Origin of the sequence: Cupriavidus sp. SK-3 (genome assembly GCF_000611145.1) — a bacterium.
Lineage (GTDB): Bacteria > Pseudomonadota > Gammaproteobacteria > Burkholderiales > Burkholderiaceae > Cupriavidus.
In genome coordinates, this window is the sequence record NZ_JFJV02000042.1 from 983 (window position 1) to 47671 (window position 46689).

Genomic DNA, 46689 nt, shown 5'->3' on the forward strand with positions numbered 1-46689 from the left:
CGCCGCAGCGCCTGCACCGGTGCCCAACAAGGGCGATACCGCTTGGCTGCTGGTTTCCACGGCGTTCGTGATCCTGATGACGCTGCCGGGCCTGGCACTGTTCTACGGCGGCCTGGTCCGCTCGAAGAACATGCTGTCGGTGCTGATGCAGTGCCTGGTGATCTTCTCGCTGGTGTCGCTGCTGTGGGCCATCTACGGCTACAGCTTCGCCTTCACCGAGGGCAATGCCTTCTTTGGCGGCACCGACCGGCTCTTCATGAAGGGGCTCAACGTCGATGCCGTGGCTGCCACCTTCAGCAAGGGCGTGGTGGTGCCGGAACTGGCTTACTTCGCGTTCCAGTGCGCTTTCGCGGCCATTACCTGCGGCCTGATCATCGGCGCCTTCGCCGAACGCGCCAAGTTCTCGGCCGTGCTGGTGTTCGTGGTGCTGTGGTTCACCTTCTCGTACATCCCGATGGCCCATATGGTCTGGTTCTGGCCCGGCCCTGACCTGTACACCGACGCGGCGGCAGGTACCGCAGCCACCGCCAAGGCTGGCTGGCTGTTCCAGAAGGGCGCGCTCGACTTCGCCGGCGGCACGGTGGTGCACATCAACGCAGCCGTCGCTGGCCTGGTGGGTGCCTTCATGTTCGGCAAGCGCATCGGATTCGGCCGTGAGGCCCTGCGTCCGCACAGCCTGACCTTCACCATGGTCGGCGCCTCGCTGCTGTGGTTCGGATGGTTCGGTTTCAACGCCGGTTCGGCGCTGGAAGCCAACGGTTCGGCTGCGCTGGCCTTTGTCAACACGCTGCTGGCGACCTGCGCCGCAGTGCTGTCCTGGACCTTCGGCGAATGGATCAGCAAGGGCAAGCCCTCGATGCTGGGCGGCGCTTCGGGCGCGGTGGCAGGCCTGGTGGCCATCACCCCGGCGGCCGGCTTCGTGGGCCCGATGGGCTCCATCGTGATGGGTATCGCCGCTGGCCTGCTGTGCCTGTGGGGCGTGACCGGCCTGAAGAAGCTGCTGGGCATGGACGACTCCCTGGATGTCTTTGGCGTGCACGGCGTGGGCGGCATCCTGGGTGCGTTGCTGACCGGCGTGTTTGCCTCGCCGAGCCTGGGCGGCACGGGGATTTACGACTACGTGACCAACAAGGTGGCGGACGACTATTCGATCATGGGCCAGTTGTGGATCCAGTTCGAAGGCGTGCTTACCACCATCGTGTGGTCGGGCGTGGTGGCCTTCGTGGCCTTCAAGCTGGTGGATATGCTGATCGGCCTGCGGGTGCCGGAAGAGGAAGAGCGCGAGGGCCTGGATATCACCTCGCACGGCGAGACCGCGTATGAAGCCTGATCGCAATGGTGTTGTGCTGGAGAGCTGATTGGGAATCTTCTCTCAGGAGTTTCGCCCGGCCTTGTGCCGGGCTTTTTTCGTTCAGGCGGCACGCTTCGTGACGGCATCGGGGCGCATCCCGCCGTCATTGGCCGGGATGGCGGCGCTGTTCTTCGCAAAGTGCTTAAATCCGATCTTAAAAAGCTTCAATTGTTTTCAGGGGGTAGCGCACATACAGTGCGAGTGAGGCAGTTTCCTCCACCTGCAGAACGCTCCCCGTATCTGTCAGGCCATTTGAAAGCGCGGCTCCGGTCGCGCTTTTTTTTTCTGCCCGCGGCCCTCGCCGGCAGGTCGCCCGGAAGTGCCTCCGATTGCTCCTGCGCCGCCCCCCTTTTATTCCTGAGCCGCACCCCCATATCCGTATCCCTTATCCCTTATGCTGTCGCTCGCATATGCTTATTCAGGCGGCGCCAGCAGCCAATTGGCCGTTCCTCTACAATCTGGGCGAACGATAAAGACGATCACTAGGATGTATATGGTCCCGCATCTCATCACCGCGCTGAACGGTCCGCTGCTCGAGCTGGAAAAAAAGATCCTGGATGCGACGCCGTCCATCGAGCGCTGGTTCAGGCTGGAATGGCAGGAACATACGCCTCCGTTCTACTGTTCGGTCGACCTGCGCAATGCCGGCTTCAAGCTGGCCCCGGTCGATACCAACCTGTTCCCCGGCGGCTTCAACAACCTGGCGCCCGAAATGTTGCCCTTGGCCGTCCAGGCGGCCATGGCGGCCATCGAGAAGATCTGCCCGGACGCCAAGAACCTGCTGCTGATCCCCGAGCGCCACACCCGCAACATGTTCTACCTGCAGAACGTGGCGCGGCTGTCGCTGATCATGCGCCAGGCCGGTCTTAATGTCCGCCTGGGCTCGCTGTCCGAAGACATCACCGAACCGACCCCGATCGAGTTGCCCGACGGCCAGACGCTGGTGGTGGAGCCGCTGGCCCGCCTGGGCGCGCGCGGTCGCCGCCTGGGGCTGAAGGACTTCGATCCCTGCTCGATCCTGCTCAACAACGATCTCTCCGCCGGCATTCCGCCGATCCTGGAGAACATCAACGAGCAATACCTGCTGCCGCCGCTGCACGCGGGCTGGTCGACGCGCCGCAAGTCGAGCCATTTCGCCGCCTACGACGAGGTTGCCAAGAAGTTTGCCAAGCTGATCGACGTCGATCCGTGGATGGTCAACCCGTACTTCGCCAAGTGCTCGGGCATCGATTTCCACGAGCGTGTAGGTGAAGAGGCACTGGCCGACTCGGTCGAAGGCGTGCTCAAGAAGATCGCCAAGAAGTACCGCGAGTACGGCATCAAGGAAACACCCTATGTGGTGGTCAAGGCCGATGCGGGCACCTACGGCATGGGCATCATGACCATCAAGGATCCTTCCGAAATCAAGGGGCTGAACCGCAAGGAACGCAACAAGATGAGCGTCGTCAAGGAAGGCCTTGAGGTCAACGACGTCATCATCCAGGAAGGGGTGCACACCTTCGAGAAGGTCAACGAGGCGGTGGCCGAGCCGGTGGTGTACATGATCGACCGCTATGTGGTCGGCGGCTTCTACCGCGTCCATACCGGCCGCGGCAACGACGAGAACCTGAATGCGCCGGGCATGCATTTCGTGCCACTGGCCTTCGCGCCCAACGGCATTCCCGACAGCCATGCCAAGCCTGGCGCGGCGGTGCCGAACCGTTTCTACATGTACGGCGTGGTGGCGCGGCTGGCCTTGCTGGCGGCGTCGCTGGAACTCGAGAAGACCGACCCGAATCCGATTCTCTGACATGTCTGAAATGGCGCTGCCGCCGCTGGCGGCGCCTCGACGCGCCGCGCAAACCACGCGGCAACCCTGCGACCGGGACGAGCCATCATGCGTATTCTGTTTATTACCGATCCGCTGCACACCTTCAAGACCTACAAGGATTCGACGTACGCCATGATGGTCGAGGCGGTCGAGCGCGGGCACGAGCTGTTTTCCTGCCTGCAGTCGCAGCTGTCGCTGTCGGCCGACCAGGTGGAGGCGGTTGTGCATCCGCTGCAACTCACAGGCGATCCGCATGACTGGTACCGCACCGGCGAGGCCAGCCTGCAGCCGCTGACGGGCTTCGATGCCGTGCTGATGCGCAAGGACCCGCCGTTCGACATGGAATACGTCACCAGCACCTGGCTGCTGGAGCTGGCGGAGTCGCATGGCGCCAATGTGTTCAACAAGCCGCGGGCGATCCGCGACCATTCCGAGAAGCTGGCGATTGCCCGGTATCCCGAGTTCATCACGCCGACGCTTGTCACGCGGGATGCCGATCGTATCCGCGCTTTCCATGCGGAGCATCGCGACGTCATTCTCAAGCCGCTCGACGGCATGGGCGGGATGGGAATCTTCCGGGTCGGCCCGGACGGCTTGAACCTTGGCGCCATCATCGAGACCCTGGGCGAGGACGGCGCGCGCACCCTGATGGTGCAGCGCTATATCCCCGCCATCAAGGAGGGCGACAAGCGCATCCTGCTGATCGGCGGCGTGCCCGTGCCATATTCGCTGGCGCGCATTCCCAAGGATGGCGAAGTGCGCGGCAACCTGGCCGCGGGTGGTACCGGCCGCGCCCAGGAGCTTTCCGCGCGCGACCGCGAAATCGCCGAGTCGCTGGCGCCAGGCCTGTGGGAGCGCGGTTTGCTGCTGGTCGGGCTGGATGTGATCGGCGATTACCTCACCGAAGTCAATGTGACGAGTCCGACCTGTTTTCAGGAAATCACCCAGCAGACCGGCTTCCAGGTTGCCGCCATGTTTATCGATGCGCTGGAGCAAGCCGTGCAGGCCCGTGGCCGCTGAGCCGTTGGCGCCGCGCCAAACCGGTGCGTTGCGCTGAATCTCCAGCCAGCGTGCCTGCTACAATCGCGTCAATCCAACGGATTCACCACCATGGCAGGCATCCTGATCATCGCGCACGCCCCGCTGGCTTCGGCATTGCGCGAGTGCGCCGCCCACGTCTACTGCGGCCAGCCGCAACGGCTCGAAGCCATCGACGTCATGCCCGACGCCGAGCCCGCGGCCGTGCTGGCCGAAGCCCGGCGGCGCCTGGCCGAGGTCAGCGAAGACAATGGCGCGCTGGTGTTGACCGATATCTTTGGTGCCACGCCGGCCAATATTGCGGCCCGCCTCGCCGAGCCGGGCCGCGTCAAGGTGCTCGCCGGCGTCAATCTTCCCATGCTGGTGCGTGCCATTTGCTACCGTACCGAGAAACTCGACCAGCTTGCCCTCAAGGCGCTGGCGGGAGGCTCGCAGGGTGTGCTGCAGGTAGGCTCCACCACCGTCCAGAACCAGATCGCAAATCATCCCGACAAATATGCTGCAGAGGGACACCAACATCATCAATAAGCTCGGGCTGCATGCACGGGCTTCCGCCAAGCTGACGCAACTGGCGGGTAACTTCGTCAGTCAGGTCAAGATGTCGCGCAACGGTCGGCAAGTCGACGCCAAGAGCATCATGGGCGTGATGATGCTGGCCGCCGGCATCGGCTCCACCGTGACCATCGAGACCGACGGGCCCGATGAGCAAGAGGCGATGGACGCGTTGCTGGCGCTCATCGCCAACCGCTTCGGCGAAGGAGAGTAGGAAGCCGATTCGGGATGAGAGCGGCGGCACGGAACGCCGCGGCGCGCCTGGCCAGGGCCGCTTCGTTTCATCCTGGCACCGCTTCCAAGGTTGCTGGCCCTGGCCAGACTTTTTAAACGTTCCTGACGGAGCGGTACATGCCATTTGCCCTGCACGGCATCCCGGTCTCGCGCGGCGTCGCCATCGGGCGCGCGCATTTGCTGGCGCCTGCTGCGCTTGATGTCTCCCATTACCTGGTCGACGAAGACCGGCTCGAGGCGGAGGTGGAACGCCTGCGCTCGGCACGCGCGGCGGTGCGGGCCGAACTGGCCACGCTAAAGCGCGATCTCCCGCGCGAAGCCCCGGAAGAACTGGGCGCCTTCCTGGATGTGCATGCGATGATCCTCGACGACGAGGCGCTTGCGCGCGAGCCCGACGCACTGATCCGCAACCGGCGCTATAACGCCGAATGGGCGCTGACCACGCGGCTCGAAGAACTGATGCGGCAGTTCGATGAAATCGAGGACGAATACCTGCGCGAGCGCAAGGCGGATATCCGCCAGGTGGTCGAGCGCATTCTCAAGGTGCTGGCCGGCGCGGCCGTGCTGGCGCCGGCCCCGGCGCCGCCTTCGCCGCTGGCGCCCGATGGTGAGCCGGCACCCGGCGTGATCGTGGTGGCCCACGACATCTCGCCGGCCGACATGCTGCAGTTCCGCCATACCGTCTTCCACGGCTTCGTGACCGATCTCGGCGGGCGCACCTCCCATACCGCCATCGTCGCGCGCAGCCTCGACATCCCTGCCGCGGTGGGCGTGCAAAGCGCCAGCGAACTCATCCGCCAGGACGACTGGGTCATCATCGATGGCGATGCCGGCCTGGTCATCGTCGATCCGTCGGCCATCATCCTCGAGGAGTACCGCCACAGGCAGAGCGAGCGGGCGCTGGAGAAAAAGCGCCTGCAGCGCCTGCGCCATACGCCTGCCGTGACGCTGGACGGGCTTGAGATCGACCTGCTGGCCAATATCGAGATGTCCGAAGACGCGACCGCGGCGCTGACCGCCGGCGCGGTCGGCGTGGGCCTGTTCCGCTCGGAATTCCTGTTCATGAACCGGCGCGGGGAACTGCCCGACGAAGAAGAGCAGTTCCAGGCATATCGCGGCGCGGTGGACGCCATGCACGGGCTGCCGGTCACGATCCGCACCATCGATATCGGCGCCGACAAGCCGCTGGATGGCCGGGAGGGGCGCGACGGGCGCGGCGACGATTTCGAAACCGCGCTCAACCCCGCGCTGGGCTTGCGCGCGATCCGCTGGTCGCTGTCCGAGCCGGCCATGTTCCTGACCCAGTTGCGTGCATTGCTGCGGGCCTCGGCCTTCGGGCCGGTGCGGCTGCTGATCCCGATGCTGGCCCACGCGCGCGAGATCGACCAGACCCTGGACCTGATCGCACAGGCCAAGCGCCAGCTTGACGTCCGTGGCCAGGCGTTCGACCCGTTTATCAAGGTCGGGGCGATGATCGAGATCCCGGCCGCCGTGCTGATGCTGCCGCTGTTCCTGCGGCGCATGGATTTCCTCTCCATCGGCACCAACGACCTGATCCAGTACACGCTTGCCATCGACCGCGCCGATAACGCCGTGGCCCATCTCTACGACCCGCTGCATCCGGCGGTGCTGCAACTGATCGCGCGCACCATCCGCGAGGCCAACCACGCCGGCGTGCCGGTGGCGGTGTGCGGCGAAATGGCCGGAGATCCCGCCATGACCCGGCTGCTGCTGGGCATGGGACTGCGCGAATTCTCAATGCATCCTTCGCAGTTGCTGCGGGTCAAGCAGGAAGTCCTGCATGCCGACTGCCAGCGGCTGGAGCGGCTGGTCGAGCAGGTGCTGAGCGCCTACGAGCCGGAGGAACTGGCCTGCGCGCTGAAGCAGCTCTGATTGCGGCTGACAACCCTGGCGGGACTAAGGTTTTTCGGGAAATGCAACACTCTCAGTGAGCGTTACAAGGCACTTTTTTGGCGACTTGTGACGTTGTCTCAATCCACAATTTCCCGCGTAAGTGCCGCGTGATTGGCATATACATTTTGTGGCTTAATGGGAATTGTTATCATTTTCGATCTCTGATATTCTGACGTACATCGCGGGTGACATGCCGGTGTCACCCCTCTCCCAAGGAGGGATTTGTGTACGTTTGCATCTGCAATCAGGTTACTGACCGAGAAATCCATGGGGCCGCGCATCTTGGCGTGTCCACGCTCGACGAGCTGGCTGAAACGCTGGGCGTAGGCACCTGCTGTGGCCGTTGCCGCGAATGCGCGCAACAGGTCCTTTGCGAAGGCGTTGCCGCGGTCCGCAATGTCAAGGTCGCCACCATCCAGGTCGTGGACATTTCCTCCTGTTCGCCTTCGGGCCCACGTGCCATAATGGACACTCGGGACCCGGCAGTCGCGAACGATCAGCGTACCGAGCTGGTTGCTTGAACTCGCCCGTAACTATCAGGTTGCGGCGCGTTTTCGGTCGTTCAGACTGCATGCGGCGCGTCTTGCGCCGCTTCGCGTTTTTGCGGGGGCCCGTTGCTACAGGAGCCCCCTATGAAAGGTGACAAGAAAGTCATCCAACATCTGAACGCGCAGCTGAAGAACGAGCTGACCGCGATCAACCAATACTTCCTGCATGCTCGCATGTACCGCCACTGGGGCCTCAAGAAGCTCGGGGACGTGGAGTACAAGGAATCCATCGGCGAGATGAAGCACGCCGATCGCCTGATCGACCGCATCCTCATGCTCGATGGGCTGCCCAACCTGCAAGACCTCAACAAGCTGCTGCTGGGCGAAGACACCCCGGAAATGCTCAAGTGCGACCTGAAGCTCGAGCAAGGCGCGCATGCCACCGTCAAGGAAGGCATTACTTACTGCGAATCGGTGGGCGACTACGTTAGCCGCGAGATCCTGGTCGACATCCTGACCGACACCGAAGAGCATATCGAGTACCTCGAAACGCAGCTCGACCTGATCGACAAGGTTGGTCTGCCGAACTATCTGCAGTCGCAGATGGAGCCGGGCGAGCAGTAATCCGCCCAGCAGTCGGCCGCGGGTTCGCAAGAACGCAGTGGCCGCCCCCGCGCGGCGCCGTTCGGTGCTGCCGCCTCTCCCCGTATCCGGGTAGTAACCCTTCTCATTCGGATTCCCATTCCTTGCCAGTCGCTTCGCAGCCATCGCCGTTGCCGTGCCGGCGCCAGCTTGCCCGTGATCCGCGCGTGCAGCGGCGAGAGGCGCCAGATAGCATATAGGGTGCAGATGAGCCAGCGCACGCATTCACATTCGCAAACGCCACGAAACAGGAGCCGAGGATCATGGCAGAACCCATTCGCCTGACGCAGTACAGCCATGGTGCCGGCTGCGGCTGCAAGATATCGCCACAGGTGCTCGATGTGATCCTGGCCGGCAGCGGCAATCAGCATCTCGACCCGCGCCTGTGGGTCGGCAATGCCTCCCGCGACGATGCGGCCGTCTACGCGCTGGATGGGCTGGATCACGGCCGCGGCGTGGTTTCCACCACCGATTTCTTCATGCCGATCGTCGATGATCCCTTCGACTTCGGACGCATCGCCGCCACCAATGCCATCAGCGACATTTATGCGATGGGGGGCGATCCGTTGCTGGCCATTGCCATCCTCGGCTGGCCGGTGAAGTTGCTGCCACCCGAGGTGGCGCGCGAGGTGGTGGCCGGTGGTCGGCGCGCCTGCGAGGATGCCGGCATCCCGCTTGCCGGCGGGCATTCCATCGATGCCCCGGAGCCCATCTTCGGGTTGGCGGTGACTGGCGTGGTCGACCGCGCGCACCTGAAGCGCAACGATACCGCCACGGCCGGGTGCCGTCTTTACCTGACCAAGCCGCTGGGCATCGGCGTGTTGACCACGGCCGAGAAGCAGGGCCGGCTGCGCGCGCAGGATGCACACCTGGCGCGTGACTGGATGTGCGTGCTCAACCGCCCCGGCAGCCGTTTTGGCAAGCTGGCCGGCGTGCGGGCCATGACGGATGTGACCGGCTTTGGCCTGCTAGGGCACTTGGTTGAAATGGCCGATGGCAGCCGCCTTACCGCTCGCCTCGACTACGCCGCGGTGCCGCTGCTGCCGGAGGTCTTGCGCTATGTGGAGGCCGGCTGCGTGCCGGGCGGTACGCAGCGCAACTTCGATAGCTATGGCGCGCGGATTGGCGCCGGCATCGGCAACCAGGGCGGCTCGCTGAGCGAGGTGCAACGCGCCGTGCTGTGCGATCCGCAAACCAGCGGCGGTTTGCTGGTGGCGGTCGAGCCTGCCGGCGAAGCCGAGTTCCACGCTGCCTGTGCCGAGTTCGGCCTGGCATTGGCACCGGTTGGCGAGATGGTGGCGCAGGGCCAGTACGCCGTCGAGGTAATCTGATGCGCGACGATGCGTGCGATTTCCGCCGGCTCTTCCTGTCCGGTGCCGCTTTGCTCGATGTACGCGCACCGGTGGAATTCGCGCGCGGTGCGTTCCCCGGCGCGGTGAACCTGCCGCTGATGAACGACGACGAGCGCCACCAGGTGGGCTTGTGCTATCAGGAGCAGGGGCAGCAGGCCGCGATCGCGCTGGGCCACCGCCTTGTGAGCGGCGACGTCCGCGCCGCGCGCACCGCCGCCTGGGCGGCGTTTGCGCGGGCGCATCCGGAGGGCTATCTGTATTGCTTCCGGGGAGGCATGCGTTCGCAGATCGTGCAGCAGTGGCTGCGCGACGATGCCGGCATTGCCTATCCGCGCGTGACGGGCGGCTACAAGGCGATGCGCGCTTACCTGATCGACGTCATCGATGCCGCCGCCGCCGAGTGCGGCCTGCTGATACTGGGCGGGCTGACGGGCAGCGGCAAGACCGAGCTGATCGCCGACCTGATGGCTAGCCAGGATGCGGCAATCGACCTGGAGGGCGAGGCCCGTCATCGCGGTTCCAGTTTCGGCCGGCGCGCGGTCGCGCAGCCCACGCAAATCGATTTCGAGAGCGATCTGGCGGTCGCGCTGTTGCGCCACCGCGCGAGCGGGCGTGCCGCCCTGGTGGTCGAGGACGAAGGGCGCTTCATCGGCGCCCGGAACCTGCCGCAGTCCTTCTACCTCGCCATGCAGGCGGCGCCGCTGGTCTGGCTCGAGGAGCCTTTCGAGGCGCGCGTGGATCGTGTGCTGGAGGACTACGTGCTTGGCCTGTCGCAGGAATTCATCGAGGCGCTTGGCGAGGAGGCGGGATTCGCCGCTTATGCCGCACGCCTGCGGGATGCGATGGCGGCAATATCCAGGCGGCTCGGCGGAGCCCTCTACGGGCGGCTCTCCGACTTGCTGGGGCAGGCGCTGGAGCGCCAGGCCGAGTCGGGCCAGACCGAGTTGCACCGGGGATGGATCGGGATTTTGCTGCGGCAATACTATGATCCCATGTATGCCTACCAGCGCGAGCGGCGCGAGGCCAGGATCGTATTCCGCGGCGAGCGCGCCGCCGCGCTCGCCTTCCTGCGCGAGCGCACGCGCGCATGACTGGCGCTTAGCGGCCGGCGTCCCCGTGGGCCTCGCCGCCGCAGACTTCGCAGTCCGGCACGCGCCCAAGGCGCATGGTGGTCCATTCCATGCCGAGCGCATCGACCATCAGCAGCCGGCCGGCCAGGGTGGTGCCGATCCCCATCAGCAGCTTGAGCGCCTCTGCCGCTTGCACGGTGCCGACCATGCCCACCAGCGGCGCGAATACGCCCATGGTGGCGCAGGCCACTTCCTGCGCCGGCTGTGAGGGCGGGAACAGGCAGGCATAGCAGGGCGCGCCCGGCTGGCGGCGGTCGAACACGCTGATCTGTCCGTCGAAGCGCAGCGCAGCGCCGGACACCAGCGGCACGTTGTGCCGCACGCAGGCGCGGTTGACCGCCTGGCGCGTGTCGAAGTTGTCGCAGCAATCGAGCACCACATCGGCCCCGGCCACCAGTTGCGCCAGTTCGGCGGCGCCCACGCGAGCCTGCACCAGGCGGACGTCGATGCCGGGGTTGATGCGCAGCATGCCTTCGCGCGCGGATTCCACCTTGGGCCGGCCGACATTGGCGGTGGTGTGGATGACCTGGCGCTGCAGGTTGGTCAGGTCGACCACGTCGTCATCGACCACGGTAATGGTGCCAACGCCGGCGGAGGCCAGGTAGGGCAGGGCTGCGGCGCCCAGGCCTCCGGCGCCAATCACCAGCGCGTGGCTGGCCAGCAGCCGGCTCTGTCCCTCGATGCCGAGTTCGTCGAGCAGGATATGCCGCGAATAGCGCAGCAGTTGATCGTCGTTCATGGCGTGCAATGCAAAAGCGGCCCCGCGGGGCCGCTGTCGTCCATCAGGTTTTCAGGGAGTCTTGCCGGTCGGCGTGCCCAGCGGCGTTCCGATCGGTGCGCTCGCCGGCGGGGCGCTGGCTGGTGCCTTGCCGCCAGCTTTGGCCGGGGTGGTGCCAGACTTCGCGGATGCCGGCTTGGCCGGCTTGTCCGACACGGCCACGGCTTCGAGCTTGGACTTCGAGCGCTTGACCGGCTGGCCTTCGAGCTGTGCGATCGCCTGCTGCAGCATGAAGTCCTCGGCCGAACCGAATTCGATCGGCTTCTTCTTGCGTTCCTTGTCGCGCTCTTCCGGCGACTTCTTGGCGTTTTCTTCCTCCAGCCGGCGCAGCTCCTCGACGCGGCGCTGCTCGCGCTCGTTCATCTCGGGCTCCTCCGACTCCTGCTTGTTATGCAGGTGGCGCTCGGTGTCGATTTCACGCGTGATCAGCGCGTCGTCAGGATCGCCTTCCGGGTTCTGGTCGACCGGGATGTCCGGGCGGATGCCCTTGGCCTGGATCGATTTGCCCGTCGGCGTGTAGTAGTACGCGATGGTCAGCTTGATGCCGGTGTCGTTGGTGAGCGGACGCACGGTCTGCACCGAGCCCTTGCCAAAGGTGGTCTTGCCCATGATCAGCGCACGCTTGTGGTCCTGCAGCGCACCGGCGACGATTTCGGAGGCTGATGCCGAATAGGCGTTGGTCAGCACCACCATCGGGATTTTCTTGTACAGCGCCGGCAGGCTCTTGAGCGGATCGTCTTCGAGGGACGACAGCCGGTAGTTGTTGAACGTGGTCTTGTAGACGCGCTTGGCGTCGGGCACCTGGCCGTTGGTCGAGACCACGGTCACGTCATCGGGCAGGAACGCTGCCGCCACCCCGACCGCGCCTTGCAGCACGCCGCCGCCGTTATTGCGCAGGTCCAGGATCACGCCCTTCAGGTTCGGGTTCTTTTGCGCCAGTTCGTCCAGTTTTTTGCCCAGGTCCGCCACGGTGCGCTCCTGGAAGCTGGTCAGCCGCACCCAGGCCAGCTTGTCGTTGTCGATGAGCTTGGCCTTGACCGACTGCACGCGGATCTCGGCGCGCGTGATCGACACCGGGAAGGTGCGTTCCTCGCTCTTGCGATAGATCGTCAGCGTGACCTTGGTGCCTGGTTCGCCGCGCATGCGCTTGACAGCCTGTTCGAGCGGCAGGCCGCGCACGGGTTTGTCGTCGATACGGGTGATCAGGTCGCCGGGCTGGATGCCGGCACGGAAGGCGGGTGTGTCTTCGATCGGGTTGATCACCTTGACCAGTCCTTCTTCCTGGGAGATTTCGATCCCCAGGCCGGCGAAGCGGCCGCGCGTGCCTTCCTGCAGTTCCTTGAAATCCTTCTCGTCCAGATAGGCCGAATGCGGATCCAGGCTGGCGACCATGCCCTTGATGGCCTCAGTCAGCAGCTTCTTGTCATCGACCGGCTCTACGTACTCGCGCTTGATCTGTCCAAAGATGTCCGCCATCAGGCGCAGTTGCTCCAGCGGCAGGGGCCCTGAAGAGTTCTGCGCGGTGGCCGATAGCTGCAGCGTGGCGAGCACGCCGGCAACGAGTCCGGCAGAAACAAGACTTATGTTCTTGAGCGTCTTACGCATGAGGGCTGCCTGAACGTGTGAGGATTGTGCTGTGTCGGAGCCGGCCTGGCGTATCACACCGGCCGGTTTTGTCCGACAGTATAAGAGGGAGCGGCAAAAAAGGCCTGATCCACTGCATGAGGCGGCCGGGCGATGCGCCTGGGCGGCGCCCGCCCGGCCCTTGCCTCAGCGTGCCTTGCCCTGGTTCGCCACGGCGGCCAGGGAGGCGGCGATCGCTTCCTGGTCGCCCAGGTAGTAATGACGCAGCGGGCGCAGGTCGGCGTCCAGCTCGTACACGAGCGGGGTGCCATTGGGGATATTGATGCCAACGATATCGTCATCCGAGACCTGGTCCAGATACTTCACCAGCGCGCGGATGCTGTTGCCATGGGCTGCGATCACCACGCGCTTCCCCGATTTGATGTCGGGCGCAATGGATTCGTTCCATAGCGGCAGCACGCGGGCCACCGTGTCCTTCAGGCATTCGGTCAGCGGGATCTGCTCGTGCGGCACCTGGGCATAGCGCGGATCGTCGTACGCGACGCGCGGATCGTCCGTTTCGAGCGCCGGAGGCGGCGTGTCGTAGCTGCGGCGCCATACCAGCACCTGCTCGTCGCCGAACTTGGCGGCGGTCTCGGCCTTGTTCAGGCCCGACAGCGCGCCGTAGTGGCGTTCGTTCAGGCGCCATTCGTTCCGGACCGGGATCCACATCAGGTCCATTTCGTCCTGCACGTGCCACAGCGTGCGGATAGCGCGCTTCAGCACCGAGGTATAGGCTACGTCGAAGCCCAGGCCGGCTTCGCGCAGCAGCTTGCCTCCCAGCTTGGCCTGGGCCACGCCGGTGTCGGTCAGGTCGACGTCGACCCAGCCAGTGAAGCGGTTTTCGAGATTCCACGTGGATTCGCCGTGGCGGATGAGAACGAGTTTGTACATGCTGCTTCCAAAGCGTGAGAAACCTGTGTGCGCCATGCCACATACCGCCGCAGTTGTGTCAAGTAGGAGACAATGGCGGGTCGCGGGCACGAAACCGTCTATTTTATAATGCCGCCGACTCAACCCACCGGAATGCCAACGTGAATTTCTTCGCCGACTACAACAACCTTGCCTTGATCGCCCTCGCCGTGGTGTCGGGCGGCCTGCTGGCCTGGCCCGCCATCACGCGCGGAACCGCCGGCAAGACTGTCAATCCGGCCGCCGCGACCCAGCTGATCAACAAGCGCAATGCGGTGGTCGTGGATATCCGGGAAGCCACCGAATACGCCAAGGGCCACCTGCCGCAAGCCAAGAGCGCGCCACTCGCGGACCTTCCCAGCCGTGCCGCCGGCCTTGCAAAGGACAAATCCGTCCCAATCATCGTCGTGTGCCAGACCGGCCAGCGCTCGGGCAAGGGTCAAGCAGCCTTGAAGGAAGCCGGTTACAGTGAGATCTATTCGCTCGAAGGCGGCCTGGCCGCCTGGCAGCAAGCCGGCCTGCCCGTAGTCAAGTAAGGGGCGCCTGAAGCGGCTCCGGGGGCATGCCCCGTCGCCGCGCCAGCAGGGCGCCCGTCTTTGTCCGGTGTGGCGCAGTCCTGGCTTGCCGGCACCCGAGCTACGTCCAGAGTCCCGTTTTTCAAGGAGAACCGCATGGCCCGCGTTGTGATGTACAGCACGGTAGTTTGTCCGTATTGCCAGATGGCCGAGCGCCTTCTGAAGGCCAAGGGCGTCGACGCGATCGAGAAGATCCTGATCGACCGCGAGCCCGGCAAGCGCGAGGAAATGATGACGCGCACAGGACGGCGCACCGTGCCGCAGATCTACATCGACGAGACCCATGTGGGCGGCTTCGACGACCTCTCGGCGCTCGATCGCCAGGGCGGGCTGGTGCCCCTGCTGGCTGCCTGAAGGCCCCGCAGCCTCGGCGCGGGTGAATTCGTCACCCGCGTCATGTACCATATGCGTTTTCCAACCGGGTGCCGACCCGGGCCGTTAGCCGGGGCCATTCCAGCCCGTGGCGCAGATGGTCCGTACGCCAGGTGCCCAACGCCTCTTTCCGGAAGCCTTTCATGAGCGACCAGCAAAACAATCAGCAGGAAGACCAGCCGTTCTTCAACATCCAGCGTGTGTACCTGAAGGACATGTCGCTGGAACAGCCGAATTCGCCCGGCATCTTCCTCGAGACCGAAGCCCCGGCCGTGGAAGTGCAGGTGAACGTGGGTGCCTCGCAGTTGCAGGAAGGCATCTTCGAGGTGGTGGTGACCGGTACCGTGACCACCAAGGTGCAGGACAAGGTTGCCTTTCTGGTGGAAGCGCACCAGGCCGGCATCTTCGATATCCGCAACGTGCCGGTGGAGCAGCTCGACCCGCTGCTGGGCATCGCTTGCCCGACCATTCTCTACCCGTACCTGCGTGGCAACATCGCCGACGTGATCACCCGCGCCGGCTTCCAGGCCATCCACCTGTCGGAAATCAACTTCCAGGCGCTGTACGAGCAACGCCTGCAGGCAGCCATGGAAGAAGCCGAGGCCGCCCAGGGCGGCAACAGCGGCATCGTGATGCCCGACGGCAGCCAGGCTCGTCACTGATCCTGCTGTAGTCAGTTGCAAAGACGGGGCCTCGGCCCCGTTTTGTCTTTCCGGCCCGCGTTACTTGATGAATGCGGCTTTGAGGCTGAACCAGCGAGGCGAACGCCATGAAAATCACTGTCTTCGGTGCAGGTGCCTGGGGCACCGCGCTCGCCAGCCATGCCGCCGCGGCCCACGATGTGGTGCTGTGGGGGCGTGACGTCACGCAGCTGGCGGGCATCGGCGCCGATCGCGTCAATGCCACTTACCTGCCCGGCGTACCGTTGTCCGCGCGGCTTGCGGTCGAGCCGGATTTCGAGCGCGCCGCGGCGCATGCCGATGTCGAACCCGACGGTCTCGTGATCGTGGCCACGCCGGTCTCGGGCCTGCGCGAAATGACGCGCAGACTGGCCGCGCGCCAGACCGGCGCGTTGCGCATGCTTTGGCTGTGCAAGGGCTTCGAGGCCGGCACCAATGCACTGCCGCACCAGATGGTGCGCGAAGAACTCGATGCCGCCGGCCGTCTGCACGACACCAGCTACGGTGTGCTGACGGGCCCCAGCTTTGCCCGCGAGGTGGCGCTTGGCCTGCCGTGCGCGCTGACCGTGGCGGGCACGTCGCCCGCGCTCGCGGAACTGGCGCAGCATGCCTTCCATCACCATGCCATGCGCATTTACGGCAGCGACGACCTGGTCGGCGCCGAAGTCGGTGGCGCGGTCAAGAACGTGCTGGCGATCGCCACAGGCGCCAGCGATGGGCTGGGCCTGGGCCTGAACGCGCGCGCCGCGCTGGTGACGCGCGGCCTGGCCGAGATGACGCGGCTGGGCATGGCGCTGGGTGGCCGTGTTGAAACCTTCATGGGTCTGGCGGGCATGGGCGACCTGATCCTGACTGCCACGGGCGACCTCTCGCGCAACCGCAAGGTTGGCCAGCAACTGGCCGAGGGCAAGACGCTGGCGCAGATCCTGGCCGAACTGGGCCACGTAGCCGAAGGCGTGCGCTGCGCGCAGGCGGTGGCGGCGCTGGCAGCGGCAAAGGGCGTCGATATGCCGATCACGCGCGCGGTCTGCGCGGTGCTCTTCGAAGGGCTGCCCGCCGCCGACGCGGTGGCGCAGCTGCTGCAGCGCGACGCGCGCGACGAGTGAGCGCATGCTGACCCGGCAACCACTGCGGACCTCCCCCGCCTGGCCGGGCGCTGCGATTTGCCAGGGACGCGAGCCCTTTCCCGATTGATTTCATTGAATCCGGCGGCGATACGCTTGCGCATTTGCCACCGCCTTGCAACATGTCCCAAGACTTCATCGCGGCCCGCCGCCGCACCCTCATCGCCCTTGCCGCCGGCGCCATGTCCGGCATGGCAGGGACGGTAATGGCTTCGCCCGCGGCCTCCCAGCCCTGGCCAGCGCGCCCGATCCGCATGGTGGTGCCGTTCCCGGCCGGGTCCTCGCCCGACCTGATCGCGCGCCTGCTGACCGAGAAGCTGGCCGTCGCGCTCGGGCAGCCCGTGGTAGTGGAAAACCGCCCGGGCGCCGGCGGCAATATCGGCACCGGCATGGTGGCAAGGGCCGCGCCGGATGGCTACACCTTGCTGCTGACCATCAATGGCCCGCTAGTCACGGCGCCGACCCTGTCGCGCCATCTTGGCTACGACCCGGTGCGCCAGCTCGCGCCCGTGTCGCTGGTGGCAACTTCGCCCAATGTCCTGGTGGTGGATGCCCGCCTGCCGGTGCATGACGTACGCGAGTTCGTGGCGCTGGCACGGTCCCGTCCGGGCGTGCTGAACTACGGGTCGGTCGGCAACGGCAGCGCTTCCCACCTGGCGATGGAGCAGCTCAAGGCCGCGGCGGGGATCGACCTGCAGCACATTCCCTATCCGGGCTTCGCGCAGATCACCACCGCCATGGTCGGTGGCCAGGTGCAGGCTGGCTTCATGGTGCCGGCCATCGCCATGCCCCTGGTGGCTGCCGGCAAGCTGCGCATCATCGCGGTCACCACCAGCGGGCGCACCAGCCTGTTGCCCGCGGTGCCAACCGTGGCGGAATCCGGCTATCCCGGCTTCGAGGCGATCTCGTGGCAAGCGGTGCTGGCGCCGGCGGGAACGCCCGCGCCGGTGATCGACCGGCTCTATCGCGAACTGGTGGCCATCATCGGCAGCGAGGATGTGCGCGCCAAGATGCGAGCCCAGTATTTCGTGCCGGCAGGGACGGCGCCACAATCGCTGCGCCAGACCATGGCGAGCGAAAAAGCGCGCTGGGACAAGGTGATTCGCGTCGCCGGCGTGCAGCCGGAATAAAGCGCTTTCGTCAGGCCGGATCAGGCGCCGCCGGCAAAGCCGTTCTGGCGCCAGGCTTCGAACACGACGACCGCGACGGTATTGGAGAGGTTGAGGCTGCGGTTGTCCGGCCGCATCGGCAACCGGATGCGCTGCGTGGCGGGAAACCACTCGCGCCGCTCCGGCGCCAGGCCGCGCGTTTCCGAGCCGAACACGAACCAGTCTCCAGGCTGGAAGCCGACCTGTCCGAACGGCGTCGAGCCGTGCGTGGTCAGCGCGAACATGCGGGCGGGGTCGGGCTGTTCGCTTTCCATGAGCGCATCCCAGTTCTCGTGCACGCGCATGCTGGCGTACTCGTGATAGTCCAGCCCGGCACGGCGCATGCGCGCATCCTCGAGCGGAAAGCCGAGCGGCTTGACGAGGTGCAGGCGCGCGCCGGTGTTGGCGCACAGGCGAATCACATTGCCGGTATTCGGGGGGATCTCGGGTTCGACCAGGACGACATTGAACATGGGAGTGGGCGGGCCGGAGGCACCGTAGCCGTGAAACGCTGCGCAGCTTACCCTGCCGGGGGCCGCCTGTCACGCCGCGCAGTGGCGGGGAGGGTCAGCGCGTACTTCACTGGATGGCGGCGCCGGGCCTAGGGTGTGCGCAGCGCCACCAGCAGCGTCACACGCGTTGCGCCGTGAGCCTTCAGGACCCGCGCCGCTTCGCCCAGGGTGGCGCCGCTGGTCATCACATCGTCGACCAGGCCGACATGCAGGCCCGCGACATCGTGCCCGGGTCCGAGGCCGAAGGCGTCTTGCAAGTTGGCCTGCCGCGCGGCCAGGTCCAGTGTGGCCTGCGCCGGGGTATCGCGCAGGCGCGCCAGCAGCGTCGGGGCGGCGCGCACACCGAGACGGCGTGCCAGTGGCCGCGCAATTTCCCAGGACTGGTTGAAGCCACGTTCCGCCAGCCGCCGCGGGGACAGCGGAATCGGCGCCAGCACATCGGGCTGCGTCAGTCCGCACGTGGCGGAAGCGGCCTGCCAGCGGCTTGCCAGTTCGCCCGCGAGCCAGTCCGCCAGCGGCAGCACGCCGCCGAATTTCAGCGCCAGCACCGTGCCGTCCTGCGGGCTGGCGTAGTCGCCGAGCGCGAGGGTGGCATCGAACGGCGGCGGTTCATAGCGGCATTGGCTGCAGATCGGCGCATTGCCCGGCCCCGCGGCGCGCCCCAGGGGGCGGGCGCAGCAGCGGCAGCGCGGCAGCGGCGCCAGCAGCTCCTCCGCGCAGCCGGCGCAGACGGTTTCGTCCTGCACCGTGCCGCACAGCGCGCAGGCCGCCGGCAGCAGCGCGCGCATCCAGCGCCGCGCATGCTGGCGCAGTGTGCTGTCGCGGGGGCATGCCGGCAGGTGCAAGGCGGGCGTGGAAGCCGGATGTGATGCCGGGCCGCCGCCGGCAGGCGCGGCGGCGGGCGCGTATACTTGCGGTCCGGTCGCGCTGTCCGCTGGCGCGCACACCGTTTCCCGGACGGGCGCATCGCTGCGGCCGCCATCCCCATTTTCTTGCCGCCTGGTTTGACCGTGTCCCTGCATGACGCCGACTCCCCCGATGCCTATTTGCCGCCCACGCGGCTGACCCGCCTCGCCTTCGACCGGCGCAGTGCCGGTTTCGGCCAGCTCGATTTCCTGCTGGGCGAGATCGGCCAGCGCATGCAGGAGCGCATGCAGATGATCCGGCTGGCGCCGGCGCGCGCGCTCGACATTGGCTGCGGCCACGGCCGCGGCCTGGCCGCGCTGCGCGCCCAGTACCCGGATGCGCAGATTGCCGGCCTTGATATCTCCGGCGCCATGCTGCGCGAAGCGGCGCAGCGCGATCCCCAGCGCCAGTCCGGGTGGCTGGGGCGCCTGCTCGGCAAGCGCCCCACGTTCGACCTGGTGCAGGGCGATCTTGCCACATTGCCCTTCGCGCCGGCCAGTTTCGACCTTTTGTGGTCCAACCTCGCGCTGCACTGGCATCCCGAGCCGCATCGGGTCTTCCCGGAATGGCACCGGGTCACCCGCGACGAAGGCCTTGTGCTGTTCTCGTTGTTCGGGCCCGATACGCTGGCGGAGTTGCGCGCCGCGTTCGCCGAAGTGGATGGCGAAACGCATTCCCTGCGTTTCGTCGATATGCACGATATCGGCGACATGCTGGTGCACAGCGGCTGGTCGACGCCCGTGATGGACATGGAAACCCTGACCGTCACCTACGAGTCGCCGCGGACCCTGCTGCGTGAAGTGCAGGCCTTCGGCGGCCTGCGCCTGCCGACGGTGGCCGGCAAGGCCGGGGGCTTGCGCGGGCGCGCCTGGCTTGACGCGCTGCTGGCAGCGCTCGAGCGGCGCCGCAATGCCGACGGCCTGATCCCGCTCACGTTCGAGATCGTCTACGGTCATGCCTGGAAGCTGGCGCCGCGCGGCAAGCAGGCCGTCGATGAGCTGGGACACGCTGTCGTCCCGCTGGACAAGATCGGTCGCGCGCGCCAGCGCAAGTAACGTGGCCGACGCCCTTGCATGCATCGCTCGCGCAGTCAAGCAGGCTTTCGCACGCACCGCGCTGAAGCACAAAAACTTGTCGCGCGCTAGCCCGTTGGTCAAGTGGCGGCCTTGTCCGTGTAGGCGAAGCGCCCTATAATGCGCCAGTTTGTCGCAGTGGTCTCCCTGGCACTATTTGCCCGAAATCGCACCCCAATGGTGCGTCCCAGGCGCAATCGTCCAGGCGTGCATCCGGTCACAGCGGTTGGCGATGCAAGGTTGGCGATGCAAGACTTGGGTATCGCATTCCAGACGGCGCAAGACGAATCCGACGGCAGGTCCGGCGGATCCGGCGCGCTGGACAAAGACTGGCTGATGAAGCGGAATTGCTCGCTGTCTCCACGCCAGGTTGGCTGGTTTTACCTTTCGATCGTCAGCATTTCGCTTGCCATCGCCTTGTTTTTTGCGTGGCGAGGGTCGTGGCTCGTCCTTCCCTTTGCCGGGTTGGAGCTGCTTGGACTGGGCATTGCCCTGCTGGTGCATGGGCGGCACGCGTCGGATTACGAGCGGGTCAGCCTGGCCGACGGCAGGCTGGTAGTGGTTTCGGTCAGTGCAGGGCAGCTGACACGGCATGAGTTCAACCCGGTGTGGGTGCGGGTCGAGCTGGATGAATCATTACGAGCGCTGGTGTTGCTGCGCTCGGGCGGGAGCGCTGTGCGGGTGGGGTGTTTTCTGGACCCGTACAAGCGGCGAAAGTTCGCGCAGGAACTCGTATCGGCTTTGCGTTATCTCTGAGAGGCAGCGAGGGCCCCGCGAGTGACAGATTTGAATCTGTAAATTGGGTAGATAACAAATGAAAATGTGGAAGAAGGCATCCGCAGCGTGTCTGGTGGGCGCGTCCCTGCTCACTAGTCATGCAGCCCTGGCAGTGGAAGACATGCCAGGCGGCCCCGCAGTGCGTCAGCTCAATCTGACCGAGCCGGTCACCAAGATCGCCGAGCAGATTCACTGGCTGAACTGGATGATGCTGATCATGTGCACCGTGATCTTCATCGGCGTTTTCGCGGTGATGTTCTACTCCGTGTTCACGCACCGCAAGTCCAAGGGCGCGAAGTCGGCCTCCTTCCACGAGAGCATCACCGTCGAGGTGATCTGGACCATCATCCCGTTCCTGATCGTCATCGGCATGGCCCTGCCCGCCACCAAGACGGTCGTGGCGATGAAGGACACGACCAATGCCGACATCACCATCAAGGCCACCGGCTACCAGTGGAAGTGGGGCTACGACTACCTGAAGGGCGACGGCGAAGGCATCTCCTTCGTGTCCACCCTGACCACCCCGCGCGAACAGATCAACAACGAGGCCCCCAAGTCGAACACCTACCTGATGGAGGTGGACAACGAGATGGTGGTGCCCGTGAACAAGAAAGTCCGCATGGTGCTGACGGCCAATGACGTCATCCATGCCTGGATGATCCCGGCCTTCGGCGTCAAGCAGGATGCGATCCCCGGCTTCGTGCGCGACACCTGGTTCAAGGCCGAGAAGGTTGGCGTGTACCGTGGCCAGTGCGCCGAGCTGTGCGGCAAGGAACACGCCTTCATGCCCATCGTCGTGCGCGTGGTTTCGGATGCCGACTACGCCAAGTGGGTTGACGGCAAGAAGAAGGAACTCGCCGCCAAGGCCGACGACCCCAACAAGACCTGGACCCTGGAAGAACTCAAGGCCCGTGGCGAGAAGGTCTACACCGCCAACTGCGCGGTCTGCCACCAGCCGAACGGCAAGGGCGGCGGCGCGTTCCCGGCCCTGGACGGCTCCAAGGTCGTCAACGGTCCCGATGCTGGCCAGATGCACATCCTGCTGGAAGGCAAGGGTGCCATGCCGGTCTGGAAGCACCTCTCCGATACCGAACTCGCTGCCGTCATGACCTACACCCGCAACAGCTGGGGTAACAAGACTGGCGAAGTGATTCAACCGAGCGATTTCGTGAACGCCCGTGCCGGCAAGTTCCGCGAAGGCGGTGGCGCACCCGGCGCCAGCGGCGGCGACGCTGCACCGAAGACGGAAGACAAGCCCGCTGCCAAGCAGGCAAGCGCCGCGGGTGACCGCGCGGCAGGCTGAACAGGATTTCAGGAGTTTTCGCGATGAGTACTGCTACCCCGGACGCGCTCGCCCACCCGCACGACCACGCCCACGATGAGCACCACGATCATCCGCACGGCTGGCGCCGCTGGCTGTTCGCCACCAACCACAAGGACATCGGTACGCTGTACCTGCTGTTCTCGTTCACCATGCTGCTGTCTGGCGGCGCGCTGGCACTGCTGATCCGTCTCGAACTGTTCGAGCCGGGCCTGCAGTTCTTCCGCCCGGAACTGTTCAACCAGTTCACCACCATGCACGGCCTGATCATGGTGTTCGGCGCGATCATGCCGGCCTTCGTCGGCTTCGCCAACTGGATGATCCCGCTGCAGATCGGCGCATCCGACATGGCCTTCGCGCGGATGAACAACTTCAGCTTCTGGCTGATGCCCCCGGCGGCCCTGCTGCTGGTGCTGTCGTTCTTCGCACCGGGCGGCGCCACCGCCGCCGGCTGGACCCTGTACGCGCCGCTGTCGGTGCAGATGGGCCCCGGCATGGACATGGCGATTTTCGCCATGCACATCATGGGCGCCTCGTCGATCATGGGTTCGATCAACATCATCGTCACGGTGCTCAATATGCGCGCACCCGGCATGACGCTGATGAAGATGCCGATGTTCTGCTGGACCTGGCTGATCACCGCCTACCTGCTGATTGCCGTGATGCCGGTGCTGGCTGGCGCCATCACCATGGTGCTGACCGACCGTCACTTCGGCACGAGCTTTTTCTCGGCTGCAGGCGGCGGCGACCCGGTGATGTACCAGCACATCTTCTGGTTCTTCGGCCACCCCGAGGTCTACATCATGATCTTGCCGGCCTTCGGGATCGTCTCGCACGTCGTGCCGACCTTTGCCCGCAAGCGGCTGTTCGGCTATAGCTCGATGGTGTACGCGACCGCCTCGATCGCCATCCTGTCGTTCATCGTGTGGGCTCACCACATGTTCACGACCGGCATGCCCGTGACCGGCCAGCTGTTCTTCATGTACGCCACCATGCTGATCGCGGTGCCGACGGCCGTGAAGATCTTCAACTGGATCGCTACCATGTGGCGCGGCTCGATGACCTTCGAGACCCCGATGCTGTTCGCGATCGGCTTCATCTTCGTGTTCACCATCGGTGGTTTCACGGGCCTGATGCCGGCGGTTGCCCCGATCGACATCCAGTTGCAGGACACCTACTTCATCGTGGCGCACTTCCACTACGTGCTGGTGGCGGGTTCGCTGTTCGCGATGTTCTCGGGCTTCTACTACTGGGGTCCGAAGTGGAGCGGTTTCATGTACAACGAAACCCGCGGCCAGATCCACTTCTGGGGCTCGATGATCTTCTTCAACATCACCTTCTTCCCGATGCACTTCCTCGGGCTGGCCGGCATGCCGCGCCGCTATGCCGACTACCCGACGCAGTTCGCGGATTTCAACGCGATCGCTTCGATCGGTGCCCTGGGCTTCGGCCTGATGCAGGTGTATTTCTTCTTCTTCGTCGTGCTGCCGTCCTACCGTGGCGGCAAGGCGGCCGGGGACAAGCCTTGGGATGGCGCCGAGGGCCTGGAATGGACCGTGCCGTCGCCGGCCCCGTTCCACACCTTTGAAGTTCCTCCGCAGGTCAAGTAAGCAATGATGCGCGGAAGGATGGGCACGGCCCTTCCTTCCGCGTCACGCAGGCAAGGTGTTATGCAGGATCCAAACAAAAGTCCATCGCAGGCAGACCGCAAGGCCGCGAATCGTCGTCTCGGCCTGATCCTTTTCTCCATCGTGATGGTTTTCTTTTTGGGTTTCTTCGCCAAGATGATTATTCTCGGCTGAAGCTGCAGGGTATTGAGATGAGCGTGAGCCAGCAGTCAAACGATGCCACCGACAAGAAGTTCAACCGCGGGATGCTGCTGCGTCTGCTGGTGGTGGTGGCGTTGATGTTCTCGTTTGGCTATGCGCTGGTGCCGCTGTACAAGAAGATCTGTGAGATCACCGGCCTGAACGTGGTGACCACGCGGGATCTGTATGGCGGCCAGGTCAAGAATACGCAGGTGGACACGACCCGCACGATCACGGTCGAGTTCGATTCCAACGCGCGCGGTCCGTTTGCATTCCGTCCGGTCAAGAGCAGCATGGAAGTGCACCCGGGCGAAATGACCACCATCGTCTACGAAGTGGCGAACGGGCAGACGCGCGATATCTCGGCGCAAGCCATTCCGAGCTACCTGCCCAAGCTGGCCACGCAGTATTTCAAGAAGATCGAGTGCTTCTGCTTCAAGGAACAGACGCTGAAGGCGAAGGAAGCACGCGAGATGCCGGTGGTGTTCGTGATCGATCCGGACCTGCCGAAAGACGTGAAGAACATTACGCTGTCCTACACCTTCTTCGAGATCGGGACGCCGGTGGCCCAGGCGCCGCAGGGCCCGCTTGAGGCGCAGCCGGCCGGAGCGGGCAAGGGCATTTGAGTAGCAGGTGAAGTGGTTGTAAGGGGGTAGCCGTGGATGAGATGAAGGACGCGGTCAAGCGCAAGCTGTCTTTTGCGCAGACCCTGCGCGCGGTGTTCTGGTCGTTTATCGGCCTGCGCAAGGGCAGCGAGCATGAACGCGACATGGCACAGCTCAACCCGGTCCATGTGATCATCGCCGGCCTGATCGGGGTAGCCATCCTGATCGCCGTGCTGATCACCGTCGTGCGTGTGGTGGTGGGGTAGACAGACTGTCGCGCGCGGGACCGGGCAGGGAGAAGTAAAAGCAGGCAAAAGCATGCCGCCGGCCAGCAGTCGGGGCCGGATGTGCGGATAACGATTACTGAATCAAAGACTCTGAGCTGGAGATAAAAGAATGAGTGCGAATCGCGCAAACGCTCCGTACTACTTCGTACCGGGCCCCTCGCGCCATCCGATCACGGCAAGCTTTGGCTTGTTGCTGACGGCTGGGGGTGCTGCTGGTTGGGTAAACGGGCAGAGCTGGGGGCCGTATGTCTGCATCCTGGGCCTGGTGTGGTTCCTGTTCGTGCTCAAGAGCTGGTTCAGCGATGCGATCAGCGAGTCCGAGACCGGCAAGTACGGCAAGAACATCGACCTGTCATTCCGCTGGTCGATGGGCTGGTTCATCTTCTCCGAAGTGATGTTCTTCGCAGCGTTCTTCGGCGCGCTGTTCTATGCCCGCAACATCGCCATGCCGTGGCTGGGCGACCTGAACAACAAGATCCTGTGGCCCGACTTTTCCGCCGTATGGCCTAACTTCGGCCCGGCCGGGGTCGTCGAGTCCTTCCAGACCATGGGCCCGTGGCCGATCCCGACGATCAACACGGCGCTGTTGCTGATGTCCGGCGTGACGCTGACCTGGGCGCACCATGCGCTGCTGGCCAACAAGCGCAGCCAGCTGATCCAGGGCCTGGTGCTCACCATCCTGCTGGGCGCGGTCTTCATGTGCTTCCAGGTGTACGAGTACCACCATGCGTACACGGAACTGAACCTCAAGCTGACCTCGGGCATCTACGGCTCCACCTTCTTCCTGCTGACCGGCTTCCACGGCTTCCACGTGACCATGGGCGCGATCATGCTGACGGTGGTGCTGGTGCGCGTGCTGAAGGGGCATTTCACCCCCGATCATCACTTCGCCTTCGAAGGCGCGGCCTGGTACTGGCACTTCGTCGACGTGGTGTGGCTGTTCCTCTACATCGTGGTGTACTGGCTGTAAGGCACCCGACTGCAGTGCCCGCCGGCGACGCCGGCGGAATCGCCCGGCGAGATCTCCGCCCGGCGAAGAACAACAAAAAACAAGCGCCGCAGGAGTCTAGCCACTGCGGCGCTTGTTTTTTGCAGTTCGAACGCGTGTAGCCACTTGCGCCGGCCGGCGCGACTGGCTCAAGGCCCCATGCGAATACCCGTGCTTTGTATCCAGCCCATCCAGTGAGAGAACAGGATGAAGACGAACAGCGCCACGGAAAAGCCGACCCGGAACATCAGAGAGCGCATCATGTTCGGCGTCTTGCCGCGGTCGCGCATCATGAAGAATAGCGCCGAGGCCAGGCTGCCGATGATGAGGATGAACGCGATGATGATGACAATGCGCATGGAGGGCCCGCAAGTGCGGGGTCGGCTAGAGGTAATGTGCCATTATCGCATCGCCGCTCTTGAGGAAACACTCGGGAGTCGCCCGTGAAGCTTTGGCGCGCGCTGAGCCCGGTTCCCACCATCGCCGCGCTGGTGGTCATTGCCGTCACTTGCGCGCTCGGCAACTGGCAGCTTGACCGCGCCCATGAAAAGCTGGCGCGTGCCGCGCGGCTGGAGGCGCTGGCTGCGCAGCCGCCCCTGGTGGTGGGCAGTGCCTTGCTCGAAGGGCAGGTGGCGGAGCGCCGGGTGCACGTGCGCGGCCGCTTCGATGCGGCGCATACCGTTTTGCTGGACAATCGCCCACATGGCAACGGCACCGACAGCCGCGCCGGATTCATGGTGCTGACGCCGCTGCGCGTCGTGGCGAACGATCCCGGCGCGCCAGCGGTGCTGGTGCTGCGTGGCTGGCTGCCACGCGATGCGCAGGACCGTACACGAATCGCGCCATTCCCGACCGCCGAGGGCGACGTGGAACTTGATGGCACCGCGCTGGCCGCGGTACCCAGGGTATTTAGCCTGGGCCAGGGCGCCAGTGCGGAGGCCGGGCAGAAGATCCGACAAAATGTGGATCTCGCTGCATTCGCGAAAGAACTCGGTGTGCCGCTGCAGCCCTTCGTGCTTGAGCAGCGCAGCGATAACGGCGACGGGCTGGCGCGCGATTGGGCGCCAGCGGATACTGGCGCCGACCGTCACTATGGCTACGCCTTCCAGTGGTTCGGCCTCGCGGCGCTGACGCTGGTGCTGCTGGTGGCGTTGAGCTGGCGGCGTGCCGCCCGCATGGCGGCTTGAGAGGCAGTTACGGCGGCAGACGGCACATGCCAGCACGCGACAGGATTGCCGGCGCCACCACCAGCGAACCACAGCGGGACGGCGCGGTCAGATGACCGCAGCCGCCCCTAACGACAGACAGACGAAACACTATGCAACAGCCAGATCCCGCTTCCGCCCAGGCCGCCCGCGCCGCGCCGCAAGATTCGCGCATCGACGCCCGCACCCGCCGCGGGCGCATCCAGATGCTGTTGCTGCTGCTGGTGTGCGCTTCGCCTGTGATTGCCTCTTACCTCACTTATTACGTGTTCAGGCCGGCGGGCGGCTCCACCAACTATGGCACGCTGGTCGAGCCGCAGCGCCCGATGCCGGCGATGCAGATCGGCAACGAGCGGGCCGAGACCGTGCCGCTGGATAGCTTCAAGGGCAAGTGGCTGCTGGTCACGGCCGATGGCGCTGCCTGCGACGAGGCTTGCGCCAGGAAGCTGTTCACCATCCGCCAGATCCGTGCAGGGCAGGGGCAGGACCGCGAGCGCATCGTGCCGGTATGGCTGATCAGCGACGATGGCCCGATTGATCAGCGCCTGTCGGCTGCCTACAACGAGCCCTATGCCGGTGTGCGCTTCCTGCGCGCCAATCGCGAAACCATGCAGAAATGGCTGCCGGCGGAGCAAGGTGGGCGGATCGAGGACACGCTGTTCCTGGTCGATCCGCTGGGCAACCTGATGATGCGCTTTCCCAAGGACCCGGACCCCAAGAAAATGAGCTCCGACCTGAAGAAGCTGCTCAAGTACTCTCATATCGGGTGAGGCGCGCATGCTGCTCCAACTCGCCATCATCGGCGTGCTGATCGCGCTGTTCCCGCTCAGCTACGTGCTGGTCAAAGGGGATCGCAACAAGTACCGCAAGCTGGTGTGGATCACCGCCTTTCTGACGCTGGACCTGATCATGTTCGGCAGTTTCACTCGGCTGACCGATTCCGGCCTTGGCTGCCCGGACTGGCCGGGCTGCTACGGCCACTCCAATCCGCATGCCGCGCAGGAGCATATCCGTGCGGCCGAAACCGCCTTGCCCAGCGGGCCCGTGACCATCACCAAGGCGTGGATCGAGATGATCCACCGCTACTTCGCCATGGCGGTCGGCGTGCTGATCATCACGCTGATGGTGCTGGCCTGGGTCAAGCGGCGCGAACTCAGGCAGTCGCCCTGGTTCGCCACCGGCGTGCTGTTGCTGGTGTGCGTGCAGGGCGCGTTTGGCGCCTTTACGGTGACGCTCAAGCTTCAGCCCATCATCGTGGTCACGCACCTGATGTTGGGCATGGGCCTGCTCGCAGCATTGATCTGGCTGGGTTCGCGCAGCAACCCGCCGCTGGCAATCGCGCCGCAAGCGGGCGCGCTGCGCTGGCCGGCACGCATTGCGCTGGCCCTGCTGGTCATCCAGATCTTCCTGGGTGGCTGGGTGAGCACCAATTACGCGGTGCTGGCCTGCACCGACTTTCCGCTGTGTAACGGCCAACTGGTACCGGACATGGACTTCCGCCACGGCTTCACCCTGTGGCGCCAGCTCGGCATGACCGCCGACGGCGACTACATTCCACACTCGGCCCTGGTGGCGATCCACTGGGTGCATCGTGGATTTGCCTTCGTCGTGCTGGCTTTCCTGGCCTGGTTCGGCCTGCGGGCGCGCCGCTTTGGCGGCCTCGCCCGCAGCGCCGGCTGGCTGCTGGGCGTGCTCGCGCTGCAACTGGCTACCGGCCTTTCGAACATCGTGTTCGACTGGCCGCTGGGCGCCGCGGTGGCGCATAACGGCGGCGCGGCGCTCTTGCTGCTGCTATTGGTTCGTCTCAATTACAATATAGGGCTCGCGGCCCGGTCCGCGAACATCGCTACGGACGTGCCGGCTGCCGCGCGCGCCACATGAAAGACAAGAACTCCCCAGTGGTTACTGCTACCCACACACATCCCCTCGGACGGGTTCGCCACCTGGTCCGCCAATACGCCGCCCTTACCAAGCCCCGCGTGACGCAGCTTGCCGTCTTCTGCGCCATCATCGGCATGTTCCTGGCCACGCCGGGCATGGTGCCCTGGCCGGTGCTGATCGGGGGTGCCGCCGGTATCTGGCTGCTGGCGGGTGCCGCTTTCGCCATCAACTGCCTGGTGGAGCAAAAGGTCGACGCGCTGATGCGCCGCACCGCATGGCGCCCCTCCGCCACCGGCGAGATCACGACGATCCAGACACTGGTGTTCTCGGCGGTGCTGGGCGGCGCGGGGATGTGGCTGCTGCACGTTTATACCAACGACCTGACCATGTGGCTGACGGTTGCCACCTTCGTCGGCTATGCCGTGGTGTACACGATCCTGCTCAAGCCGGCCACGCCGCAGAATATCGTGATCGGCGGCCTGTCCGGCGCCATGCCGCCGGCGCTTGGCTGGGCGGCTGTCGCTGGCGAACTGCCGGCCGAAGCCTGGTTCCTGGTGCTGATCATCTTCACATGGACCCCGCCGCACTTCTGGGCCCTGGCCCTGTATCGCCGCGCCGACTACGCCAAGTCCGGCTTGCCGATGCTGCCGGTGACGCACGGCGAGCGCTTCACGCTGCTGCACATCCTGCTGTACACGCTGATCATGATCGCGGCCACGTTGCTGCCTTTCGTATACGGGATGTGCGGTTACATTTACCTGGCGGCGGCGCTGATCCTGGGGGGCGGTTTCCTCGCGTACTCCTGGAAGATGTACCGCAACTATTCCGACGCACTGGCGCAGCGGACTTTCCGCTTCTCGATCCTTTACCTCTCGCTGCTGTTCGCCGCGCTGCTGGTCGATCACTATTTCAAGTTCCTGCCGCAAGGCTGAGCGGCCGGACGGCGGCTTGCGACATCTTGTCGCGGCCTGAGCGCGCGGCGGCCCCAATCGGCGATACTGCATCACATCTGTTAATGTGACCTTGCCGCGTCCGGCCGATTGCCGGGCGGTCGTGGCTCGCCAAACCACCCGAACCCGCATGCCGAACCGCTTCCCTCCGGGCTTCCTGCCCACTTTCGCCACCTTCCGCCGGTTGTGCCTGCTGGCGTTGTGCTCGCTGCTGCTTGCTGCATGCGGCCAGCAGCGTGCGTCTTTCAAGAACGTCGATATCACCGGTGGCAGTGAATTCGGCAAGGACTTCGTCCTCACCGATCACAACGGCAAGGTGCGCTCGATCGCGGACTTCAAGGGCAAGGCGGTGGTGATGTTCTTCGGCTATACGCATTGTCCCGATGTGTGCCCGACCACCATGGCTGAGTTGAAGGCGGTCATGGAGCAACTGGGGCCGGATGCCGACAAGGTGCAGGTGCTCTTTGTCACGGTCGACCCCGAACGCGACACGCAGGCGCTGCTGGCGCAATACGTGCCGGCCTTCGATCCGCGCTTCCTGGGCATGCGCCCGGCCGACGACGCCGCGCTGCAGAAGGTCGCCAAGGACTTCAAGGTGTTCTACGCCAAGGTGCCAGGCACATCGCCGTCCAACTACACCATGGACCACTCGGCGGGCAGCTATGTGTTCGACCCCAGCGGGAAGCTGCGGCTGTTCATTCGCCATGGCCAGGGACCGGAGCCAATTGCGCACGACATCAAGCAACTGCTTGCTTCCTGAGGGGCGCGGCCGGTGTAACCGGCAGACAAAATGAAACAGGGCCGGTCGCGAGACCGGCCCTGTTGCTTTCGGGAAAGGGCGGGGGTGAAATGCCCGCCGCCGCCCGGCGCGCCTCAGGCAAATGCCTGCAGCGCTCCCTTCATCTTTTTCATCGCCGCGGTTTCGATCTGACGGATACGTTCGGCCGAGACGCCGAATTCGTCAGCCAGTTCGTGCAGCGTGGAACCGCCGGACCCGTCGTCGTTGACCTGCAGCCAGCGCGCTTCGATGATGCGGCGGCTGCGGTCGTCGAGCTTGGACAGCGCTTCCTCCAGGCCTTGCACCTGCATGCGGTCGTGGCGCTGGGCCTCGATCACGCGGGTGGGTTCGTTGTGGTTGTCGGCCAGGTAGGCGATGGGAGCGAATTCCTCTTCGCCGTCGTCGATCTGGCCTTCGAGCGCCAGGTCACCACCTGACAGGCGGGTTTCCATCTCCATCACTTCTTCCGGCTTGACGTTCAGCTCGCGCGCAACCGCGTCGATCTGTTCCGGGGTGAAGGTATGGGCACCCTGCTTGTGGCTGCGCAGGTTGAAGAACAGCTTGCGCTGGGCCTTGGTGGTAGCCACCTTGACCATGCGCCAGTTCTTCAGCACGTATTCGTGGATCTCGGCCTTGATCCAGTGCATCGCATACGACACCAGGCGCACGCCCTGGTCCGGGTCGAAGCGCTTCACGGCCTTCATCAGGCCGATATTGCCTTCCTGGATCAGGTCCGCATGGGGCAGGCCGTAGCCGAGGTACTGGCGGGCGATGGACACCACCAGGCGCAGGTGCGACAGCACCATGCGGCGCGCCGCGTCAACGGAGTCATGCTCGCGCAGCTCGCGCGCGAGCCGCTGCTCTTCCTCGGGGGTGAGCAGGGGAATACGGTGGACAGCCTGGATATAGCTGTCCAGATTTCCCAGCGTTCCGGGAAGCGTCAGCGCAAACGTGCCGGTACCTTGGGGCACCGTGGGCAGACGGTTGGTCATTTGGGTTTGGTCAGCAGATAGGACCGCGTTCACTCGATTGCTCCTTTTGCATCCGGCGGGTGGGTTGCCCGCGTACGCCAACCCATGGGGGGCCACGCACTGCATTGCAACACATATTAGCACTCAAGCCGGGGGACTGCTAAGTTGGAGTAGTTATAGGGTTGATAGTTCCTGATAATCGAAATCTGTTTTCACATAGCGTTTCTTGCGAGGGGCTTTGCGTGATGTGGCGTGGCCACTATCTCATGCGAGCCCCCGAACGATCCGACATGGGTTAGAGGGACCACGCGCCCTTCGGTTCTATCGCCAAATGAGATGCAGTGTTTCTACAGCGGCTACACTCTTTTCATTTGCGCTATCCGCCAGCATCGACCGAACCGGGGAGAATTCATGTCTGCTATCGAACACTTGCTCAAGCCGCATACGCGTGACCTTGGCGACTTTGCCGTCAGCCGGCTGCTACCTGCGGCGGCAACGCAGACCGTCGGGCCGTTTATCTTCTTCGACCATATGGGACCCGTGGCGATGCCTCCGGGGGAAGGTGCAGACGTGCGCCCGCATCCACATATTGGGCTGGCGACCGTCACTTACCTGTTCGAAGGCGAGATCCTTCACCACGACAGCCTTGGCAGCAAGCAGGTGATCAGGCCGGGCGACGTGAACTGGATGACGGCGGGAAAGGGCATCGCGCACTCGGAACGCTCGCCGCAGGCCGCCCGCGATGCCGGGCCGCGCCTGCATGGCATACAGACCTGGGTGGCGTTGCCAAAGGCGTTTGAAAACGTCGAACCGTCCTTCCATCATCACCCCGCCGCAACGCTGCCCAAGCTGGAGCGCCCCGGGGTGCGGATGACGGTGATCGCCGGAGATGCCTTTGGCGCGGAGGCTCCCGTGAAGGTGTTCAGCCGCACGCTCTATGTGGCCATCGAGCTGGATGCGGGTGCCAGCCTGGAGATTCCGCCGGAGCATGCCGAACGTGGCATCTATCCGGTGGACGGCAGCGTTGCGCTGGATGGCGAAATATTGCCGGAACGCCATTTGGCGGTGCTGGTGCCTGGCGTGCCGGTGACGCTGACCGCGCAGGCGCCTTCGCGCGTGATGCTGCTAGGCGGCGATCCGACGGACGGGCACCGTTTTATCTTCTGGAATTTCGTCGCCAGCAGCAAGGAAGCGATCGAGGCAGCCTCCCAGCGCTGGGAGGATGACCAGTTCCCGCGCGTGCCCGGCGAGGACGATCGCATCCCGCTGCCGCAGCGCAAGCGCTGAAAGCGCCCGGGCCTGCCTCAGACCGGGCTGGCCCAGGTCACGCGCGTTCCCTGTTGCAGGCAGTCGCGGATCGCCTCGATCTGCGTAGCGATCGGAGCCGGGACGGGTGTCTTGCCGTCCAGCACGAGGCGGATCCAGGCCGCAGTCTGGTCCACGTCGCTGCCGGGTGGCAATTCCGGCACTTCGGTGATGGAGCCCGCGGTGGGATCGACCAGCGTGCGCTGATGCCCGTCGTGCAGCCAGTCGATGCGGCTGCTGCGCCGCGCATCGGCCACCACTTCGCCTTCGGTGCCGCGCGCCAGCAGCACATTGGCGGGCTCGCGAGAGAAGTAGTCGGTCAGCGTTTCGCGGTACTCGGGATGGGTGTAGCTGTACAGGCGCAGCGCTTCCGCCGGGGAGTGGGTGCCGACCGGCTGGAGCATCTTGACCACTGTGTGCGCGGAGTTGCGCAAGCCGATCTGCATGCGCCTGTCGAGCATGGCGGCCAGCGCCGGCGACAGCACGTCGATCGGCAGCACCGCCAGCGGGCCCGGCTGGCTGTCCTTGCTGCGAAGCTGGGCTTCGGCCTGCGCCACGGAGCTGCACGGCGAGATGCCCAGCGCCTCGAACAGAGAGAGGCTGGTCACACGCCCGTTGAACTGGCGGCTGCCGTGCACCAGCACGGGAATGCCTTCGCGCGCCAGCAACAGGGCCAGCAGCGGTACCAGGTTGGGCTGCTTGCGCGCACCGTTGTAGCTTGGGATGGTCACAACGATGCGGTCCGGTGGCGCGGCCAGCGGCAGGCAGTGCGCGTGCGCGGCATCAAGCATGCCGGCCAGCTCGTGCGGGGCTTCGCCCTTGATGCGATAGGCCATCAGCACCGCGCCCAGCTCGATATCGGCCACGCGGCCGGCCAGCATGGCATCGAACAAGGCCTGCGCGTCCTCGCGCGGCAGCGCGCGGGCGCCGTTGACGCCCCGGCCGATTTCCTTGATGTACTTCGCGGCGGCGAAAGTCGGGGCAGCGGGCGTGGCAGGCGTGGCAGGCGTGGTGGTCATGGCGGGCTGGGGCGATGTGGTTTGAGGTTCATGATAGCGGAGCGGACGGGCCGTGCCCATCGCATTGGACAATGCCGGCCTGCCATGCCGCCGCGCCCGCTTGCCGGCGTTCGCTCAGGCGGCTTCCTTCAGCGCCGGATTGCGCTGCTTGCGATACAGGAAGTCCAGCACCGCGGTCCGGCACGCGTGATAGTTCTTGTCGTCGGCCAGCGCCATGCGCTCGCGCGGCCGCGGCAGGTCCACCTTCAGCACTTCGCCGATCGTGGCAGCCGGGCCGTTGGTCATCATGACGATGCGGTCGGCCAGCAGCACCGCTTCGTCCACATCATGGGTCACCATCACCACCGTGCTGCGGGTCTTGGCCACGATCTTGATCAGTTCGTCCTGCAAGTGCGCGCGGGTGAGCGCATCCAGCGCGCCGAAGGGCTCGTCCATCAGCAGCACCTTGGGCTCCATCGCGAGCGCCCGCGCGATGCCCACGCGCTGCTTCATGCCGCCCGAGATTTCCTGCGGATACTTGGATTCGGCATGGGTGAGCCCGACCATGGCGAGCGTGTCGTGGGTGCGCGCCTTCAGTTGTGCTTTGCTTTCGCTGCCGCCGAACACGCGTTCCACGCCAAGGTAGACGTTTTCGAAGCAGGTCAGCCAGGGCAGCAGCGAGTGGTTCTGGAACACCACCGCCCGATCCGGGCCGGGCCCGGCGATCTCGCGCTCGGCGCAGATCAGTGCGCCGGCGCTGGGACGGTCCAGTCCGGCCAGCAGGTTGAGCAAGGTGGACTTGCCGCAGCCGGAGTGGCCGATCAGCGTGATGAACTCGCCGCTGGCGATTGTCAGGTTGACATCGCGCAGGGCGACGAACGGCCCCTTCTTGGTCTTGAAGGTCTGCCCGACGTTTTCGATACGGACGAACTTTTCCATGAGGTTCTCCTTGGCGCCGCGCGCGGTAGCCGTCTTAGTTGCCGTAGCTGAAACGCTTCGCCAGGCTCAGCAATGCGTATTCGAGCAGCAGCCCGACCACGCCGATGATGAAGATTGCGATGACGATGTGCTCCACCTTCAGGTTGTTCCACTCGTCCCACAGCCAGAAGCCGATGCCGGTGCCACCGGTCAGCATCTCCGCGGCCACGATCACCAGCCAGGCCGTGCCGATCGACAGCCGCACGCCGGTCAGCATGTAAGGCAGGACGGCCGGCAGCAGCACGCGCGTGAACACCTTCCATTCCGACAGGTCGAGCACGCGCGCGACATTCAGGTAATCCTGGGGCACGCGCGTCACGCCCACCGCGGTGTTGATCACCATCGGCCAGATCGAGCAGATGAAGATGGCCCAGATCGCCGCCGGATTGGCAGACTTGAACAGCAGCAGCCCGATCGGCAGCCACGCCAGCGGCGAGACCGGGCGCAGCAGGCTGATGATGGGTGCCATCATGGCGTTGAGAAAGGCGAAGCGTCCCAGCGCGAAGCCGGCCGGGATGCCGATCAGCGCCGCCAGCCCGAAGCCTGCCGCGACCCGTGCCAGCGATGCCAGCACGTTCCAGCCGATGCCCTGGTCATTGGGGCCGTTGCGGTAGAAGGGGTCGGCAAACAAGGGCACGGCGGCATGCCAGGTAGCGGCCGGCGTGGGGATGGCGGGGATCATCGTGGCGATACCGTGCCAGACCAGCAGGAACAGCGCAAAGCCGGCAACCGGTGGCATCAGCTTCAGCACGATGGCCGCAAAGGCATCGCGCCGCGCCGCGCTGCGCAGGGCGCGCTCATGAGCCCGCTGGTCGCCAGGCACGGCGAGCCCGGCGGTGGTGCCGCTGTCGGCGGGCGTGGCTTTGGTGCCGGCATGGGTGGCCGGCTGGGCAAGTGCATTCACGTCAGGCTCCTTCAGGGGCCGGCGTGTCGCCACGCCGGCGTTCAAGCGGCAATCAGATCGAAATCACTCGGCAGGCGAACGGTGAGGCCGGCGCGACATCAGGCGATATCGCGCGGGGCTCAGGCCTTGATCTTGAAGCCGTCGGCGTAGGCCTTCGGATCCTTGCTGGCATCCCACACCACGCCGTCCAGCAGCTTCGCGGTACGGAAGTCGCTCTTGGGTACTGGCACCTGCGCGGCCGCGGCACCTTGCTTGTAGACGTCGATGCGGTTGACCTTCTTCGCCACCGCCAGGTAGTCGGGGTGGTCCTTGAGCAAGCCCCAGCGCTTGTGCTGCGTGAGGAACCACATGCCGTCGGAGAGGAAGGGATAGTTGGTGCTGCCGTCCTGGTAGAACTTCATCGAGTCGGGATCGTCCCAGGTCTTGCCCAGGCCATTGCTGTAGCGGCCAAGCATGCGGTCCAGGATGATGTCCATATCCGTGTTGACATAGGACTTGGCGGCAATCGTTTCCGCGGTCTTGCGGCGGTTGGAGGCCGAGGCATCGATGTACTTCGATGCCTCCAGCACGGCGGCAACCATGGCGCGGGCCGTATTGGGGTACTTCTGCACGAACTCGGCGGTGGTGCCCAGGGTCTTTTCGGGGTGATCCTTCCAGATCGCCTGCGTGGTCTCGGCGGTAAAGCCGATCTTGTCGGCGATTGCGCGCGCGCCCCAGGGCTCGCCCACGCAGAATCCGTCCATATTGCCCACGCGCATATTGGCCACCATCTGCGGCGGCGGCACAGTGATGGCCTTGGCGTCCTGCATCGGGTTGATGCCGTTGGCGGCCAGCCAGTAGTACAGCCACATCGCGTGGGTGCCGGTGGGGAAGGTCTGGGCGAAGGTGTAATCGCGCTTTTCCCTGGCCATCAGCGCTTTCAGGCTGGCGCCGTCCTTGACGCCTTTTTCCGCCAGCTTGGATGACAGCGTGATGGCCTGGCCATTGTGGTTCAGGTTCATCAGCACGGCCATGTCCTTCTTGGGCCCGCCGATGCCGAGCTGCACGCCGTAGATCAGGCCGTACAGCACGTGTGCCGCATCCAGTTCGCCATTGACCAGCTTGTCGCGCACGCCGGCCCAGGAGGCTTCCTTGGTGGGCGTGATCTTGATGCCGTATTTCTTGTCGAAGCCGAGCGTGCCGGCCATCACTACCGAAGCGCAGTCCGTCAGCGGGATAAAGCCGATCCGCACCTCCGGCTTTTCCGGCGAATCCGAGCCGGCCGCCCAGGCTCCGGCGCGCACGAGCGGGTCGACCAGCGTGATCACGCTGGCGCCGGCGATGGTGGCCAGGGCGCGGCGGCGGCCGCTGCTGGCGGGCACCGCATCGGCGCCGGCGGCGCTGGCGTCGGTGGCAACCGCGGCGTGCAGCGGCTTGGCAATCTTCAGGCGAGAGGGCATTCCACGGCTCCAAATGAAAAGCGTCCTGAACTGCGCCGCTTTCGCCAAGAATGCGGGGCAGGTCAGGACGCCGTTGTCCCGTGATGCGGCGCGGCCGTCGTTGGCGGCGCACATCGGTTTGTGATCGGCCGTCGTTGGCCGATGTCCGGATTACGCAAGCCGCGTGCCAAGCTTGTTATGCAGGGTGCAGTCAATATGCGCGCGAACGCGGTGACGCCCTGGCCCGAAGGGGCAGGGCGGCGGGCGGTACCGGTGCGCGTGCAGCAGGGCGGCAGCGCCATCCTTGTGCATTGCACCAAGCGCGTGCGGGGCGTCGCCCGCGCCTTAGCTCATTACATCGATGACGCGCCGTGCCGCTTCGACGAGCTTGATGCCACGCTCCATGGCCATGCTGCGCAGCCGCTTATAAGCCTCTTCCTCGCTCATGCCGCGCTCCTTCATCAGCAGGCCCTTGGCACGTTCGACTTCCTTGCGCTCGGCCAACTGCAGGCGCGTGGCATCCAGCTCGGCGCGCAACTCCTGATCCAGTTCGAAGCGCGCATACGCCACGTCGAGCACGGTCTTCACGCGATCGGCGCGCAGTCCGTCGACGATGTAGGCGGTAATGCCTGCCGTCAGCGCGGCCTTGATGCGCTGGGCGTCGTCGTTGTCCGTAAAGAGCACGATGGGGCGCGGCGCGTGCTGGGTGGAGACGCATACGTGCTCGACCGTATCGCGCGCCGCCGATTCCGAGGCGATGATGATCAGGTCCGGCTGCCGCGCGGCGATCGCGTCGGGGAGCCGCAGGTCGGCGTCCACCGTCTCGATGTCGGTGAAGCCCGCCGACACCAGCCCGGCATGGATCGTCTCGACGTTGAGCGGGTCGGCGTCGTGGGGATCGCGCACCAGCAGGATGCGCAGCGTGCGCGAACCCGCGGCGGAGGCGGGCGCGGGACTCGTCGGACGGGGAGGGGCTGGGGGGCGTCGGTTCATGGCGTCACTTGGGATCTCTCGTGCCATGCAAGATTCGCGCCGAGATGATTCTAATTGTATTGCGGGGTTTCCCGGATTCAATGGTTTGCCGGCATACGCGGCGGGAACCGCCGGTGTATGCTATTGCCCTGCTGCGCGGCGGGGCGTCTGCTGGCGACGCCGCATGCCGGTGCGTAGCCTAAAACACAGTGCACAAGTCTGGAGAGAAGGATGACCGAATTCGTATTTGCCCCGCCGGCGCCCAACGGCGTGCCCGTGCGCGGCAGCAGCGCTCAGTTCCCGGTGCGCCGGGTTTACTGCGTGGGCCGCAATTATGCCGCGCATGCGCGTGAAATGGGTTCGGATCCCGACCGCGAGCCGCCGTTCTTCTTCTGCAAGCCCGCCGACGCGGTGAGCTACGTGGCCGACGGCAGCGAAGGCGCCTTCCCCTATCCGCAGGGCACCGGCAACTGCCACTATGAAGTGGAGCTGGTCGTCGCCATCGGCAAGGGCGGCAAGGACATCGCCGAGGCGGACGCCGCCAGCCACGTGTTCGGCTATGCCCTCGGCCTCGACATGACGCGCCGAGACCTGCAGAACGAATCCAAGAAAACCGGCCGCCCCTGGGAAACCGGCAAGGCCTTCGACAAGTCCGCCCCCATCGGCCCGATTGTGCCGGTGTCCGCCATCGGCCATCCGGAGAAGGGCGCGGTGACGCTGTCCGTCAATGGCGTCGAGAAGCAGCGCGGCGATCTTTCCGACCTGATCTGGTCGGTGCCCGAGATGGTGTCTTATCTCTCCAGGCTGTTTGAACTGCAGCCCGGCGACCTGATCTATAGCGGCACGCCCGAAGGCGTGGGCCCGGTGGTGAAGGGCGACGTCATGCAGTGCAAGATCGAAGGCGTGGGCGAACTCACCGTCAAGGTGGTCTGATCCTATGTTCAAGCTCTACAGCTACTTTCGCAGCTCGGCGTCGTACCGGGTGCGCATCGCGCTGCGGCTCAAGGGCCTGCCTTATGAGTATGTGCCGGTGCATCTGTTGCGCGACGGCGGCCAGCAACTGCTGCCGGCCTACCGTGCGCTCAATCCCGATGCGCTGGTGCCGACCCTGGTCGACGATGACCAGGTATTGATCCAGTCGGTGGCGATGGTCGAGTACCTCGACGAGACGCATCCCGAGCCGCCCTTGCTGCCGGGCACCGCGCTGGATCGCGCCTACATTCGGGCGGTGGCGCTTGAGGTCGCGTGCGAAATCCATCCGCTGAACAACCTGCGCGTGCTGAAGTACCTCAAGCACACGCTGGGCGTGGCGGAGGAAGCCAAGGACGCCTGGTACCGCCACTGGGTCGAACTGGGTTTCGAGTCGGTGAATACCAACCTGGTGCGCTCGGGCAAGGCAGGGCGCTTCTGCTTCGGCGATACGCCGACGCTGGCCGATATCTGCCTGGTGCCACAGGTGTTCAACGCGCAGCGTTTCAATATCGATGTTGGCCGCTATCCGGCGATTGCCAAGGTGTTCGAGTCCTGCATGGCGCTGCCCGCGTTCCAGCAGGCCGAGCCCAAGGCGCAGCCGGACGCCGAGTAAGCCTGGCGCGCAGGTCCGGCGCTGGCAGGCGTAAAGAAAAAGCCCCGCAAGCAGTTGCGGGGCTTTTTCGTTGCCGCCGCGTTCAGCCCAGCAGCGCTTCGGCAAATTCATCGGCATTGAAGGGCTGGAGGTCTTCGACCTTTTCGCCCACGCCGATGAAGTAGACCGGCACCGGCCGCTGGCGCGCGATCGCGGCCAGGATGCCGCCCTTGGCCGTGCCGTCGAGCTTGGTCACGATCAGCCCGGTCAGCCCCAGCGCATCGTCGAAGGCCTTGACCTGGGACAGCGCGTTCTGGCCCGTATTGGCATCGATCACCAGCAGCGACTCGTGGGGCGCGGTCGGCATCGCCTTGGCGATGACGCGCTTGACCTTCTTCAGCTCCTCCATCAGGTGCAACTGCGTGGGCAGGCGGCCCGCGGTATCGGCCATCACGATATCGATGCCGCGTGCGCGCGCCGCGTTGACCGCGTCGAAGATCACCGCGGCCGGGTCGCCGCTCTCCTGCGAGACCACGGTCACATTGTTGCGCTCGCCCCAGATCGTCAGTTGCTCGCGCGCGGCGGCGCGGAAGGTGTCGCCGGCGGCCAGCAGCACGGACTGGTGATAGCTCTGGAAGTGCTTGCACAGCTTGCCGATGCTGGTGGTCTTGCCGGCGCCGTTGACACCGGCGATCATCATCACCATCGGTTGCTCGCGGCCCAGCACCATGGTTTTCTCGAGCGGGCGCAGCAGGTCGGCCAGCAGTTCGCGCAGTGCGATCTTGACGCCCTCGGAGGTCTCGATGCGTTCGCTCTTGACGCGGCGGCGCAGCGCGCTCAGCAGGTGTTCGGTTGCCTCGACGCCCGTGTCCGCCATGATCAGGGCCGTTTCCAGCTCCTCGAACAGGTCTTCGTCCACCTTGACGCCGACAAACAGCGTGCCCAGGTTGCGGCTGGTTTTGGACAGGCCGGTGCGCAGGCGCTGCATCCAGCCGCGCTTGGCCTCGGCGGTGGCGGCCGGTGGCGGTGTCAGGACCATATCCCCGAAAGCGGCATGGGCAGGCGGGACGACGGGTGAGAAAACCGGTTGGGCGGCCGGCGCGTGCGCTGACGGGGCTGGAGGGGCGGCGGCCGGGCCGGGTACAGCGGCGGGAACCGGGGCTGACGCACCGGCGGGCGCTGCAACGGGCGCGGGGACCTGCGCCTCGGGTGGCGCGCTGGCCGGTTCGGCCTTGCGCTTCTTCCAGAAACTAAACATTGGGAAAGGGGTCAATACCCCGGTAGAATCAATCGCCAAAATTCTAGCAGACGGGGTCGCATGAACCATTGTGCTGTCAGGTCCAGGTCGGGCGCCGCCCGTACCGCATCGCCTCTTGCCGGCGCCGGCGCTATTCGCCCGGCCGCTTTCTCCCGGCGCCTTGTTCCCACCCTCCTGTTGATTGCCATGCCCTGGTTCGGCGCCGCTTACGCGCAGACCGGCGTAGTGGCGCCGCCACTGCCCACCGGCCAGGCCACCGCGTCGCAAAGCGCCGCGGCGGAGGCCAATACCACCGAATTCAAGCTGTCCAACGGCATGCGGGTCATCGTCAAGGAAGACCACCGCGCGCCCACCGTAGCACACCAGATCTGGTACCGCGCGGGCGGCATGGACGAGGTCAGCGGCACCACTGGCGTGGCGCACATGCTTGAACACATGATGTTCAAGGGTACACCAAAGGTCGGGCCGGGGGAGTTTTCCAAGCAGATAGCGGCGTTGGGCGGGCGCGAGAACGCCCTGACCAACCGCGACTTCACCTTGTACTACCAGCAGATCAGCAAGCAGTACCTGCCCAGGATGATGGAGCTCGAGGCCGATCGCATGGCCAATCTCATCATCAAGAAGGATGAGTTCGAGCGGGAGATGAAGGTCGTGATGGAAGAGCGGCGCCTGCGCACCGACGACTCCGCGCGCGGCACCGTCTACGAGCAGTTGCTGGCCACCGTGTTCACGGCGGCTGCGTACCGCCATCCCGTGATCGGCTGGCCGGCCGACCTCGTCAACATGCGTGTCGAGGACGTGCAGGCCTGGTACAAGAACTGGTACGTGCCCGACAACGTCCTGCTCGTCGTTACCGGCGACGTCACGGCGGCCGAGGTCAGGACGCTTGCCGAACGCATCTATGGCAAGCTCAAGGCGCGTCCCCTGCCGTTGCGCAAGGACCAGGTCGAGCCGGTGCAGAAGGGCATCAAGCGGATCTGGGTCAAGGCCCCCGCGGAGAACCCGTACATCGTGATGGCGTACAAGGTGCCGCGCCTGCACGACGTCGAGAAGGACGTCGATCCCTACGCGCTGGAGGTTCTGTCAGCCGTGCTGAACGGCTACGACAACGCCCGCCTGACGCGCGACCTGGTGCGCGAGCGCCGCATCGCCGATGACGTCAACGTTGGCTACGACAGCATCAACCGCGGCGAGTCCATCATGGTGCTCGATGGCACGCCGGCCAATGGCCACACCACCGAGGAGATCGAGCGCGCGCTGCGCGACGAGATCGCCCGCATCGCCCGCGAAGGGGTTTCGCCTGAAGAACTCAAGCGCGTCAAGGCGCAGGTCGTGGCGGCGCAGATCTACAAGCGCGACTCGGTGTTCGGCCAGGGCATGGAAATCGGCGTGGCCGAGATTTCAGGCATTTCCTGGCGCAAGCTCGACCGCATGCTGGAGAAGATCAAGGAAGTCACGCCTGCGCAGGTGCAAGCTGTGGCCGGCAAATACTTCAACGACGATAACCTGACCGTGGCGACCCTGCTGCCGCAACCGATCGACCCGAACAAGCCAAAGGCACCGGTTGACTCCGGCTCGCTCCGCTAAAGCCTTTCAGAGGACCGACGATGTCTCTCTTTGCCCCGACGATCCCGTCGCCGCGCCTGCTGCGCCGCATCGCAGGCGCTGCCTTCGGCGCGCTTGCCCTGATCGCTTCGCAGGCCGCGTTGGCTGCCATCCCGATCGAACAATGGACCACCTCCACCGGCGCCCGCGTGTATTTCGTGCGCAGCCCGTCCATCCCCATGCTCGACGTCAATATCGATTTCGACGCCGGCAGCCGCTATGACCCGCCGGGCAAGGCGGGCCTCGCCACGCTCGCGTCAGCCCTGCTCGACAAGGGCGCCGCCGCGCAGGACGGCCAGCCAGCGCGCAACGAAGCGCAGGTTGCCGACGCGTTCGCCGACACGGGCGCCGATTTCGGTGGTGCCGCCAGCAGCGATCGGGGCGGTATCGGCCTGCGCACGCTGACCTCCGAGCCGGAGCTCAGCCAGGCGCTCGCGCTGGCTGGTCAGCTGATCAAGGCCCCGGCCTACCCGGACGCCGTGGTGGCGCGCGAGAAGCAACGCCTGATCACGGCGATCCGCGAGGCCGATACCAAGCCAGGGGTGATTGCCGACAAGATGGTGTCGAAGGCGATCTATCCCGGCCATCCGTATGGCGTTTCGCCGACCGCGGCCTCGGTCGAATCGATCACAAGGGCCGATATCGAGCGTTTCTGGCGGGACAACTACGCGCCATCGCGTGCTGTCGTGACGCTGATTGGTGCCATCGACCGCAAGCAGGCAGAGACCATCGCCGAGCAGCTGACCCGCGGCCTGCCGGCCGGAGCCACGCCGCCCGCGATGCCGCCCGTGCAGCCAAAGATCCCGACTAGCGAGCAGCGAGTGCCGCATCCGGCGCAACAGGCTACCGTGGCGATTGGCCAGCCTGCCATTGCGCGTGGCGACCCCGACTACTTTGCCTTGCTGGTGGGCAACTACGTGCTCGGCGGCGGCGGGTTCAGCTCGCGCCTGACCGATGAGGTGCGGGAGAAGCGCGGCCTGACCTACGGTGTCGACAGCTACTTTGCCCCGGCCAAGCAGGCAGGACCCTTCGGCATCGGCCTGCAGACCAAGAAGGCGCAGACCAACGAGGCATTGGCCCTGGTGCGCAAGGTGCTGGCGCAATACGTGGCGGAAGGCCCCACCGACGCCGAACTGAAGGCCGCCAAGGACAATCTCATCAACGGCTTCCCGTTGCGCATCGACAGCAACCGCAAGCTGCTGACCAATGTGGCCAATATCGGCTGGTACGGGTTGCCGCTGGACTATCTCGATACCTGGACCAGGCAGATCGGCAAGATCACGCGAGCCCAGGTCAAGGAAGCCTTCCAGCGTCACGTGCATCCCGACGCCATGGCGACCGTGATCGTGGGCGGGCCGGAGTGAGGGCGTGAGTGGTGCGGGCGCTTCGGTCCCTGGCGCTCGCGCGATCTGACCCGCAGGCTCTACAATCACGGCATGAATTCGCGTACCCGATCTCCCTCGCCCGCTGCCAGCGGGCGAACCTCTTCCCCCTCGCCACGGCAGGCACCCGCGCAGGTCCGCATCATCGGCGGCAAGTGGAAGCGCACGCCGCTGCCCGTACTCCACGCCGAAGGGCTGCGTCCCACGCCCGACCGCGTGCGTGAAACCCTGTTTAACTGGCTCGGCCAAGACATGTCGGGGCTGGCCTGCCTCGACCTGTTTGCGGGTTCAGGCGCACTTGGCTTCGAAGCCGCTTCGCGCGGTGCGCAGCAGGTCACAATGGTGGAATCCAATCCGCGCGTGGCCAAGCAATTGCGCGACAACCAGTATCGCCTCGACGCCCAGCAGATCCGGGTTGTGCAGGGTGATGCATTTGCTACGGCGGCGCAGATGCCGTCCGCGAGCTTCGACGTGGTTTTTCTCGATCCGCCGTTTGCCGAGGACTGGCTGGGCCCTGCGCTGGAGCATGCGGCACGGCTGTCCCGGCCGGGTGGCGCCGTCTATGTGGAAACCGATCGTGCGTTGACCGGCCCGGATGCCCCAGTGCCGGCGGCGCTGGAGATCGTGCGGCATGCCCGCGCGGGCGCGGTGCATTTCCATTTGCTGCAACACAGGAATAATCGATTCGGGGGGCCGGACGCGGCATGACCGGCCATCGTACGCTAGATGCGGCACTGCCGCGAAAGCGTGTTGCAATGGCTTCCAAGTGCCGCGTTTAGAGTTACACTACGCCGCTGTTGCCAACGCTCGTCACGCAGCCTTGGCTCCAGCCCTCAACCATAGCGGGCGGGGTCGATCGGTCCATCCAGGACCGGCAGCGGGCAGAATAAGGAGGAAGCATGGTCGTCGCGGTCTATCCCGGCACTTTCGACCCAATGACCCGGGGCCACGAGGATCTGGTGCGCAGAGCGTCCAATATCTTCGATGAACTCGTGGTCGGCGTGGCGTATAGCCCCAACAAGCGCCCATTCTTTTCGCTGGAAGAGCGCATAGGCATCGCTCGCGAAGTCCTGGGACACTATCCCAATGTGCGTGTCGAAGGTTTCTCCGGCCTGCTCAAGGATTTTGTGCGCAAGAACAATGCACGGGTAATCGTGCGGGGTTTGCGCGCCGTCTCCGATTTCGAGTACGAGTTCCAGATGGCGGGCATGAACCGCTACCTGTTGCCGGATGTCGAAACCATGTTCCTGACGCCCTCTGACCAGTACCAGTTCATCTCAGGCACCTTCGTGCGCGAGATCGCGGTGCTGGGCGGCGATGTCAGCAAGTTCGTATTCCCGTCGGTCGAACGCTGGCTTCAGGAGAAGATTGCCAAACCGGAATAAAATAGAGCTTTGGGACATGTCGTCCGCGGCCGGTCGGGCGCGGGCATGTCTGGCTTAAAGGAAACACCATGGCACTGATGATCACCGACGACTGCATCAACTGCGACGTTTGTGAGCCCGAGTGCCCAAACGAAGCTATTTCGATGGGGCCCGAGATCTATGAAATCGACCCCAACAAATGCACGGAATGCGTCGGACACTTCGATGAGCCGCAATGCCAGCAGGTTTGCCCGGTGGCTTGCATCCCGAACGACCCCAACCGGGTCGAGACGCGCGATACCTTGATGCAGCGCTATCGTCTGCTGACGGCGGCCAAGCGGGTGGCTTGACGCGGGCATTGCGCCCTGCGGCACAAAAAAGCCCCGTCACCGAGAGGTGACGGGGCTTTTTCATTGGTGCGCCCGCGGTTTGCTGCTCGCCCTGCGCCTTCAGCGGGCGGTATGCAGCTCCAGCATGGCGCGTTCGCTCTCGCCCTTGGCCAGCAGCGCCAGCGGCGCCAGGCTACGGTCGATGGCTTCATCGATGGCCTGCTGCTCCTCGCGGCGCGGGGGCTTCAATACATAATTGACCACATCCTCGCGATCACCGCCACCGCTTGCCGAGTTGCGCGGATGGCCCACGCCGATGCGCAGTCGCCAGTAGTCCTGCGTCGTCAGGTGCGCGGCAATGTCCTTGAGGCCGTTGTGGCCGCCGGCGCCGCCGCCGCGCTTGAGCTTGGCGGTACCGGGCGGCATGTCCATTTCGTCGTGGGCCACCAGGATTTCGTCAGGCAGGATTTTGTAGAAGCGCGCCAGCGATACCACGGACTGGCCGGAGCGGTTCATGAACGTGGACGGCTTGAGTAGCCAGATGTCCTGGTCCCACAACCGCGCGCGCGCGGCCAGGCCGTGGAAGCGGCCTTCAACGCGCAGGGTGACGCCGCCCATGCGGGCCAGTTGGTCGACCAGCCAGAAGCCGGCGTTGTGGCGGGTGGCTTCGTATTCCGCCCCGGGGTTGCCGAGGCCGACGATGAGTTTGATCATGGGTTGGACTGCTTGGTTGAAGGGGCCAGGTTTGATGCGTGGGTGCACTTGTTACTGCAACTGACTAACTTCAAAGTCAAAAGCAGTTTCACCACCCCTGCGGGGCGGCGACC

General features: G+C 65.1%; 50 protein-coding genes. 36 read left to right on the forward strand and 14 right to left on the reverse strand.

What is annotated here, in order from left to right; translation table 11 throughout:
- The 10 genes from CF70_RS04540 to mnmH all read left to right on the forward strand — a co-directional run.
- Positions 1–1330 (forward strand): ammonium transporter (locus CF70_RS04540; RefSeq protein WP_304413162.1); only part of this gene is annotated, 1330 nt, incomplete at its 5' end.
- 514 nt (positions 1331–1844) lie between these two features.
- Positions 1845–3140, forward strand: a complete 1296-nt coding sequence (gene gshA, locus CF70_RS04545; protein WP_035861103.1) for a glutamate--cysteine ligase — start codon at positions 1845–1847, stop codon at positions 3138–3140.
- A gap of 87 nt (positions 3141–3227) precedes the next feature.
- Positions 3228–4181, forward strand: a complete 954-nt coding sequence (gene gshB / locus CF70_RS04550) for a glutathione synthase (protein WP_035860995.1) — start codon at positions 3228–3230, stop codon at positions 4179–4181.
- 90 nt (positions 4182–4271) lie between these two features.
- Entirely contained in the window at positions 4272–4727 is a 456-nt protein-coding gene (locus tag CF70_RS04555) for a PTS sugar transporter subunit IIA (protein ID WP_035860999.1), read from the forward strand.
- Positions 4696–4965, forward strand: a complete 270-nt coding sequence (locus tag CF70_RS04560) for an HPr family phosphocarrier protein (RefSeq protein WP_035861002.1) — start codon at positions 4696–4698, stop codon at positions 4963–4965. Before CF70_RS04555 ends, CF70_RS04560 begins: the two co-directional genes overlap by 32 nt.
- A 137-nt stretch (positions 4966–5102) precedes the next feature.
- The gene (gene ptsP, locus CF70_RS04565; protein WP_035861004.1) at positions 5103–6878 is read left to right on the forward strand and encodes a phosphoenolpyruvate--protein phosphotransferase; all 1776 of its coding nucleotides are present in this window, start codon (positions 5103–5105) and stop codon (positions 6876–6878) included.
- A 245-nt stretch (positions 6879–7123) separates the two neighbouring features.
- Positions 7124–7420, forward strand: coding sequence for a (2Fe-2S)-binding protein (locus CF70_RS34420; RefSeq protein WP_081862018.1), 297 nt, complete (start codon positions 7124–7126; stop codon positions 7418–7420).
- A gap of 111 nt (positions 7421–7531) precedes the next feature.
- The gene (gene bfr, locus CF70_RS04570) at positions 7532–8011 is read left to right on the forward strand and encodes a bacterioferritin (protein ID WP_035861007.1); all 480 of its coding nucleotides are present in this window, start codon (positions 7532–7534) and stop codon (positions 8009–8011) included.
- A gap of 281 nt (positions 8012–8292) precedes the next feature.
- Positions 8293–9360, forward strand: coding sequence for a selenide, water dikinase SelD (selD, locus tag CF70_RS04575; RefSeq protein ID WP_035861010.1), 1068 nt, complete (start codon positions 8293–8295; stop codon positions 9358–9360).
- Positions 9360–10472, forward strand: coding sequence for a tRNA 2-selenouridine(34) synthase MnmH (mnmH, locus tag CF70_RS04580; protein ID WP_035861012.1), 1113 nt, complete (start codon positions 9360–9362; stop codon positions 10470–10472). Before selD ends, mnmH begins: the two co-directional genes overlap by 1 nt.
- 7 nt (positions 10473–10479) lie before the next feature.
- Here the strand turns inward: mnmH and CF70_RS04585 are convergent, their stop codons facing one another.
- From CF70_RS04585 to gpmA, 3 genes are all read right to left on the reverse strand, one after another.
- Entirely contained in the window at positions 10480–11250 is a 771-nt protein-coding gene (locus CF70_RS04585; RefSeq protein WP_035861013.1) for a HesA/MoeB/ThiF family protein, read from the reverse strand.
- 51 nt (positions 11251–11301) lie between these two features.
- Positions 11302–12894, reverse strand: coding sequence for a S41 family peptidase (locus CF70_RS04590; RefSeq protein ID WP_035861015.1), 1593 nt, complete (start codon positions 12892–12894; stop codon positions 11302–11304).
- A 165-nt stretch (positions 12895–13059) separates the two neighbouring features.
- Positions 13060–13806, reverse strand: a complete 747-nt coding sequence (gpmA, locus tag CF70_RS04595; RefSeq protein ID WP_035861017.1) for a 2,3-diphosphoglycerate-dependent phosphoglycerate mutase — start codon at positions 13804–13806, stop codon at positions 13060–13062.
- Between the two features lie 140 nt (positions 13807–13946).
- Here gpmA and CF70_RS04600 point away from each other — a divergent pair, with 140 nt between their 5' ends.
- The 5 genes from CF70_RS04600 to CF70_RS04620 all read left to right on the forward strand — a co-directional run bounded on the left by CF70_RS04600 (position 13947) and on the right by CF70_RS04620 (position 17705).
- A complete protein-coding gene (locus CF70_RS04600) occupies positions 13947–14360 on the forward strand; it encodes a rhodanese-like domain-containing protein (RefSeq protein ID WP_035861019.1) in 414 nt (137 codons plus the stop codon).
- 135 nt (positions 14361–14495) lie between these two features.
- A complete protein-coding gene (gene grxC / locus CF70_RS04605) occupies positions 14496–14753 on the forward strand; it encodes a glutaredoxin 3 (protein WP_035861020.1) in 258 nt (85 codons plus the stop codon).
- Positions 14754–14914: 161 nt separating this feature from the next.
- Complete coding sequence (secB, locus tag CF70_RS04610; protein ID WP_035861022.1) at positions 14915–15433, forward strand: protein-export chaperone SecB; 519 nt, start codon at positions 14915–14917, stop codon at positions 15431–15433.
- Positions 15434–15540: 107 nt separating this feature from the next.
- A complete protein-coding gene (locus tag CF70_RS04615) occupies positions 15541–16557 on the forward strand; it encodes an NAD(P)H-dependent glycerol-3-phosphate dehydrogenase (protein ID WP_035861025.1) in 1017 nt (338 codons plus the stop codon).
- A 140-nt stretch (positions 16558–16697) separates the two neighbouring features.
- Positions 16698–17705, forward strand: a complete 1008-nt coding sequence (locus CF70_RS04620; protein ID WP_414629423.1) for a Bug family tripartite tricarboxylate transporter substrate binding protein — start codon at positions 16698–16700, stop codon at positions 17703–17705.
- Positions 17706–17725: 20 nt separating this feature from the next.
- Here CF70_RS04620 and trmL read toward each other — a convergent pair whose 3' ends face one another.
- Both trmL and CF70_RS04630 read right to left on the reverse strand, forming a co-directional pair.
- Positions 17726–18196: a tRNA (uridine(34)/cytosine(34)/5-carboxymethylaminomethyluridine(34)-2'-O)-methyltransferase TrmL gene (trmL, locus tag CF70_RS04625; RefSeq protein WP_035861028.1), complete on the reverse strand. Its 471-nt coding sequence runs from the start codon at positions 18194–18196 to the stop codon at positions 17726–17728.
- A 128-nt stretch (positions 18197–18324) separates the two neighbouring features.
- Positions 18325–19023 (reverse strand): ComF family protein, encoded by a 699-nt coding sequence (locus CF70_RS04630; RefSeq protein WP_035861109.1) that lies wholly within the window; start codon positions 19021–19023, stop codon positions 18325–18327.
- Positions 19024–19245: 222 nt separating this feature from the next.
- Between CF70_RS04630 and CF70_RS04635 the strand changes: the two genes are divergently transcribed.
- The 8 genes from CF70_RS04635 (at position 19246) to CF70_RS04665 (ending at position 25982) form a co-directional block, all read left to right on the forward strand.
- Positions 19246–20196 (forward strand): methyltransferase domain-containing protein, encoded by a 951-nt coding sequence (locus CF70_RS04635; RefSeq protein ID WP_035861113.1) that lies wholly within the window; start codon positions 19246–19248, stop codon positions 20194–20196.
- Between the two features lie 264 nt (positions 20197–20460).
- On the forward strand, positions 20461–20970 hold the full coding sequence (locus CF70_RS04640) for a DUF2244 domain-containing protein (RefSeq protein ID WP_035861032.1): 510 nt from the start codon (positions 20461–20463) through the stop codon (positions 20968–20970).
- Positions 20971–21028: 58 nt separating this feature from the next.
- Positions 21029–22294: a cytochrome c oxidase subunit II gene (gene coxB / locus CF70_RS04645; RefSeq protein WP_035861035.1), complete on the forward strand. Its 1266-nt coding sequence runs from the start codon at positions 21029–21031 to the stop codon at positions 22292–22294.
- A 23-nt stretch (positions 22295–22317) separates the two neighbouring features.
- Entirely contained in the window at positions 22318–23922 is a 1605-nt protein-coding gene (gene ctaD / locus CF70_RS04650; protein WP_035861038.1) for a cytochrome c oxidase subunit I, read from the forward strand.
- 60 nt (positions 23923–23982) lie between these two features.
- Positions 23983–24114 (forward strand): cytochrome oxidase small assembly protein, encoded by a 132-nt coding sequence (locus tag CF70_RS37345; RefSeq protein ID WP_235184882.1) that lies wholly within the window; start codon positions 23983–23985, stop codon positions 24112–24114.
- A 17-nt stretch (positions 24115–24131) separates the two neighbouring features.
- The gene (locus tag CF70_RS04655; RefSeq protein ID WP_035861040.1) at positions 24132–24746 is read left to right on the forward strand and encodes a cytochrome c oxidase assembly protein; all 615 of its coding nucleotides are present in this window, start codon (positions 24132–24134) and stop codon (positions 24744–24746) included.
- A gap of 32 nt (positions 24747–24778) precedes the next feature.
- Positions 24779–24991, forward strand: a complete 213-nt coding sequence (locus CF70_RS04660; RefSeq protein WP_035861042.1) for a DUF2970 domain-containing protein — start codon at positions 24779–24781, stop codon at positions 24989–24991.
- A 130-nt stretch (positions 24992–25121) separates the two neighbouring features.
- Positions 25122–25982, forward strand: a complete 861-nt coding sequence (locus tag CF70_RS04665; RefSeq protein WP_035861043.1) for a cytochrome c oxidase subunit 3 — start codon at positions 25122–25124, stop codon at positions 25980–25982.
- A 167-nt stretch (positions 25983–26149) separates the two neighbouring features.
- Here CF70_RS04665 and CF70_RS04670 read toward each other — a convergent pair whose 3' ends face one another.
- Complete coding sequence (locus CF70_RS04670; RefSeq protein WP_035861044.1) at positions 26150–26359, reverse strand: twin transmembrane helix small protein; 210 nt, start codon at positions 26357–26359, stop codon at positions 26150–26152.
- Between the two features lie 84 nt (positions 26360–26443).
- Here CF70_RS04670 and CF70_RS04675 point away from each other — a divergent pair, with 84 nt between their 5' ends.
- The 5 genes from CF70_RS04675 (at position 26444) to CF70_RS04695 (ending at position 30796) form a co-directional block, all read left to right on the forward strand.
- A complete protein-coding gene (locus tag CF70_RS04675) occupies positions 26444–27187 on the forward strand; it encodes an SURF1 family protein (RefSeq protein WP_035861046.1) in 744 nt (247 codons plus the stop codon).
- 131 nt (positions 27188–27318) lie between these two features.
- The gene (locus CF70_RS04680; protein WP_035861049.1) at positions 27319–27975 is read left to right on the forward strand and encodes an SCO family protein; all 657 of its coding nucleotides are present in this window, start codon (positions 27319–27321) and stop codon (positions 27973–27975) included.
- 7 nt (positions 27976–27982) lie between these two features.
- Positions 27983–29086: a COX15/CtaA family protein gene (locus CF70_RS04685; RefSeq protein WP_035861052.1), complete on the forward strand. Its 1104-nt coding sequence runs from the start codon at positions 27983–27985 to the stop codon at positions 29084–29086.
- Positions 29083–30018: a heme o synthase gene (locus CF70_RS04690; RefSeq protein WP_035861055.1), complete on the forward strand. Its 936-nt coding sequence runs from the start codon at positions 29083–29085 to the stop codon at positions 30016–30018. The genes CF70_RS04685 and CF70_RS04690 overlap by 4 nt, the downstream gene beginning before the upstream one ends.
- A 148-nt stretch (positions 30019–30166) precedes the next feature.
- Complete coding sequence (locus CF70_RS04695) at positions 30167–30796, forward strand: SCO family protein (RefSeq protein WP_045241358.1); 630 nt, start codon at positions 30167–30169, stop codon at positions 30794–30796.
- A gap of 113 nt (positions 30797–30909) precedes the next feature.
- Here the strand turns inward: CF70_RS04695 and rpoH are convergent, their stop codons facing one another.
- Positions 30910–31806, reverse strand: coding sequence for an RNA polymerase sigma factor RpoH (gene rpoH, locus CF70_RS04700; protein ID WP_045241357.1), 897 nt, complete (start codon positions 31804–31806; stop codon positions 30910–30912).
- Between the two features lie 390 nt (positions 31807–32196).
- Between rpoH and CF70_RS04705 the strand changes: the two genes are divergently transcribed.
- Complete coding sequence (locus tag CF70_RS04705) at positions 32197–33072, forward strand: pirin family protein (RefSeq protein ID WP_035861060.1); 876 nt, start codon at positions 32197–32199, stop codon at positions 33070–33072.
- 17 nt (positions 33073–33089) lie between these two features.
- Here the strand turns inward: CF70_RS04705 and ybiB are convergent, their stop codons facing one another.
- The 5 genes from ybiB to CF70_RS04730 all read right to left on the reverse strand — a co-directional run bounded on the left by ybiB (position 33090) and on the right by CF70_RS04730 (position 38381).
- Positions 33090–34109 (reverse strand): DNA-binding protein YbiB, encoded by a 1020-nt coding sequence (ybiB, locus tag CF70_RS04710; protein ID WP_035861063.1) that lies wholly within the window; start codon positions 34107–34109, stop codon positions 33090–33092.
- Positions 34110–34223: 114 nt separating this feature from the next.
- Positions 34224–35027, reverse strand: coding sequence for an ABC transporter ATP-binding protein (locus CF70_RS04715; protein WP_035861066.1), 804 nt, complete (start codon positions 35025–35027; stop codon positions 34224–34226).
- A gap of 34 nt (positions 35028–35061) precedes the next feature.
- Positions 35062–35889, reverse strand: a complete 828-nt coding sequence (gene ntrB, locus CF70_RS04720) for a nitrate ABC transporter permease (protein WP_051648039.1) — start codon at positions 35887–35889, stop codon at positions 35062–35064.
- A gap of 200 nt (positions 35890–36089) precedes the next feature.
- Positions 36090–37409: a CmpA/NrtA family ABC transporter substrate-binding protein gene (locus CF70_RS04725; protein WP_035861072.1), complete on the reverse strand. Its 1320-nt coding sequence runs from the start codon at positions 37407–37409 to the stop codon at positions 36090–36092.
- Between the two features lie 324 nt (positions 37410–37733).
- Positions 37734–38381 carry an ANTAR domain-containing response regulator gene (locus tag CF70_RS04730; protein ID WP_035861076.1) on the reverse strand — a complete coding sequence of 216 codons (648 nt, stop codon included), beginning with the start codon at positions 38379–38381 and terminating at the stop codon, positions 37734–37736.
- Between the two features lie 210 nt (positions 38382–38591).
- On the opposite strand from CF70_RS04730, the gene CF70_RS04735 reads away from it, so the two are divergent.
- Both CF70_RS04735 and maiA read left to right on the forward strand, forming a co-directional pair.
- A complete protein-coding gene (locus tag CF70_RS04735; RefSeq protein ID WP_035861079.1) occupies positions 38592–39293 on the forward strand; it encodes a fumarylacetoacetate hydrolase family protein in 702 nt (233 codons plus the stop codon).
- Positions 39294–39297: 4 nt separating this feature from the next.
- Positions 39298–39945 (forward strand): maleylacetoacetate isomerase, encoded by a 648-nt coding sequence (gene maiA, locus CF70_RS04740; protein ID WP_035861081.1) that lies wholly within the window; start codon positions 39298–39300, stop codon positions 39943–39945.
- 82 nt (positions 39946–40027) lie between these two features.
- Here the strand turns inward: maiA and ftsY are convergent, their stop codons facing one another.
- Positions 40028–41182 (reverse strand): signal recognition particle-docking protein FtsY, encoded by a 1155-nt coding sequence (gene ftsY / locus CF70_RS04745; protein WP_035861086.1) that lies wholly within the window; start codon positions 41180–41182, stop codon positions 40028–40030.
- Between the two features lie 60 nt (positions 41183–41242).
- Between ftsY and CF70_RS04750 the strand changes: the two genes are divergently transcribed.
- From CF70_RS04750 to CF70_RS04770, 5 genes are all read left to right on the forward strand, one after another.
- Entirely contained in the window at positions 41243–42769 is a 1527-nt protein-coding gene (locus tag CF70_RS04750; protein WP_035861088.1) for a M16 family metallopeptidase, read from the forward strand.
- A 20-nt stretch (positions 42770–42789) separates the two neighbouring features.
- Positions 42790–44151 carry a M16 family metallopeptidase gene (locus tag CF70_RS04755; protein WP_035861090.1) on the forward strand — a complete coding sequence of 454 codons (1362 nt, stop codon included), beginning with the start codon at positions 42790–42792 and terminating at the stop codon, positions 44149–44151.
- Positions 44152–44223: 72 nt separating this feature from the next.
- Positions 44224–44877 (forward strand): 16S rRNA (guanine(966)-N(2))-methyltransferase RsmD, encoded by a 654-nt coding sequence (rsmD, locus tag CF70_RS04760; protein ID WP_200876692.1) that lies wholly within the window; start codon positions 44224–44226, stop codon positions 44875–44877.
- A gap of 191 nt (positions 44878–45068) precedes the next feature.
- Positions 45069–45554 carry a pantetheine-phosphate adenylyltransferase gene (coaD, locus tag CF70_RS04765; protein WP_035861092.1) on the forward strand — a complete coding sequence of 162 codons (486 nt, stop codon included), beginning with the start codon at positions 45069–45071 and terminating at the stop codon, positions 45552–45554.
- Between the two features lie 68 nt (positions 45555–45622).
- On the forward strand, positions 45623–45883 hold the full coding sequence (locus CF70_RS04770) for a YfhL family 4Fe-4S dicluster ferredoxin (protein ID WP_035861094.1): 261 nt from the start codon (positions 45623–45625) through the stop codon (positions 45881–45883).
- Between the two features lie 99 nt (positions 45884–45982).
- Here the strand turns inward: CF70_RS04770 and pth are convergent, their stop codons facing one another.
- Positions 45983–46576, reverse strand: a complete 594-nt coding sequence (gene pth / locus CF70_RS04775; protein ID WP_035861097.1) for an aminoacyl-tRNA hydrolase — start codon at positions 46574–46576, stop codon at positions 45983–45985.
- Between the last annotated feature and the right edge of the window lie 113 nt (positions 46577–46689).

Excerpts from the sequence above, each read along its gene's own strand:
- CF70_RS04665 (WP_035861043.1), top strand. The coding sequence starts at position 25,122 with ATGAGTGCGAATCGCGCAAACGCTCCGTACTACTTCGTACCGGGCCCC.
- CF70_RS04685 (WP_035861052.1), top strand. The coding sequence starts at position 27,983 with ATGCTGCTCCAACTCGCCATCATCGGCGTGCTGATCGCGCTGTTCCCG.
- ybiB (WP_035861063.1), bottom strand. The coding sequence starts at position 34,109 with ATGACCACCACGCCTGCCACGCCTGCCACGCCCGCTGCCCCGACTTTC.
- CF70_RS04590 (WP_035861015.1), bottom strand. The coding sequence starts at position 12,894 with ATGCGTAAGACGCTCAAGAACATAAGTCTTGTTTCTGCCGGACTCGTT.
- grxC (WP_035861020.1), top strand. The coding sequence starts at position 14,496 with ATGGCCCGCGTTGTGATGTACAGCACGGTAGTTTGTCCGTATTGCCAG.
- CF70_RS04555 (WP_035860999.1), top strand. The coding sequence starts at position 4,272 with ATGGCAGGCATCCTGATCATCGCGCACGCCCCGCTGGCTTCGGCATTG.
- CF70_RS04620 (WP_414629423.1), top strand. The coding sequence starts at position 16,698 with ATGTCCCAAGACTTCATCGCGGCCCGCCGCCGCACCCTCATCGCCCTT.
- pth (WP_035861097.1), bottom strand. The coding sequence starts at position 46,576 with ATGATCAAACTCATCGTCGGCCTCGGCAACCCCGGGGCGGAATACGAA.
- CF70_RS04725 (WP_035861072.1), bottom strand. The coding sequence starts at position 37,409 with ATGCCCTCTCGCCTGAAGATTGCCAAGCCGCTGCACGCCGCGGTTGCC.
- gshA (WP_035861103.1), top strand. The coding sequence starts at position 1,845 with ATGGTCCCGCATCTCATCACCGCGCTGAACGGTCCGCTGCTCGAGCTG.
- bfr (WP_035861007.1), top strand. The coding sequence starts at position 7,532 with ATGAAAGGTGACAAGAAAGTCATCCAACATCTGAACGCGCAGCTGAAG.
- CF70_RS04770 (WP_035861094.1), top strand. The coding sequence starts at position 45,623 with ATGGCACTGATGATCACCGACGACTGCATCAACTGCGACGTTTGTGAG.
- CF70_RS04690 (WP_035861055.1), top strand. The coding sequence starts at position 29,083 with ATGAAAGACAAGAACTCCCCAGTGGTTACTGCTACCCACACACATCCC.
- CF70_RS04715 (WP_035861066.1), bottom strand. The coding sequence starts at position 35,027 with ATGGAAAAGTTCGTCCGTATCGAAAACGTCGGGCAGACCTTCAAGACC.
- CF70_RS04735 (WP_035861079.1), top strand. The coding sequence starts at position 38,592 with ATGACCGAATTCGTATTTGCCCCGCCGGCGCCCAACGGCGTGCCCGTG.
- CF70_RS04615 (WP_035861025.1), top strand. The coding sequence starts at position 15,541 with ATGAAAATCACTGTCTTCGGTGCAGGTGCCTGGGGCACCGCGCTCGCC.
- CF70_RS04750 (WP_035861088.1), top strand. The coding sequence starts at position 41,243 with ATGAACCATTGTGCTGTCAGGTCCAGGTCGGGCGCCGCCCGTACCGCA.
- CF70_RS04655 (WP_035861040.1), top strand. The coding sequence starts at position 24,132 with ATGAGCGTGAGCCAGCAGTCAAACGATGCCACCGACAAGAAGTTCAAC.
- coaD (WP_035861092.1), top strand. The coding sequence starts at position 45,069 with ATGGTCGTCGCGGTCTATCCCGGCACTTTCGACCCAATGACCCGGGGC.
- CF70_RS04560 (WP_035861002.1), top strand. The coding sequence starts at position 4,696 with ATGCTGCAGAGGGACACCAACATCATCAATAAGCTCGGGCTGCATGCA.
- trmL (WP_035861028.1), bottom strand. The coding sequence starts at position 18,196 with ATGTTCAATGTCGTCCTGGTCGAACCCGAGATCCCCCCGAATACCGGC.
- ptsP (WP_035861004.1), top strand. The coding sequence starts at position 5,103 with ATGCCATTTGCCCTGCACGGCATCCCGGTCTCGCGCGGCGTCGCCATC.
- ctaD (WP_035861038.1), top strand. The coding sequence starts at position 22,318 with ATGAGTACTGCTACCCCGGACGCGCTCGCCCACCCGCACGACCACGCC.
- CF70_RS04730 (WP_035861076.1), bottom strand. The coding sequence starts at position 38,381 with ATGAACCGACGCCCCCCAGCCCCTCCCCGTCCGACGAGTCCCGCGCCC.
- ftsY (WP_035861086.1), bottom strand. The coding sequence starts at position 41,182 with ATGTTTAGTTTCTGGAAGAAGCGCAAGGCCGAACCGGCCAGCGCGCCA.
- maiA (WP_035861081.1), top strand. The coding sequence starts at position 39,298 with ATGTTCAAGCTCTACAGCTACTTTCGCAGCTCGGCGTCGTACCGGGTG.
- secB (WP_035861022.1), top strand. The coding sequence starts at position 14,915 with ATGAGCGACCAGCAAAACAATCAGCAGGAAGACCAGCCGTTCTTCAAC.
- CF70_RS37345 (WP_235184882.1), top strand. The coding sequence starts at position 23,983 with ATGCAGGATCCAAACAAAAGTCCATCGCAGGCAGACCGCAAGGCCGCG.
- CF70_RS04695 (WP_045241358.1), top strand. The coding sequence starts at position 30,167 with ATGCCGAACCGCTTCCCTCCGGGCTTCCTGCCCACTTTCGCCACCTTC.
- CF70_RS04680 (WP_035861049.1), top strand. The coding sequence starts at position 27,319 with ATGCAACAGCCAGATCCCGCTTCCGCCCAGGCCGCCCGCGCCGCGCCG.
- CF70_RS04640 (WP_035861032.1), top strand. The coding sequence starts at position 20,461 with ATGCAAGACTTGGGTATCGCATTCCAGACGGCGCAAGACGAATCCGAC.
- selD (WP_035861010.1), top strand. The coding sequence starts at position 8,293 with ATGGCAGAACCCATTCGCCTGACGCAGTACAGCCATGGTGCCGGCTGC.
- gshB (WP_035860995.1), top strand. The coding sequence starts at position 3,228 with ATGCGTATTCTGTTTATTACCGATCCGCTGCACACCTTCAAGACCTAC.
- rsmD (WP_200876692.1), top strand. The coding sequence starts at position 44,224 with ATGAATTCGCGTACCCGATCTCCCTCGCCCGCTGCCAGCGGGCGAACC.
- CF70_RS04670 (WP_035861044.1), bottom strand. The coding sequence starts at position 26,359 with ATGCGCATTGTCATCATCATCGCGTTCATCCTCATCATCGGCAGCCTG.
- gpmA (WP_035861017.1), bottom strand. The coding sequence starts at position 13,806 with ATGTACAAACTCGTTCTCATCCGCCACGGCGAATCCACGTGGAATCTC.
- CF70_RS04705 (WP_035861060.1), top strand. The coding sequence starts at position 32,197 with ATGTCTGCTATCGAACACTTGCTCAAGCCGCATACGCGTGACCTTGGC.
- rpoH (WP_045241357.1), bottom strand. The coding sequence starts at position 31,806 with ATGACCAACCGTCTGCCCACGGTGCCCCAAGGTACCGGCACGTTTGCG.
- CF70_RS04585 (WP_035861013.1), bottom strand. The coding sequence starts at position 11,250 with ATGAACGACGATCAACTGCTGCGCTATTCGCGGCATATCCTGCTCGAC.
- coxB (WP_035861035.1), top strand. The coding sequence starts at position 21,029 with ATGAAAATGTGGAAGAAGGCATCCGCAGCGTGTCTGGTGGGCGCGTCC.
- CF70_RS04630 (WP_035861109.1), bottom strand. The coding sequence starts at position 19,023 with ATGCGCGCGCTGCTGCCGGCGGCCTGCGCGCTGTGCGGCACGGTGCAG.
- CF70_RS04755 (WP_035861090.1), top strand. The coding sequence starts at position 42,790 with ATGTCTCTCTTTGCCCCGACGATCCCGTCGCCGCGCCTGCTGCGCCGC.
- mnmH (WP_035861012.1), top strand. The coding sequence starts at position 9,360 with ATGCGCGACGATGCGTGCGATTTCCGCCGGCTCTTCCTGTCCGGTGCC.